General features: G+C 63.5%; 55 protein-coding genes (2 of these 55 running past the window's edge). 20 read left to right on the top strand and 35 right to left on the bottom strand.

The genetic code is table 11. The annotated features are described in order from the left end of the window. From X730_RS150265 to X730_RS150280, 4 genes are all read right to left on the bottom strand, one after another. Positions 1-19, bottom strand: partial view of a PfkB family carbohydrate kinase gene (locus X730_RS150265; protein WP_023826445.1) — the 5' end (the start) only. The gene continues 956 nt to the left of window position 1, outside the view; the window shows 19 of its 975 coding nt (coding positions 1-19); it begins with the start codon at positions 17-19; the stop codon falls past the left edge of the window. Then, the gene (locus X730_RS150270; protein ID WP_023826444.1) at positions 16-1050 is read right to left on the bottom strand and encodes an ADP-ribosylglycohydrolase family protein; all 1035 of its coding nucleotides are present in this window, start codon (positions 1048-1050) and stop codon (positions 16-18) included. Before X730_RS150270 ends, X730_RS150265 begins: the two co-directional genes overlap by 4 nt. Before the next feature lie 3 nt (positions 1051-1053). Continuing rightward, positions 1054-1779: a GntR family transcriptional regulator gene (locus X730_RS150275; protein ID WP_023687928.1), complete on the bottom strand. Its 726-nt coding sequence runs from the start codon at positions 1777-1779 to the stop codon at positions 1054-1056. A 206-nt stretch (positions 1780-1985) separates the two neighbouring features. Then, positions 1986-2756, bottom strand: a complete 771-nt coding sequence (locus X730_RS150280; protein ID WP_023826443.1) for an IclR family transcriptional regulator C-terminal domain-containing protein — start codon at positions 2754-2756, stop codon at positions 1986-1988. 116 nt (positions 2757-2872) lie between these two features. Between X730_RS150280 and X730_RS150285 the strand changes: the two genes are divergently transcribed. From X730_RS150285 to pcaF, 3 genes are read left to right on the top strand one after another with little or no spacing between them, the layout of a single operon-like run. Beyond that, positions 2873-3730 (top strand): CoA transferase subunit A, encoded by an 858-nt coding sequence (locus X730_RS150285; protein WP_023826442.1) that lies wholly within the window; start codon positions 2873-2875, stop codon positions 3728-3730. Beyond that, positions 3727-4515, top strand: coding sequence for a CoA-transferase subunit beta (locus tag X730_RS150290; RefSeq protein ID WP_023696236.1), 789 nt, complete (start codon positions 3727-3729; stop codon positions 4513-4515). Before X730_RS150285 ends, X730_RS150290 begins: the two co-directional genes overlap by 4 nt. A gap of 1 nt (position 4516) precedes the next feature. Then, entirely contained in the window at positions 4517-5722 is a 1206-nt protein-coding gene (pcaF, locus tag X730_RS150295) for a 3-oxoadipyl-CoA thiolase (RefSeq protein WP_023725443.1), read from the top strand. Positions 5723-5735: 13 nt separating this feature from the next. Here pcaF and pobA read toward each other — a convergent pair whose 3' ends face one another. From pobA to pcaD, 6 genes are read right to left on the bottom strand one after another with little or no spacing between them, the layout of a single operon-like run. Then, positions 5736-6908, bottom strand: a complete 1173-nt coding sequence (gene pobA, locus X730_RS150300; RefSeq protein WP_023826441.1) for a 4-hydroxybenzoate 3-monooxygenase — start codon at positions 6906-6908, stop codon at positions 5736-5738. Further along, positions 6908-7960, bottom strand: a complete 1053-nt coding sequence (locus X730_RS150305) for a 3-carboxy-cis,cis-muconate cycloisomerase (RefSeq protein WP_023826440.1) — start codon at positions 7958-7960, stop codon at positions 6908-6910. The genes pobA and X730_RS150305 overlap by 1 nt, the downstream gene beginning before the upstream one ends. Positions 7961-7976: 16 nt before the next feature. Then, entirely contained in the window at positions 7977-8591 is a 615-nt protein-coding gene (pcaG, locus tag X730_RS150310; protein WP_023826439.1) for a protocatechuate 3,4-dioxygenase subunit alpha, read from the bottom strand. Then, the gene (gene pcaH, locus X730_RS150315) at positions 8591-9346 is read right to left on the bottom strand and encodes a protocatechuate 3,4-dioxygenase subunit beta (protein ID WP_023826438.1); all 756 of its coding nucleotides are present in this window, start codon (positions 9344-9346) and stop codon (positions 8591-8593) included. The genes pcaG and pcaH overlap by 1 nt, the downstream gene beginning before the upstream one ends. Further along, positions 9336-9749: a 4-carboxymuconolactone decarboxylase gene (pcaC, locus tag X730_RS150320; RefSeq protein ID WP_023685273.1), complete on the bottom strand. Its 414-nt coding sequence runs from the start codon at positions 9747-9749 to the stop codon at positions 9336-9338. The genes pcaH and pcaC overlap by 11 nt, the downstream gene beginning before the upstream one ends. After that, positions 9742-10551 carry a 3-oxoadipate enol-lactonase gene (gene pcaD, locus X730_RS150325; RefSeq protein WP_023754412.1) on the bottom strand — a complete coding sequence of 270 codons (810 nt, stop codon included), beginning with the start codon at positions 10549-10551 and terminating at the stop codon, positions 9742-9744. The genes pcaC and pcaD overlap by 8 nt, the downstream gene beginning before the upstream one ends. A 92-nt stretch (positions 10552-10643) precedes the next feature. On the opposite strand from pcaD, the gene pcaQ reads away from it, so the two are divergent. From pcaQ to X730_RS150370, 9 genes are all read left to right on the top strand, one after another. Further along, on the top strand, positions 10644-11561 hold the full coding sequence (pcaQ, locus tag X730_RS150330) for a pca operon transcription factor PcaQ (protein WP_023685275.1): 918 nt from the start codon (positions 10644-10646) through the stop codon (positions 11559-11561). Positions 11562-11837: 276 nt separating this feature from the next. After that, complete coding sequence (locus X730_RS150335) at positions 11838-13136, top strand: ABC transporter substrate-binding protein (RefSeq protein WP_023702148.1); 1299 nt, start codon at positions 11838-11840, stop codon at positions 13134-13136. A gap of 23 nt (positions 13137-13159) precedes the next feature. Further along, positions 13160-13900 (top strand): ABC transporter ATP-binding protein, encoded by a 741-nt coding sequence (locus tag X730_RS150340; RefSeq protein ID WP_023826437.1) that lies wholly within the window; start codon positions 13160-13162, stop codon positions 13898-13900. After that, the gene (locus tag X730_RS150345; protein ID WP_023826436.1) at positions 13897-14625 is read left to right on the top strand and encodes an ABC transporter ATP-binding protein; all 729 of its coding nucleotides are present in this window, start codon (positions 13897-13899) and stop codon (positions 14623-14625) included. Before X730_RS150340 ends, X730_RS150345 begins: the two co-directional genes overlap by 4 nt. Then, on the top strand, positions 14622-15518 hold the full coding sequence (locus tag X730_RS150350; protein ID WP_023826435.1) for a branched-chain amino acid ABC transporter permease: 897 nt from the start codon (positions 14622-14624) through the stop codon (positions 15516-15518). Before X730_RS150345 ends, X730_RS150350 begins: the two co-directional genes overlap by 4 nt. Next, complete coding sequence (locus X730_RS150355; protein ID WP_023826434.1) at positions 15515-16579, top strand: branched-chain amino acid ABC transporter permease; 1065 nt, start codon at positions 15515-15517, stop codon at positions 16577-16579. Before X730_RS150350 ends, X730_RS150355 begins: the two co-directional genes overlap by 4 nt. 2 nt (positions 16580-16581) lie before the next feature. Further along, positions 16582-17367 (top strand): coniferyl-alcohol dehydrogenase, encoded by a 786-nt coding sequence (locus tag X730_RS150360; RefSeq protein ID WP_023729448.1) that lies wholly within the window; start codon positions 16582-16584, stop codon positions 17365-17367. Positions 17368-17461: 94 nt separating this feature from the next. After that, entirely contained in the window at positions 17462-18907 is a 1446-nt protein-coding gene (locus tag X730_RS150365) for an aldehyde dehydrogenase (protein ID WP_023826432.1), read from the top strand. A gap of 255 nt (positions 18908-19162) precedes the next feature. Continuing rightward, complete coding sequence (locus X730_RS150370) at positions 19163-20194, top strand: hydroxyacid dehydrogenase (protein ID WP_023729450.1); 1032 nt, start codon at positions 19163-19165, stop codon at positions 20192-20194. A 164-nt stretch (positions 20195-20358) separates the two neighbouring features. Here the strand turns inward: X730_RS150370 and msuE are convergent, their stop codons facing one another. The 3 genes from msuE to X730_RS1000000165345 form a co-directional block, all read right to left on the bottom strand. After that, on the bottom strand, positions 20359-20919 hold the full coding sequence (msuE, locus tag X730_RS150375) for an FMN reductase (RefSeq protein WP_023739493.1): 561 nt from the start codon (positions 20917-20919) through the stop codon (positions 20359-20361). Positions 20920-20946: 27 nt separating this feature from the next. Next, on the bottom strand, positions 20947-21375 hold the full coding sequence (locus tag X730_RS1000000165350; protein WP_023826431.1) for a glutathione S-transferase C-terminal domain-containing protein: 429 nt from the start codon (positions 21373-21375) through the stop codon (positions 20947-20949). Between the two features lie 106 nt (positions 21376-21481). After that, complete coding sequence (locus tag X730_RS1000000165345; RefSeq protein WP_023826430.1) at positions 21482-21865, bottom strand: glutathione S-transferase N-terminal domain-containing protein; 384 nt, start codon at positions 21863-21865, stop codon at positions 21482-21484. Here X730_RS1000000165345 and X730_RS1000000165340 point away from each other — a divergent pair. The 3 genes from X730_RS1000000165340 (at position 21851) to X730_RS150380 (ending at position 24491) form a co-directional block, all read left to right on the top strand. Next, positions 21851-22327 (top strand): cupin domain-containing protein, encoded by a 477-nt coding sequence (locus X730_RS1000000165340; RefSeq protein ID WP_023826429.1) that lies wholly within the window; start codon positions 21851-21853, stop codon positions 22325-22327. The two genes, X730_RS1000000165345 and X730_RS1000000165340, sit on opposite strands and share 15 nt — an antisense overlap. A 2-nt stretch (positions 22328-22329) precedes the next feature. Next, the gene (locus X730_RS1000000165335; RefSeq protein ID WP_050588113.1) at positions 22330-22737 is read left to right on the top strand and encodes an AraC family transcriptional regulator; all 408 of its coding nucleotides are present in this window, start codon (positions 22330-22332) and stop codon (positions 22735-22737) included. A 107-nt stretch (positions 22738-22844) separates the two neighbouring features. Continuing rightward, positions 22845-24491: an acetolactate synthase large subunit gene (locus X730_RS150380; RefSeq protein ID WP_023826427.1), complete on the top strand. Its 1647-nt coding sequence runs from the start codon at positions 22845-22847 to the stop codon at positions 24489-24491. A 28-nt stretch (positions 24492-24519) separates the two neighbouring features. On the opposite strand, the gene X730_RS150385 is transcribed toward X730_RS150380, so the two are convergent. The 6 genes from X730_RS150385 to X730_RS150410 all read right to left on the bottom strand — a co-directional run bounded on the left by X730_RS150385 (position 24520) and on the right by X730_RS150410 (position 33513). Beyond that, positions 24520-25890 (bottom strand): alpha-glucosidase/alpha-galactosidase, encoded by a 1371-nt coding sequence (locus X730_RS150385; RefSeq protein WP_031196984.1) that lies wholly within the window; start codon positions 25888-25890, stop codon positions 24520-24522. A gap of 21 nt (positions 25891-25911) precedes the next feature. After that, positions 25912-27579 carry an ABC transporter ATP-binding protein gene (locus X730_RS150390; RefSeq protein WP_023741777.1) on the bottom strand — a complete coding sequence of 556 codons (1668 nt, stop codon included), beginning with the start codon at positions 27577-27579 and terminating at the stop codon, positions 25912-25914. A 10-nt stretch (positions 27580-27589) separates the two neighbouring features. Continuing rightward, a complete protein-coding gene (locus tag X730_RS150395; protein ID WP_023687914.1) occupies positions 27590-28726 on the bottom strand; it encodes an ABC transporter permease in 1137 nt (378 codons plus the stop codon). Then, on the bottom strand, positions 28727-29734 hold the full coding sequence (locus X730_RS150400; protein ID WP_031196982.1) for an ABC transporter permease: 1008 nt from the start codon (positions 29732-29734) through the stop codon (positions 28727-28729). It lies immediately after the preceding gene. A gap of 102 nt (positions 29735-29836) precedes the next feature. Then, positions 29837-31948 (bottom strand): ABC transporter substrate-binding protein, encoded by a 2112-nt coding sequence (locus X730_RS150405; protein ID WP_023725460.1) that lies wholly within the window; start codon positions 31946-31948, stop codon positions 29837-29839. A 98-nt stretch (positions 31949-32046) separates the two neighbouring features. Further along, on the bottom strand, positions 32047-33513 hold the full coding sequence (locus tag X730_RS150410) for an alpha-glucosidase/alpha-galactosidase (protein ID WP_023687911.1): 1467 nt from the start codon (positions 33511-33513) through the stop codon (positions 32047-32049). A 213-nt stretch (positions 33514-33726) separates the two neighbouring features. Here X730_RS150410 and X730_RS150420 point away from each other — a divergent pair, with 213 nt between their 5' ends. Then, positions 33727-34602 (top strand): AraC family transcriptional regulator, encoded by an 876-nt coding sequence (locus tag X730_RS150420; protein WP_023687910.1) that lies wholly within the window; start codon positions 33727-33729, stop codon positions 34600-34602. A gap of 2 nt (positions 34603-34604) precedes the next feature. Here the strand turns inward: X730_RS150420 and ugpC are convergent, their stop codons facing one another. The 7 genes from ugpC to X730_RS150455 all read right to left on the bottom strand — a co-directional run bounded on the left by ugpC (position 34605) and on the right by X730_RS150455 (position 41739). After that, the gene (gene ugpC, locus X730_RS150425; protein ID WP_023826424.1) at positions 34605-35672 is read right to left on the bottom strand and encodes a sn-glycerol-3-phosphate ABC transporter ATP-binding protein UgpC; all 1068 of its coding nucleotides are present in this window, start codon (positions 35670-35672) and stop codon (positions 34605-34607) included. Positions 35673-35675: 3 nt separating this feature from the next. Next, the gene (locus tag X730_RS150430) at positions 35676-36524 is read right to left on the bottom strand and encodes a carbohydrate ABC transporter permease (RefSeq protein WP_023668128.1); all 849 of its coding nucleotides are present in this window, start codon (positions 36522-36524) and stop codon (positions 35676-35678) included. After that, a complete protein-coding gene (locus tag X730_RS150435; RefSeq protein ID WP_023748105.1) occupies positions 36524-37447 on the bottom strand; it encodes a sugar ABC transporter permease in 924 nt (307 codons plus the stop codon). The genes X730_RS150430 and X730_RS150435 overlap by 1 nt, the downstream gene beginning before the upstream one ends. Positions 37448-37678: 231 nt before the next feature. Next, the gene (locus tag X730_RS150440; protein WP_023685297.1) at positions 37679-38956 is read right to left on the bottom strand and encodes a sugar ABC transporter substrate-binding protein; all 1278 of its coding nucleotides are present in this window, start codon (positions 38954-38956) and stop codon (positions 37679-37681) included. A 26-nt stretch (positions 38957-38982) separates the two neighbouring features. Then, entirely contained in the window at positions 38983-40179 is a 1197-nt protein-coding gene (locus X730_RS150445) for a PLP-dependent transferase (RefSeq protein WP_023826423.1), read from the bottom strand. Next, a complete protein-coding gene (locus X730_RS150450) occupies positions 40176-40910 on the bottom strand; it encodes a FadR/GntR family transcriptional regulator (protein ID WP_023668124.1) in 735 nt (244 codons plus the stop codon). Before X730_RS150450 ends, X730_RS150445 begins: the two co-directional genes overlap by 4 nt. A gap of 121 nt (positions 40911-41031) precedes the next feature. Beyond that, the gene (locus X730_RS150455; RefSeq protein ID WP_023691357.1) at positions 41032-41739 is read right to left on the bottom strand and encodes a DJ-1/PfpI family protein; all 708 of its coding nucleotides are present in this window, start codon (positions 41737-41739) and stop codon (positions 41032-41034) included. 86 nt (positions 41740-41825) lie between these two features. Here X730_RS150455 and X730_RS150460 point away from each other — a divergent pair, with 86 nt between their 5' ends. Beyond that, positions 41826-42773, top strand: coding sequence for a GlxA family transcriptional regulator (locus tag X730_RS150460; RefSeq protein ID WP_023712134.1), 948 nt, complete (start codon positions 41826-41828; stop codon positions 42771-42773). 62 nt (positions 42774-42835) lie between these two features. Here X730_RS150460 and X730_RS150465 read toward each other — a convergent pair whose 3' ends face one another. From X730_RS150465 to X730_RS150480, 4 genes are all read right to left on the bottom strand, one after another. Next, positions 42836-43615, bottom strand: coding sequence for an SDR family oxidoreductase (locus tag X730_RS150465; RefSeq protein WP_023714595.1), 780 nt, complete (start codon positions 43613-43615; stop codon positions 42836-42838). 25 nt (positions 43616-43640) lie between these two features. Then, positions 43641-44591: an L-arabinose ABC transporter permease AraH gene (gene araH, locus X730_RS150470; RefSeq protein ID WP_023687901.1), complete on the bottom strand. Its 951-nt coding sequence runs from the start codon at positions 44589-44591 to the stop codon at positions 43641-43643. 11 nt (positions 44592-44602) lie between these two features. Beyond that, positions 44603-46114, bottom strand: a complete 1512-nt coding sequence (araG, locus tag X730_RS150475) for an L-arabinose ABC transporter ATP-binding protein AraG (RefSeq protein WP_023712137.1) — start codon at positions 46112-46114, stop codon at positions 44603-44605. A gap of 70 nt (positions 46115-46184) precedes the next feature. Then, positions 46185-47174 (bottom strand): arabinose ABC transporter substrate-binding protein, encoded by a 990-nt coding sequence (locus X730_RS150480; RefSeq protein ID WP_023668118.1) that lies wholly within the window; start codon positions 47172-47174, stop codon positions 46185-46187. Between the two features lie 245 nt (positions 47175-47419). Here X730_RS150480 and X730_RS150485 point away from each other — a divergent pair, with 245 nt between their 5' ends. Both X730_RS150485 and dgoD read left to right on the top strand, forming a co-directional pair. After that, on the top strand, positions 47420-48109 hold the full coding sequence (locus X730_RS150485; protein WP_245259915.1) for a FadR/GntR family transcriptional regulator: 690 nt from the start codon (positions 47420-47422) through the stop codon (positions 48107-48109). 7 nt (positions 48110-48116) lie between these two features. Beyond that, complete coding sequence (gene dgoD, locus X730_RS150490; RefSeq protein ID WP_023668116.1) at positions 48117-49265, top strand: galactonate dehydratase; 1149 nt, start codon at positions 48117-48119, stop codon at positions 49263-49265. A 239-nt stretch (positions 49266-49504) separates the two neighbouring features. On the opposite strand, the gene X730_RS150495 is transcribed toward dgoD, so the two are convergent. The 5 genes from X730_RS150495 to uxuA form a co-directional block, all read right to left on the bottom strand. Next, positions 49505-51157 carry an FAD-binding dehydrogenase gene (locus X730_RS150495; protein WP_023826422.1) on the bottom strand — a complete coding sequence of 551 codons (1653 nt, stop codon included), beginning with the start codon at positions 51155-51157 and terminating at the stop codon, positions 49505-49507. Between the two features lie 50 nt (positions 51158-51207). Continuing rightward, on the bottom strand, positions 51208-52920 hold the full coding sequence (locus X730_RS150500; RefSeq protein WP_023826421.1) for an aldehyde dehydrogenase family protein: 1713 nt from the start codon (positions 52918-52920) through the stop codon (positions 51208-51210). Between the two features lie 77 nt (positions 52921-52997). Next, positions 52998-54170, bottom strand: coding sequence for an alanine racemase (locus X730_RS150505; RefSeq protein WP_023702123.1), 1173 nt, complete (start codon positions 54168-54170; stop codon positions 52998-53000). Then, entirely contained in the window at positions 54167-55456 is a 1290-nt protein-coding gene (locus X730_RS150510) for a D-arabinono-1,4-lactone oxidase (RefSeq protein WP_023815861.1), read from the bottom strand. Before X730_RS150510 ends, X730_RS150505 begins: the two co-directional genes overlap by 4 nt. Positions 55457-56336: 880 nt before the next feature. Continuing rightward, positions 56337-57521, bottom strand: coding sequence for a mannonate dehydratase (uxuA, locus tag X730_RS150515; RefSeq protein WP_023826420.1), 1185 nt, complete (start codon positions 57519-57521; stop codon positions 56337-56339). 82 nt (positions 57522-57603) lie between these two features. Here uxuA and X730_RS150520 point away from each other — a divergent pair, with 82 nt between their 5' ends. Next, positions 57604-57671: the start of a glucose 1-dehydrogenase gene (locus tag X730_RS150520; RefSeq protein ID WP_023691366.1), read on the top strand. Its footprint extends 718 nt past the window's final position; 68 of the gene's 786 nt are visible here — the first part of the coding sequence; the start codon lies at positions 57604-57606; its stop codon lies beyond the right edge, outside the window.

Below are 57671 nucleotides of genomic sequence, written 5' to 3'. Positions count from 1 at the left end.
GGACCAGACGCCCACTCATGCCGCGGCATCCTTGCTGGCCTTTGCCGTGCGCGCCGCGACGAGGTCTTCGGCAAGCGAGCGCACCTCCCCCATATCTATGCCGACGAGCCCGGCAATGTGTCGTTGCGGCAGTTGCGAAAAGCCGACGCAGGCGCCGGCCATGCCTGTGGCAATCGCGCCGATCGTGTCGGTGTCGCCGCCGAGATTGGCGCTGATGATTGCCGCTTGCCAGGGATCGCCCTGCGCGACTTCAAGCACGGCGAAAGCTGCCGGCACGGACTCCTGGCTGGCCACACCGGTGCCGACGAGATCGGTGATGAGCCCGATCGCATCCCGCATGGTCTTGCCGCGCACGAGCTCCTGCGCCCAGGCGATACGCGCGGCGATATCGCCACCAGTCACCCAATGTCCGAGCCGGGCGCCTCGCCGCGCGGCTGCTACCGCGCTGTCGGAAGCGGCACGCCAGTCGCCACCGGCGACGCCGTGGCTGGCGGCGGCGGCGACTGCTGCGGCCGAAGCGATGGCGATCGAGGTGTTGTGCGTGGCACGGCAAGTTTCGGCCACCTTGGCGACGAAAGCGTCGAGCGGTTCCAGCGGCATCATGATGCCGACCGGCGCGATGCGCATGGCCGCGCCATTGGTGTCGCCCCGGCTTCCCGCCTCTTCCGCCGGCACGCCGTCATTGATGGCGTCGATGGCGCGCTTGGTCGATGGTCCCAGCAGGTCATAGCTGCCGCGCGCCTTGACCTCGCGCTCCCAGTCGAGCAGTGCGTTCACCCAGCGCGCATGATCGAAGCGGTCGCCGGACTGGACCAGAATGCGACCAAGCAGCAGCGCCTGTTCGGTATCGTCGGTGATGGTGCCGGCAACGAGCCCCTTCGACACCGGATGATCGGCAAACGGCGCCACGAAATCCTCGACATGGCCGTATAGCTCGGCGATCCGCGCCGGCGACAGAAGCTGCGTCGGCATGCCCAGCGCATCACCGAGCGCCCCACCGACAAGCGCGCCCATGGCGCGATCGAGCGTGTCGTTGGTTCTGTCCGGCATCGCTCAAAACCTCATATGCAGCGCGAAATGCGCCGGGTTGAGCAGGCTGGTGACATATTCGATCGGCCGGTCGTCGGCCGCACGCGTCAGCCGGCGTCCGCGCAGGAACGGCGTGCCTTGCGGGCAGCCGAGAATGGCGGCGTCTTCGGCATTCAGCATCTCGATGCCGACCCATTCCTCGCCATGGTCTGGGATGAGGCCGGCGCCGCGCAGCGTCTGGTGCAGCGAGCCTTCGCGCAGACCGCGCAGCGGCACGTCCTCCAGTTCGGGCGACAGCGGCAGGCGGCTGCGTTCGATGGAGATCGCATGGCCGTCGCTGGCATTGGTGCGCACCCGGTCGACGGCGATGAAGAACGGGCTTTCGATGCCAAGCAGCGCGGCAAGATCGGCATCCTCGATCACTTCAAGCCGCAGCGTCCGCGTCTCGGCATTGGCGCCGGCATTGGCCAGCGCCCGCGACCAGCCAATGCTGTCATCGACCGGCTTGCCGTCGAACGTGACGAAGGAGCCGATGCCGACCTTGGTCGTGATCAGCCCACGGCTGGACAACTCCTCGAGGCCCTTGCGGACCGTGTTGCGGCTGACGGAAAAGCGCTGGACGAGTTCGTTCTCGCTTTGCAGGCGGTCGCCGAAGCCAAGCACGCCGGAGCGGATCTCATGTTCGAGAACGGTGGCGATCTGCTCGGGCTTGCCCGTGCCGGGAGAAAGTTGAACCGCGCGCCGCTTCACATGGGTACCTGTTCAGTAAACCTGTATAGTCCTGTTCGATATTGGAGTTGAAGGGCGACGTCAACGATATATTTGGATTCACGCATATGCATTGTGCTCAGGTGCCCCGGGCATCGTTTGTTCGCATGGCGACGCTAACCGCGCAGGGCGTCCCGTCTCCGAGACAGAGCGGGGGCAGCGCTTCCCTCAGGCGATTAGCCTTGCGCTCACACGAAGAAAAATTCCTCGATCCGTTGCTTGGCCGTCCGCAGCGCTGGCAGGATATCCCGCTCCATCGCCTCGACGGAGAACCGCGCCGACTGCGTCGAGACGTTGATCGCCGCCACGGTCTTGCCGGCGCGGTCATAGATCGGCACCGCTATCGAGCGCAGGCCAAGTTCCAGCTCTTCATCGACGACGGCAAAGCCATCCGCCCTCGCCGCGTCGATGGCCTTGGCCAGCGCGGCGCGGCTGATGATCGTCTTCGGCGTGCGCCGTTCGATCCTCGCCTCTGCAAGCAAGGCCTTCAGCTCATCCGCGCCCAGCCCCGCAAGCAGGACGCGCCCCATCGAGGTGCAATGCGCCGGCAGCCTGGTGCCGACATCGAGCGAAACGCTGAGGATGCGGCGGCCAGGAATGCGCGCGACATAGACGACTTCCTCGCCCGACAGCACCGCCGCGTTACAGGCCTCGTCGAATTGGCCCGCGACGTCGCGCATGATGGATGCCGCGAATGTCCATAGCGAGGCGCCGCCGAGCCAAGAGCGCACGATGGCGAGCAGGCGCGGCGACAGCGAAAACTGCCGGCCGGATTGCGTGGCATAGCCGGTGGCGGTCAGCGTCAGCAGGAAGCGACGCGCGCCGGCGCGGGTCAGCCCCGCCTCCTCCGCCATTTCGGTCAGCGTCATCCCGGCCGGATGCCGGGCCAGTATCTCCATGACTGCAAGGCCGCGCTCCAGCGAGCCGACATGGTCGCGCGTCTTTGCCTTGTCCTCCATGCGGCCTCCGCAAGACAATGCGTCGCCTTGACTCGTCTCGGCGGCGCGATGTAAAAATATCTCATACAAAACAAATGTTCGCAATACGAACTTTTTGAACTTCGGAGTTCTTGGCGATGGTCAATTTCCTGCCGCTCAAACAGGCCGTGGCTGAGAACCTGCATGATGGCGATACGGTCGCCTTCGAAGGCTTCACGCATCTGATCCCGACGGCGGCGGCGCATGAGGCCATCCGCCAGGGCTTTCGCGACCTGACGCTCATCCGCATGACCCCCGACCTGATCTACGACCAGATGATCGGCATGGGCATGGCCAAGAAGATCATCTTCTCCTATGTCGGCAATCCCGGCGTCGGCCTGCTGCGCCGCGCCCGCGACGCCATCGAGAACGGCTTCCCCCGGTCGATCGAGATCGAGGAGCACAGCCATGCCGGCATGGCCAACGCCTACGAGGCGGGAGCTGCCGGCCTGCCTTGCGCGGTGTTCCGCGGCTATCGCGGCGCCGGGCTGGCGGCAGTCAATCCCAACATCCGCTCGGTCACCTGCCCGTTCACCGGCGAGGTGCTTGCCGCCGTTCCTTCCATCCGACCGGACGTGACCTTCATCCACGCTCAGAAGGCCGACAAAAAAGGCAATGTGCTGGTCGAAGGCATTATCGGCATCCAGAAGGAAGCGGTGCTCGCGGCCAAGCGCGCCGTGGTGACGGTAGAGGAAGTCGTCGACAATTTCGACGACCTGCATCCCAACCTCACCGTGCTGCCGCGCTGGACCATCGCTGCGATCTCGGTGGTATCAGGCGGTTCGCATCCCTCCTACACGCACGGCTATTATGTGCGCGACAATGCCGCCTATCTCGAATGGGACGACATCGCCGCCGACCGTGAAAAATTCCAGACCTGGATGCAGGCGAATGTCCTCGAGCGCACGGCGGACGATTTCGCCGGCCGCGTAAAGCATCTGAGGAGCGCGGCATGAGCGGCTTTACTCCCAATGAGATGATGACGATTGCCGCCAGCCGAGCCCTGAAAAACGACGATGTCTGCTTCGTCGGCATTGGCGCGCCGTCGGCCGCCTGCAACGTCGCGCGACTGACGCATGCGCCCGACATCACGCTGATCTATGAAAGCGGCACCATCGGCACCGCGCCCGATGTTTTGCCGCTGTCGATCGGTGACGGCGAACTTTGCGACACCGCCGTCACGACCGTCTCGGTGCCGGAGATGTTTCGTTACTGGCTGCAGGGCGGCCGCATTTCGATCGGTTTCCTCGGTGCCGCCCAGCTCGACAAGTTCGGCAACATCAACACCACCATCATCGGCGACTATGCGCATCCCAAGACCCGCCTGCCCGGCGGCGGCGGCGCGCCGGAGATCGCCACCTCGTCGAAGGAGATCTACATCACCATGGCGCAGTCCAAGCGCGGCATGGTCGAGAAGATCGACTTCTTCACCTCCTTCGGCCATGGCAATGGCGGCGACCATCGCCAGCGCCTCGGCATCGAGACATCAGGGCCGACGCTGCTGATCACCGACCTTGCCATCTGGAAGCCAGATCCGGTGAGCAAGGAATTCACCGTGGTGTCGTTGCATCCCGGCGCAACGCGGCAGCAGGTGCAGGACAGCTGTGGCTGGATCGTAAAGTTCGCCGAGGCGCTTGACGAAACGCCGGCGCCGACGGAACTCGAGCTGACGACATTGCGCGACCTGCAGGCCCGCACCAAGGCGGCGCATGAGGGAAGCGGAAAAGAAAAGGCCGCATGACATGACCGAGGCATTCATCTGCGATTACATCCGCACCCCGATCGGCCGTTTCGGCGGCTCGCTGTCGTCGGTGCGGGCCGACGATCTTGGCGCCATCCCGCTGAAGGCGCTGGTCGAGCGCAATGCCGGCATCGACTGGCAGGCTGTCGACGACGTCGTCTATGGCTGCGCCAATCAGGCCGGCGAGGACAACCGCAATGTAGCCCGCATGTCGCTGCTCCTGGCCGGACTGCCGAAGGAAATTTCAGGCTCGACCGTCAATCGCCTCTGCGGGTCCGGCATGGACGCGCTCACCATTGCCGCCCGCGCCATCAAGGCGGGCGAAGCCGAGTTGATGATCGCCGGCGGCGTCGAATCGATGAGCCGCGCGCCCTTCGTCATACCCAAGGCCGAGACCGCCTTTTCACGCCATGCCGAGATCCATGACACCACCATCGGCTGGCGCTTCATCAACCCGCTGATGAAGAAACAATATGGCGTCGATTCCATGCCGGAGACCGGCGAGAACGTCGCCGAGGACTTCCAGGTGTCGCGCGCCGACCAGGATGCGTTTGCCGTGCGCAGCCAGGACAAGGCCGTCGTAGCACAGGCCAATGGCCGGCTGGCGAAGGAGATCACCCCGGTGACGATCCCGCAGAAAAAGGGCGATGCGATTATCGTATCGAAGGATGAGCATCCGCGCGCCGGCACCACGGTCGAGTCGCTGGCCAAATTGCCGACGCCGTTCCGCCAGGGCGGCACCGTCACCGCCGGCAACGCGTCCGGCGTCAATGACGGCGCGGCGGCGCTGATCATCGCCTCCGAAGCGGCTGTGAAAAAATACGGCCTGACGCCGATCGCCCGCGTTCTCGGCGGCGCTGCTGCCGGCGTGGCGCCGCGCATCATGGGCATCGGCCCTGCCCCGGCGACACAAAAGCTCTGCGCCCGCCTCGGCCTGACACCGCACCAATTCGATGTCATCGAACTCAACGAAGCCTTCGCCTCCCAAGGCATCGCCGTGCTCCGTCAACTCGGCATCTCCGAGAATGCGGAGCACGTCAATCCGAATGGCGGCGCCATCGCGCTTGGTCATCCCTTGGGCATGTCGGGCGCGCGTATCACTGGCACCGCGGCACTGGAACTGCGCGAGCGCAGCGCCCGCTATGCGCTGGCCACCATGTGCATCGGCGTCGGCCAGGGCATCGCGGTGGCGCTCGAACGGGTTTGAGTTTGCACCGCCCTTAATAGGGCAAACCGACATAGTTTTCAGCCAGCGCGGTCGACGCCGCTTGCGAATGCACGAGATAGTCGAGCTCGGCTTCCTGGATGCGCTGGCCGAACTCGCCCGTATCGGGAAAGCGGTGCAGCATCGTCGTCATCCACCAGGAGAAGCGCACCGCCTTCCACACTCTGGCCAACGCCTTGGCTGAATAAGCGTCGAGCCCGCTTGGTGATTTGTCCAGATAGAATTCGCGAAGCCCGGCAAAGAGATAGCGCACGTCGCTGGCGGCAAGGTTGAGCCCCTTGGCGCCCGTCGGCGGCACGATATGGGCGGCGTCGCCGACCAGGAACAGCCGGCCGAAGCGCATCGGCTCGGCAACGAAGGAGCGCAGCGGCGCGATCGACTTTTCGAAGGACGGCCCGGTAACAACGGCGGCGGCAGTCTGCTCGGGCAGGCGACGGCGCAACTCATCCCAGAAGCGGTCGTTGCTCCAGGCCTCGACGCTCTCATCAACCGGAACCTGCACATAGTAGCGGCTGCGATGTGTCGAGCGCATCGAGCACAGCGCAAAGCCACGCTCGTGGTTGGCGTAGACCAGTTCGTGATCGGCCGGCGGCACTTCTGCCAGCACGCCGAGCCAGCCGAACGGATAGGTCCGCTCGAAGGTTTTCAGGGCGCGTTCGGGCGCCGATTTGCGGCTGACGCCGTGATAGCCGTCGCAGCCGGCGATAAAGTCGCAGTCGATGCGATGGCTGACGCCATCCTTGTCGTAGGTGACGTAAGGCGCTTCGCCATCGAAACCGTGCAGCGCGACATTGGACGCCTCGTAGACGGTGACCAGCCCCGCCGCCTCGCGCTTGTCCATCAGGTCGTGTGTCACCTCGGTCTGGCCATAGACGGTGACGTGTTTTCCGCCGGTCAGCGCTGTGAGATCGAGCCGATGCAGGCTGCCGCCGAAGGCAAGCGAGACGCCGGCATGGGGTAGACCCTCAGCATGCAGCCTTGCCGCTGCGCCTGCTTGCTCCAGCAGCTCGACAGTGCCCTGTTCGAGCACCCCTGCCCGCACGCGGCCAAGCACGTGCTCCCGGCTCGAACGATCGAGGATCACGGTTTCGACGCCGATGCCGCTAAGCAGCTGGCCGAGCAGCAGCCCGGACGGTCCGGAGCCGACAATGACAATCTGGGTGCGCATCAGTGCCCCAGGCTTTCGATCTGTCCGGCGAGTTCCGCGGCAAGCCGCAAGGCGGCCGCGGTCGCAACCGCTATTTGCGGCAAGAGCAGCCATTCCAGCGTCCAGGCAGCACCGGAGCGCTCCTGCTCATGCACCAGCGCCTGGTGCATGCCGGAAAGCTGCGTGGCGTTGAAGCGGGCCAGCGCCACCAGCGCTTCGGCCTTGACCGGATTCTGCTTGTGCGGCATGGCCGATGAGCCGCCACCGCCGGATAGTTTGATCTCGGTGCCGCTCTGCGCCATCAGGGCGACGTCCTGGCCGAACTTGCCGAGGCTGCCGGTGATGAGCGACAGCAAACCGGCGAACTCGGCCAGCGCATCGCGCTGGTTGTGCCATTGCGGCGCATCGCCAAGGCCAAGCTTTGCGGCAAGGGCGGCGCGCACTGCGGGGCCTTTGTCGCCGAGCTTTTCCAGCGTGCCGGCGGCGCCGCCGAATTGCACTACCAGCAGACCCTTGGATTGCTCCGAGAGTCTCTGCTGATGCCGTTGCAGCGGCGTGCGCCACACCGCCACGCGGTCCGACGCCTGAATTGGGATCGCCGGCTGCATGCGCGTCATCGCTGTCAATGCACGGCTGCCAAAACGTTCTTCCAGCCCCACCAGCCGCAGAATGTTTTCAGTCAGCAGCAGGTCGAGATGTTCAATGAGCCGGCGCAGCCGAAGCACCAGGCCAGTGTCGATGACGTCCTGGCTGGTTGCGCCGAAATGCACGCCGGCGTCGTGCGGCGCCCCGACCGCTGCCTTCAACTGGCGCACCAGTTCGGGCACGATCACGCCATCCTTCGCCACACCGGCCCGCAGCCGCGCGGTGTCCGGCTTGTATGACAACAGGACAGGTATAATCGCCGCGGCGGCATCCGTGCCGATAATCCCGCTTTCGGCTTCCGCTTGCGCCAGCGCGCGCTCGAAATCGAGCATGGCGGCGATTTCCGCATCCACCGAAAAATGCCGAGCCGCCTCCTCGTCGCCGAGCAGGCCGGAAAGCAGCGGATGGTCGAAGGGCGATACGGTCATGTGCTGGTTTCCTCCGTCAGCTGTCGAAGAAGACCGTTTCCTTCTCCCCCTGGAGATGGACGTCGAAAATATAGTCGTCGCCTTGCCGCTCGGCGATCAGCGTCGGCACGCGCACCTTGTGCTCGATGCGGGCCAGGATCGGATCCTCGGCATTGGCCTTGGCCTCGTCGGAGAAATAGAGCCGCGTGTGGAGGCCGATATTGATGCCGCGGGCGACGATCCACAGGCTGATATGCGGCGCCATCAGCCGGCCGTCGCCATACGGCACGCGTCCCGGCTTGATCGTCTGAAAACTGCACAGGCCGGTTTCCATGTCGGTCGGCTGACGGCCCCAGCCCTGAAAATCCGGATCGGCATCGCCGCGCAATTCGGCCGGCGAATTGTAGAAACCATTGGCATCCGCCTGCCAGATTTCGATCAGCGCATCCCTGAGCGGCGTGCCGGTGCCGTCGAGCACGCGGACGCGTAAACCAATGCGCTCGCCCTTGGTGTTGTCGTTGAGCATCGTGGCGCCCAGGTCTGTCGGGTAGACGCCGCCGATACCGCCGAAATTCGGCGTCAGCCCGATATGCACGTAGGGCCCGGCGGTCTGCGACGGGCTCTCCTTCAGCCGGGTCAGCGATTGCGCCATCAATTGCCCTCCGGACGGTTTTCGAACAGCGAGGCGCGGCGTCCGCGCAACACGATGTCGAACTTGTAGGCGCGCGCGTCGAACGGGATCGTCGCCTGCATGTCGAGCGCGGCGACCAGCGTCTCAATCGCCGCCTTGTCGCGGATACCGCGCACGATCGGGCACCGCCAGATCAGCGGGTCGCCCTCGAAATACATCTGGGTGATCAGCCGCTGTGCGAAGCCGTGGCCGAACACCGAGAAATGGATGTGCGACGGCCGCCAGTCATTGGGCCCGTTCGGCCAGGGATAGGGACCTGGCTTCACCGTGCGAAAGGCATAGCCGCCGTCGGCATCGGTGATGGTGCGGCCGCAGCCGCCGAAATTCGGATCGAGCGGCGCCAGATAGCCGTCCTTCTTGTGGCGGTAGCGGCCGCCCGCATTGGCCTGCCAGAATTCGAGCAGCGCGCCGGAGACGCCCTGGCCGCGCTCGTCGAGCACGCGGCCATAGACGATGATACGCTCGCCGATGGCGCTCTCGCCGGACTTTGCAAAATTGTGGATCAGGTCATTGTCGAGTTCGCCCAGCACGGCGTGGCCGAACACCGGACCGGTGATTTCGGACGCCGTGTTGTCGAAGGCCAGCAGCGCCTTTTGCGGCGAGCGCAACACCGACGTCTTGTAGTCGGGCGTCAGCGCCGGCGGATGCCAGCCACGGTCGCGCTGGAAGAAGGCTCCGCTCTCGGGCCTGCGGTTCGAGCCGGCATCAGCTGGCATGGCCAGCCCTGCTTCCGTCCATTTCCGAAAACACCTCCTTGGCGATCCTGAAGGCGCGGTTGGCGGCCGGCACGCCGGCATAGATCGCGACATGCAGGAACGCTTCGCAGATATCGTCGCGCGACGCACCGGTGTTGGCGGTGGCGCGCACATGCATGGCGACCTCTTCATCATGGCCAAGGGCGGCCAGCAGTGCCAGCGTCACGATCGAGCGTTCGCGCCTGCTGAAGCCCGGACGCGCCCACACAGTGCCCCAGGCTGCCTCGGTGATCAGCTCCTGGAACGGCCGGTCGAAATCGGTGACGGCATCCTCGCTGCGATCAACATGCGGGTCGCCGAGCACCGAGCGCCTGACGGTCAGCCCGGTCTGATATCTGGTTTCGTTTTTGGGCAGTTCATCCATGGGTCTGCTTTCTCAGGGGAAGCGCCGCGACGAAATCGCGGATCAGGGTGGTCAGCGCCTTGGGCTGTTCGACGCAAGGGATGTGCGCGGCGTCACGAATGATTTCGAAATGTGCGCCTGGGATCAGATCGGCCAGCCAGCGGACGAGATCCGGCGGCGTCGAGCCGTCCTGGTCGCCAACGACGCAAAGCGTGGGCACCGCGATCGCCTGCGCGGCCTCGGTGAAATCGGCATCGCGCACCGCGGCGCAGGTGCCGACATAGCCGGCGACGGCTTGCCGGGTCATCATGTTCCAGTAGCCGTCGAGCTCGGCGACACGGTCCGCGTGGAAGGCAGGCGTAAACCACATTTTGAGCACGGCATCGGCGATGGCCTGGATACCTTTGCTTTCGACCGTTTCGATGCGGGTGTTCCAGCTGTCGGCCGTGCCGATCTTGTGGGCGGTGTCGCACAGGATGAGGCCGTCGACGATTTCGGGGCGCCGGGCATAAAACCCTTGCGCAATCAGGCCGCCCACCGACAGGCCGCACAGCACCGCATTGTTCAGTTCGAAATGATCGATCAGGCCCGACAGATCATCGACATGCTCGTCGATCGAGCTGACGCCACCAATGTCGGACAGGCCATGGCCGCGCTTGTCGTAGACCAACACAGGCATTTCGCCACCCAGTTCGGACAACACCTCGTCCCAGACGCGGAAGTCGGTGCCCAGCGAATTGATGAACACGATCGGCCGCGCATTTCCCTTCGCCTTGATATGGCGATGGTGCAGCGTGATGCCGCCAATGTTGACGAATGGCACGATTTCGATCCTCCGTGTTCACATTGCACAAGGCATTTGGTTTGGTAAAATGATATTTTACGCCGTTTCATTAACTGCTAGGTTATGAGAACATGTCCGAAAGCCGCATAAGGTTCCGTCACCTGCAGGCATTCCTTGAGGTAGCGCGGCAAGGCAGCGTGGCGAGGGCGGCCGACTTTCTCCATGTCAGCCCACCGGCCGTGACCAAGACGTTGCGCGAATTGGAGGAGGCGCTTGGCATCGCTGTCGTCGAACGCGACGGCCGCGGCATCAGGGTGACACGGCTTGGCGAAATCTTTCTCGGCCATGCCGGCACGGCGATCACGGCACTGAAGCGCGGCGTCGATTCCGTCCGCCAGGACGGCGCCATCAACCGGCATCCGATCCGCATCGGCGCGCTCCCGACAGTGTCGGCCAAGGTGATGCCACGCGCCATAAGCCTGTTCCTGAGTGAAAATACCGGTGCTGCGATCAAGATCGTCACCGGCGAGAACGCGGTCCTGCTGGAACAGTTGCGCGTCGGTGCGCTCGATCTCGTCGTCGGCCGGCTTGCGGCGCCGGAAAACATGACCGGCTTCTTCTTCGAGCATCTCTATTCCGAACCGGTGCTGTTCGTGGTGAGGGCCGGCCATCCGCTGCTGCAGCCGGGCCAGGACATCTTCGCCCGGCTCGATGAATTTCCGGTGCTGATGCCGACGCGGGAATCGGTCATCCGCCCGTTCGTCGACCGCCTGTTCATCACCAACGGCATGACGGCGCCTGCGACCGAGATCGAGACCGTCTCGGATTCCTTCGGCCGTGCCTTCCTGCGCCAAAGCAACGCGGTCTGGATCATATCGACAGGCGTCGTCGCCAACGAACTCTCCAGCGGCGCCTTCGTCGCCTTGCCCGTCAACACCGAGGAAACCAAAGGGCCGGTCGGCCTGACGATGCGGACCGACACTGCGCCTTCGCCGGCCTTCACCATCCTGCTGCAGACCATTCGCGAGGCGGCCAGCCAGAACGCCTGAGCACCTTTCGCCAATCTGGCGCAGAGCGGGCCTTCAGCCGTATTTCCATAACCTGTTGGTTAACGAAACACCGCAAAATATCATTTTACCAAACCAAACACCTAGGGCACTGTGACGATGGGAGGATCGAAATCGTGCCGTTATCGGCATTGGCGGCGTTCCGCTGCCGCCTCAAGGCCTGCCGGGGCGATCTCCGATCTTAAGAACGGGCGGCATCGATTTTGAGCAGGCCGGCGGTGACCTCCAGGTGCCGTCAGGAAAGGGAGGAATACCAGCATGACCTCAAGCAAATCCGGCGTCTCGCGGCGCCAGTTCATCGCCACATCGCTCGCCGGCGGCGCGGCACTTGCGCTCAGCCGCGGCCAGGCATTCGCGCAGGCCGCCGACACGCTGAAGGTCGGCTTTGTCAGCCCGCGCACCGGGCCGCTCGCCGGCTTCGGCCAGACCGACGGCTATGTGCTCGATCTCGCCCGCAAGGCGCTCGCCAACGGCCTCGACATCGGCGGCAAGAAATACAGTGTCGAGATCATCGACCAGGACACGCAATCCGACCCGTCGCGCGCCGGCCAGCTCGCCAAGGACCTCATCAACAACCAGGCCGTCGACCTGATGCTGGCGGTGTCGACGCCGGAGGTGATCAACCCGGTCGCCGACGCCTGCGAAGCCGCCGGCGTGCCTTGCCTCTCCACCGTCATGCCGTGGGAGGCCTGGTATTTCGGCCGCGGCGCCAAGCCCGGCGAACCCTCGCCGTTCAAATGGACCTATCATTTCGGCTTCGGCGTCGACGAGTTCTTCCGGACCTACATCTCGCAATGGAACCTGATCGAGACCAACAAGAAGGTCGGCGTCATGTACCCCAACGACGCAGACGGCAATGCCATCCGCACCCATCTGGCGCCGTTGCTGGCAAAGCAGGGTTTCACCATCGTCGATCCCGGCGCCTACGAGACCGGCACCACCGACTATTCCTCGCAGATCGCGCTGTTCAAGCAGGAAGGCGTCGAGATCTTCAACTCCTTCCCGATCCCGCCGGACTTCGCCGCCTTCTGGCGTCAGGCTGCACAGCAAGGCCTGATCAAGCAGATCAAGATCTGCCAGGTCGCCAAGACCGGATTGTTCCCGTCCGACATCGAGGCGCTGGGCGATCTCGGCAACAAGATTTCGAGCGCCGCTTACTGGCACAAGGCCTTTCCCTACAAGTCGCCGCTGACCGGCGTTTCGGGGACCGAACTGGCCGACGGTTATGAGGCCGCCAGCGGCAAGCAGTGGACGCAGCAGCTCGGCGCCTCGATGTCGCTGCTCGACGCCGGCTTCGAGGCGCTGAAGGCAAGCACCGACGCCAAGGACAAGGCGGCCGTCGCCAAGGCGCTGAGCACGCTCAACACCGAGACCATGATCGGCAAGGTCGACTTCACCAGCGGCCCGGTCGCCAATGTCTCTCCCGGCCCGATCATCGGCACCCAATGGGTGGCGGCCAAGGAAGGCGGCAAATTCCCGCTCGACTACGTCGTGACCGAGAACGCCACCGACCCGAAGGTTCCGGTCGAGGCCAAGCTCCAGCCGTATAACAGCTGACGGTCGGTTACGGGGATCGCATCGTGAACGGTTCAGCAAACGCCGCGATCCTCCGCGCTGCCGGCATCCAGAAACGCTTCGGCGCGCTGGTGGTGCTCGACGATGTCGACTTCGCCATGAATGCCGATGAGGCCGTCGGCATCGTCGGTCCGAACGGCGCCGGCAAGACGACGCTGCTCAGCATCTTATCAGGCGCCTTCCCGCCGAGCGCCGGCACGGTCGCCTTCAAGGGTGGCGATGTGACCGCGATGCCGGCTACAGCGCGCTGTCGTCTCGGCCTGGTGCGCACGCACCAGGTGCCCAAGCCGTTCAGCGGCATGACCACGTTCGAGAACGTTTTTGTTGCCGCGTCGCATGGCGCCGGTCTCGCCCGCGACGAGGCCTATGAAGAGGCGCTGGAGTCGCTGAAACTGTGCGGCATGATGGGCGTGGCCAACCGGCGCGCCGAAACGCTCGGCCTGCTCGACCGCAAGCGGCTGGAACTTGCCCGCGCGCTCGCGGCAAGGCCTACGCTGCTTCTGCTCGACGAGATCGGCGGCGGACTGACCGATGGCGAGGCGAGCGAACTTGTCCATACCATCAAGGAATTGCGCCGCCGCAAGATCGGCATCGTCTGGATCGAGCACATCGTCCACATCCTGCTGCAGGTGGCCGAGCGGCTGATCTGCATGGACGCCGGCAAGATCATCGCCGACGGCGAGCCGCAAGCGGTGATGGCCGACCCCGAAGTCGTGCGCGCCTATCTCGGCGGAGGCCCGAAATGAGCCTGCTCGCAATCGAGAATCTGGTCGTCCGCCATGGCCTGTTGCAGGCGGTGCGCGGTGTGAGCTTTACGATCGAGCGCGGCGAAACGCTGGCGCTGGTCGGCGCCAACGGCGCCGGCAAGACGACGCTGCTGCGGGCGATCGCCGGCGCCCATGAGCCGACGGCCGGCCGCGTGCTGCTGAATGGCGCCGATATCACCGGCGTTCCCTCGCACAAGCGCGTCGGCATGGGCGTCGCGCTGGTGCCGGAAGGGCGAAAACTGTTCGTGCAAATGACGGTCGAGGAGAACCTCCTGCTTGGCAAGACCGCCGGCCGTCCCGGCGACTGGAGCGTGGAACGAGTGCTCGACACGTTCCCCAATCTGAAGCCGCGCCGCCATGCCAAGACCGGGCATCTCTCCGGTGGCGAGCAGCAGGCCACCGCCATCGGCCGCGCTTTGATGAGCAATCCCGAACTGCTGCTGCTCGACGAGGTCTCGCTCGGCCTGTCGCCGCTGGTGGTCGATCGCGTATACACTTCGCTGCAAGGCCTGATCAGCTCCGGCACGACGATCATCCTGGTCGAACAGGACCTCAATCGCGCGCTCTCGGTCTCGGACAAGGTCATCTGCATGCTCGAAGGACGCGTCGCGCTGGAAGGCCCGAGCAAGGGCATGTCCCGCGATGAAGTGACGAAAGCCTATTTCGGTCTGCACAGAAAAAGCGCCGGGAGTGTGCCGGCATGAGCAACCAGATCGTCCAGGGCATCCTGCTCGGCGGCTACTACGCGCTGATCGCCTGCGGCCTCTCCTTCATGTTTTCGGTGATGCGCATAATCAACCTCGCGCATGGCAGCCTGGCCGTGTTTTCCGCCTACGCGCTGTGGTGGCTCGCCTCGCAATTCCATATCTCGCCCTTCGTCGGCCTGCTCATCGTGCTGCCGCTGATGGCGGCCATCGGCTGGGCGCTGCAACGCTTCCTGCTCGAGCGCAGCGCCCGTGGAGGCGCGCTGCTGCCGATCCTGACCACGTTCGGCCTCGCCATCGTCATCGACAATGCGCTGTTCGAGCAGTTCGGCGCCGACACACGTTCGCTGGCGCCCTATATCGGCAGCCTCTCCTACGATTCCTGGGAATGGCCGGGCAGCATCTATGTCGGCAAGCTTGCCGTGATCATGTTCGCCGCCGCCGTCATATTGCTTGGCGGACTGCAGCTGTTCCTTACCAACACCAGCCTTGGCCGCTCGATCCGCGCCACGTCGGAAGATCCCGACACGGCCGGTCTCGTCGGCGTCGATGCGCGCCGCGCCAACGCCCTCGCGGCCGCCATCGCCATGGTCACGGTCGGTCTTGCCGGTGCCTTCCTCGGCATGCGCGCCACCTTCGATCCCTATACCGGCGCACCTCAATTGCTGTTCGCTTTCGAGGCGGCGGTGATCGGCGGCGCCGGTTCGCTATGGGGCACGCTGGTCGGCGGCATCGTTCTGGCGCTCGCCCAGACGCTCGGCGCGCAGATCCATCCGCAAGGTTTTCTGATCGGCGGCCATGTCGCCTTCCTGATCGTGCTGTTCATCCGGCTCTCCACCTCCGGCCTCGGCCTGCGCGGCCTGCTGCGCCTGCCCGCGAGGAAAGCATCATGAGCGCGGTTTTAAACGCCCCCGTTATCGAGCGCAGCACCTCCGCCTCGCGCATCTCGGCGATTGCGGTCGTCGTCATCATCGCGCTACTTGGCGTCGCCCCGCATTTCCTGTCGGCCGGCGCCGTCGACCGCGTGACCGCCTTGTTCATCTATGTGATCCTGGCAGCGATGTGGAACGCGCTGGCCGGCTTCGGCGGGCTGGTTTCGGTGGGACAGCAAGTGTTCTTCGGCCTCGGCGCCTATTTCACCATCCGCCTGGCCGATGCCGGCCTCAACCCGTTCGCTTCGCTGTTCGTCTCCGCGATCATTGTCGGCGCGATCTCCTGGCCGATGTCGCTGTTCATGCTGCGGCTCAGGAACGGCGAGTTCGCCATCGGCATGTGGGTGATCGCGGCGCTCACCCATCTCCTGGTCAATCTCGACCGGCTGGTGCAAGGCGAGACCGGGACGTCGCTGATCTCGCTCAACGTCTATGACGCCGGTTCCAGGCGGGCGACGATCTACTGGCTGGCGCTGGCCGCGATGACGGCGCTGCTCGCCACCCTGTTTAGCCTGCTGCGTGGCAGCACGGGCGCTGCCATCCGCGCCATCAGGGACAATGAGGAGGCCGCGGCATCGGTCGGCGTGCGCGTCACCGGCACCAAGCGGCTGCTCTTCGTGCTCGCCGCCTTCGGCATCGGCATGGCCGGCGCGCTGTGGTTGGCCACGTCGATCACCTTCCAGCCGAAAACCTACTTCAACGTCCAGTGGACCGCCTACATGATCTTCATGGTCCTGGTCGGCGGCATCGGCACCTTCGAGGGCGCCATTCTGGGTGCGCTGCTGTTCTTCCTCATCGAGACCTGGTTCGGCGGCACCGGCGTCTGGTATCTGATCGGCCTCGGCGCCACGGCGGTGCTGTTCTCGCTCTTCCTGCCGCGCGGCCTGTGGGGAACGCTGGAGGAGCGCTTTGGCCTGCGCCTGCTACCGGTCGGCTATCGCGTCAGACTCCCGGCAAACGCCGGCGATAGCGACGCCACGCCTTCGCCGCAACAGACCGCAACACATAGTGAAAAGGCGTGACCATGCTGTTCGGCAAGACCATCCTCATCACCGGTGTCGCGTCCGGTATCGGCGCCCGCACCGCGGAACTTGCCGGCCAGCTGGGCGCTGACGTGATCGGCGTCGACGTGCGTGAACCTGCCGCACCGGTCGGCTTCTTCGTCAAGGCCGACATCTCGTTCAAGGCCGGCGTCGTCGATCTCATCGGGCGCCTGCCGCAGCGCATCGATGCGCTCTGCAATGTCGCCGGCCTCCCCGGCAACACCGGTGCGGTGTCGACACTGGCCGTCAACTTCTACGGCCTGCGCGCGCTCTCGGAAGGCCTCGCACCAAGACTTCGTGAAGGCGGCGCCGTGGTCAACGTCGCCTCGATCGCCGGCTATGGCTGGCGCGCCAATCTCAACCGCGCGGCATCGATGATCGGCATCGAAGGCTTTCCCGATGTGGCGGAGGTGGTCGCCGACCATCAGGTGAAGAACGAGGAAGGCTATTCCGTTTCCAAGGAACTGCTGCTGTTGTGGACGCAGCGCGCCGCACATCAGGACCTGTTCAGGAGCCGCGGCATCCGCGTCAATGCAGTGAGCCCCGGCCCGGTCGAGACGCCGATCCTCAAACAGTTCCGCAATGTGCTGGGTGACGCCCGCGTGGACAGCGACATCGCCAGGGTCGGGCGCGCCGGAACCTCGGGCGACATCGCGCCTGTCGTGCTGTTCCTGTGCTCGGACGGCGCACGCTGGGTCAACGGCGCCAATGTGCCGGTTGACGGTGGGCTTGAAGCATCGATCAATGCCGAGGTGCTCGGCTTCTAGACCATGATCCCGAAAAGTGGGAGCCGGTGTTCGGATCAGATCGTGGTCGATAATTGATAGAAAAGACGCTCCACGGCGAGCGAGGGAGAGAACAATGGACATCGGACTTCTGATCGACGGCGACAAAAGGGATGCCTCCGGCTCAGCCTCTTACGAGCGCATGGACCCGTTCACCGGCAAGCTGGCGACCCGCGCTGCCGCAGCCAGCATCGCCGACGCCAATGCCGCGGTCGAAGCCGCTGCTGCCGCTTTCAAGACGTGGTCGAAGACCGGTCCGGGCGAGCGCCGCGCTTTGCTGTCCAAGGCGGCCGATGTCATGGACTCCAAGGTCGGCGAATTCACCAAGTTGATGATGGAAGAAACCGGCGCGACCGGCCCCTGGGCTGGCTTCAACGTCATGCTCGCCGCCAAAATGCTGCGCGAGGCAGCCGCCATGACGACGCAGATTTCGGGCGAGGTCATTCCCTCCGACAAGCCCGGCACGCTGGCCATGGCGATCCGCCAGCCGGCCGGCGTCTGCCTCGGCATCGCGCCGTGGAATGCACCGGTCATCCTCGGAACCCGTGCCATCGCCATGCCGATCGCCTGCGGCAACACGGTTGTGCTGAAAGCTTCGGAAATGTGCCCAGGCACGCACCGGCTGATCGGCCAGGTGCTGGTCGAGGCCGGCCTGCCCAAGGGCGTCATCAATGTCGTCACCAATGACCCCAAGGACGCAGCGGCAATCGTCGAAACACTGGTCGCGCACCCAGCAGTCAGACGCGTCAACTTCACCGGCTCGACGAAGGTCGGCAGGATCATTGCCGAACTCGCCGGCCGTCACTTGAAGCCAGCGCTGCTCGAACTTGGCGGCAAGGCGCCGCTGGTCGTGCTGGACGATGCCGACATCGACGCCGCGGTCAATGCGGCGACCTTCGGCGCCTACATGCATCAGGGCCAGATCTGCATGTCGACCGAGCGTCTGGTCGTTGATGAAAAGGTCGCCGACGAATTCGTCGCCAAGCTCGCCGTCCGCGCGGCGCAGCTGCCGGCCGGCGACCCGCGCGGCCATGTCGTGCTCGGTTCGCTGATCAGCAGCCAGGCCGCCGACAAGATGGAAGAACTGGTTGCCGACGCCGTCGCCAAGGGCGCCAGGCTTGTGGCCGGCGGCAAGCGCACCGGAACCGTGGTCGAGGCGACATTGCTCGACCACGTGACGCCGGCGATGCGCGTCTATTCGGAAGAATCCTTCGGCCCGGTCAAGCCCGTGATCCGCGTTGAGGGCGAGGACGAAGCGGTACGTGTCGCCAACGACACCGAATACGGCCTGTCCTCAGCCGTGTTCAGCCGCGACATCCGCCGTGCCATGACGGTCGCCGCGCGCATCGAAGCCGGTATCTGCCACATCAACGGCCCGCCCGTCGGCGACGAGGCGCAAATGCCGTTCGGCGGCGTCAAGGGTTCAGGCTACGGCCGCTTCGGCGGCAAGGCCTCGATCGCCGAATTCACCGACCTGCGCTGGCTGACGATCGAGGATCCGGGGCAGCACTATCCGTTTTGACTGCACCTTCTCTCACAGGGGGAGAAGGAAAGGAGCCCTCAGGGCCGTTGCCTGGCGAGCCAACGGATTCCCGCATCAAAACCCGGCAAGGCTCGAGCCACGGGATCGGCGGCCCCTCCCGGAGTTGTAAATCGTTTAATCGTGGGTATTTTACCCCTCAAGCACATGCCGCCGGAAGGCGGCAAGCGGTTTTGGGGACTACCACAAGTGCAAAGCAAGAATACGCGATACGCATCGCGCCGGGGAGGAGTCGTTATGCCAAACAAAGCCCTGCCGCTGGTCATCAGCGCGCCGGAACCACGCACGCTCGACCTGATCTTCACCCCACCGCAGCTGGCGCGCCTCAAGGCGCATTACCGCGTCGTCGAGACGACGGCCGAGGGCGTGGCGAACTTGCCCGCCGACGTGCTGGCCGAAGCCCGCTATATTATCGGCCAGCCGCCGATCTCGCCCGAGACCTTGGACCAGATGCAGGCGCTGCGTTGCGTCTTCAATGTCGAGACCAACCTCATCAACAACATGCCCTATGAGACGCTGTTTGCGCGCGGCATCCATGTCGTCACCACCGGCCTCGTCTTCGCCGAGCCGGTGGCCGAGCTTGGCCTCGCCATGGCGCTCAACCTCGCCCGCAACATCGTCGATGCTGACCTCGCCTTCCGCAAAGGCGAGGAGCTGTGGGGCGGTGACGGCAATTTGACGGCGCGGCTTCTGTCCGGCGCCGATGTCGGCATCATCGGCTTCGGCGATCTCGGCCGTGCGCTGAACCGGCTGCTGTCGGGTTTTCGCACCCGCACCAAGGTCTTCGACCCTTGGCTGCCGCCGTCGATCCTGATCGACAATGGGGTCAAGCCGGCCTCGCTGGACGAGGTGCTGACATCAAGCGATTTCGTCTTCGTCGTCGCTTCGGTGACCTCGGAGAACCAGGGTTTCCTCGGCGCTGAGGCCTTTGCAAGTATGCGCAAGGGCGCCGCCTTCATCCTGCTCAGCCGCGCCGGCGTCGTCGACTTCCCTGCCCTGATGGCGGCGGTGAAAAGCGGCCACATCGTCGCCGCCAGCGATGTCTTCCCAGAAGAACCGCTAGCGCAGGACCATCCGGTCCGCACGATCCCCGGCTTCCTGCGCTCCGCCCACCGCGCCGGTGCGCTCGACATCGCCTTCAAGCGCATGGGCGACATGGTGCTGGAGGACATGGACCTGATCGACCGCGGCCTGCCGCCTCTGCGCTCCAAGCGCGCCGAGCGCGAGACGGTGTCAAGGATGCGTTCGAAGCCGGCGGACAGGAACTAGTTGTCGCGAGAAATCCGCCTGAGATGGATTTCGCAGTTGGCCAAAACCCCTTTGTCATCGCCGCTCAGGATGACCGGGAACCTTCCGGCATTGGCGTTTTTCAGCCGGATCGCTCCCATTTTATTCACTCCGAGCAAAGCCGGAGGCGGCCCGCTCGCCTCGCTCTATCCGGCAGCAACGCCGGCTGCCGAGCGATTGGCCAGCACCAGCCCGACCTCGCCGACAACCTGATCGACGCGCTTCAGGATGGGTTCGGCCCGCAGCACGCCGTCGGAAAAGTCCTTGTCCGTGGCATAGACCCCTGTCGGCAGCGTCAGCGCCTCGAAGAAGCCGAACAACGGCCGCAACTGGTGCTCGACGATCAACGCGTGGCGATCGTTGCCGCCGGTGGCAAGCAGCACCACCGGCTTGCCGCGCAAGGAAGCGGGATCGAAGAGGTCGAAGAAGTGCTTGAACAGGCCGGTGTAGCTGCCCTTGTAGGTCGGTGACCCCACCACCAGCACATCGGCATTGACGACGCTGTCGAAGACTGCCCGGGACTGGCCGTCGAGATCGCGCGCCCATTTGGCAGCGCCGAGCGACGGGCCGAGGTCTTCGATGTCATAGGTGCTCGCCGACAGGCCATGCTGGCGCGCAATATCCCTGACAACCTGGTCGACAAAACCACGCGTCTTGGACGGCCTGGTGAAATTGCCGGAAAACCCGACGACGGTTGGATTGGGCATGTTTCTCTCACCTCTCGCGGCGGGGTTTCATACCGCATATTTACAGGCTTGCGCCTGCCGCAAGAAGCAAATGACTGACCTTGCAGCACCATAGTGAGGAATTTTTTTCCGTTTGCCCGCTCGTCTCAGGGCCGCGAGAAGCGGGCCATAGGATTCCAGGTAGAAGCCGGGCGACCTGGCGCAGGTCCGCACCGCCTCCCTGGCGGCAACCGTTTCCTGCCACCGCAGCAGGCGCTCGCATTCGGTCGGCATGACGAAGCCCAGATATTTCTCAAGCACGCACAGCTGTTCGAACCAGGGATAGAAGGCGATGTCGGCGGCGCTGAATTCCGAGCCCAGCAAAAACCGTTCGTCCGCCCCTCGCAGGGCGAAGGCATGCTGTTCCACAAAGCGCAGATCGTCGGCAAGCTGGGCCTTGATCCGCTTATGAACCATAGCGTCGGAACTGTGCATCATGGTTGCCGTCCGGGCGTAAAGCTGCGTGTCGGCGAAGCTGATCCAGATGCGCGCCTCAGCGCGGGCCTGAGCATCCCTGGGGAAAATCGGCCGTTCGGGGAATGCATCATCGAGATATTCCGCAGATGATCGACGACTCCCTGACATATTGCCCCTGATGGCGCAGCAGCGGCACCTTTCCCGTCGGCGTGAGTTTCAGGAACCACGCCGGCTTGTTGCGCAGATCGATTTCGATTTCCGTCGCCTGCAGGCCTTTCTCGGCAAGGGCGAGCCTGACACGGTGCGCATAGGGACAAAGCTGCGCGACAAAAAGCTCGATTGGCGGCATGAATAACTCCTGAGTTTCGTTATCGCCGACAAGCGGCCTGTCGGGCATAGCTAGGTCCAGTAAGGCCGGCGCGCTATTCGACAGCGTCTGGATTGATTTATCGATCGTCTGTTTCTGGAGCGAAGCGTGGATCTCCTGGCTACCCTCATGCGCGAATTGCACTTCGCAGCCGCCGGGTACCGGCGCCTCGAACTGGCCGCGCCCTGGGCGATCTCGTTCAGCCAGGCTGGACTTCGCGGCATTCACGTCGTCATCAAGGGGCGATGCGAGGCGGTGTTCGGTGAGGAAGATGTCGAGCCTCTCGATGCCGGCGACCTGATCATTGCACCGCGCGCCGATCCGCATGTGCTGCGGTCGCCCGGCGCGCTCAAAAGCGCGAACGTCCCCGCCGCCGAACTGGCGACCCAAACCGCAGCCGGGCGTATTCGCAGCGGCGGCGAAGGCGAAAAGACCGTCATCCTGTGCGGCGCCTTCGCCTTTCGCGACGCCGACCATCCGGCACTTGCCGGCCTGCCGCGCATCGTTCACATCCGGGGATCGAATGGCCGTCTGCCCAAATGGCTGCGTGGCTATGTCGAGGCCTTGCTGGTGGAAGCGACCGACGAAGGTCCCGCAGCGACGTAGTAATGGCTCGCCTGTCTGGGGCCATCGTCACGCGCGCCTTGCGCTCCGGTCTGGAAAGCATGGACAATCCAGGTTGGCTGAGGGGATTGCAGGACCCCGCGATCGCCAGAGCGCTCGCGACCCTGCATGAAGCCTATGGCCACGGCTGGACGATCGAGACCCTGGCACGCGCGGTCGGGCTCTCCAGGGCAACCTTTGCCGCCCGCTTTCGCGATCTCGTCGGCGAAGCGCCCATGGCCTATCTCTTCGGCTGCCGCATGCGGCAGGCTAGCCGGCTGCTGCACGAGGGCAAGAGCCTGGGCCAAGTCGCCGAGGCGGTCGGCTACAGCTCGGAAGCCGCCTTCTCCACCGCCTTCAGGCGCCACGCCGGCGTCTCGCCCGGCCAATTCAGGAAACGGAAGGATCTGTAAGGCAGAGCGATATTGGCGGCGGCCGCGCCTCGCGCTAGGGCTTTGCCAGCACTATGTCTGATCATATCCCGACGCGGTTCGCCGCCGCTTTGCCCAGGAGATGCTTCGTGCCCAAAGGTTCTGACCTGCTTGTTGCCGCCCTCGAGAATGAGGGCGTCGATCGCATCTTCGGCATTCCCGGCGAAGAAAACCTGGACGTCGTCGAATCCATCCGCAAATCCTCGATCCAGCTCATCCTCACCCGTCATGAGCAGGCGGCGGCGTTCATGGCCGCCACCCATGGCAGGCTCACCGGCAAGCCAGGTGTGTGCATCACCACGCTGGGACCCGGCGCCCTGAACCTGACGACGGGTGCCGCCTATGCGCTGCTCGGCGCCATGCCGATGATCATGATCACCGGGCAGAAGGGCATCCGGTCGTCGCGCCAGGCCCGCTTCCAGATCGTCGACATCGTCGCCGCGATGAAGCCGCTGACCAAGCTGTCACGCCAGATCATCTCGGCGAAGACCATTCCCGCCGTGGTGCGCGAAGCGTTTCGGATTGCCGAAGAGGAGCGTCCGGGGCCGGTGCATCTGGAACTGCCCGAAGACATCGCGGCCGAGGAGTGCGACGATGTCGCGCTGATCCCGCCGCATCCGGTCGAGCTTCCGCTGGCCAGCCCGCTGGCGCTCGACCGTGCCGCCGAGATGATCATCAAGGCGCAACGGCCGCTGGCGATGCTGGGCGCCGCCGCATCGCGGCCGCGCTCGACGTCCGACCTCGCCCAGTTCGTGATCAGGACCGGCATTCCCTATTTCACCACGCAGATGGGCAAGGGCACGGTGCCTGGCGGAACCGAGCTCTACATGGGCACCGCCGCGCTGTCCGAGCGCGACTATGTGCATGAGGCCATCGAACAGGCCGACCTCATCATCACTATCGGCCACGACACGATCGAGAAGCCGCCCTTCATTATGGGCGACAAGGGACCGAAGGTGATCCATGTCGGTTACCAGCCAGCCAATGTCGAGCAGGTCTATTTCCCGCAGACCGAAGTGGTCGGCGACATCGGCGCTTCGCTCAGGCTGCTTGCCGACCGGATCGAGGGCAAGATCCCCAACGCGCAGGCGCTACTGCCGCTGCGCGAAGGGATTTTGAGCCGCATTGCCATCCGCGCCACCGAAGACCGTTTCACGCCGCAGCGCTTGGTGCACGATGTGCGCGCGGTGATGCCGGCCGATGGCATCCTGGCGCTCGACAACGGCATGTACAAGATCTGGTTTGCGCGCAATTACCGCACGCGCGTCGCCAACACTTTGCTGCTCGACAACGCCCTGGCCACGATGGGCGCCGGCCTGCCGTCGGCGATGACGGCGGCGATGCTCTATCCCGGCCGCCGCGTCATGGCGATCTGCGGGGACGGCGGCTTCATGATGAACAGCCAGGAGTTGGAAACCGCCGTCAGGCTGAAGCTCAACCTCGTCGTGCTGATCATCGAGGACAATGCTTTCGGCATGATCCGCTGGAAGCAGGCGGTCGACCAGTTCCCCGATTTCGGCATGACCTTCGGCAATCCCGATTTCGTCCGCTATGCCGAGGCCTATGGCGCCAAGGGAACCAGGGTCGGCGCCGTCTCAGAAATACAATCGACGCTTGAACAGGCCTTTGCCGGCGGTGGCGTCCATCTCGTCGTCGTTCCGATCGACTATTCGGAGAACGAGCGCGTGCTGGTCGAGGAACTGCGCCACCGGTTGCCGGCGCCACCGGAGGCCTGACGGTGGAGTAGATACCGCCGCAGCGCGCTCAGGCGGCCCGGACCTTGGCGCTCCCACGCGCCCAGGTCGGCAGCCAGTCGCCATGTGTCGCCAGCAACTCATCGACCAGCGCCCAGATCTGGTCGAGATCGAGTTCGGCGGCCGTATGCGGATCCATCATCGCCGCGTGGTAGATGTGCTCGCGGTTTTCGGTCATCAGCGCCTGCACCGTCAATTCCTGCACATTGATGTTGGTGCGTATCAACGCGGTGAGTTGCGGCGGCAGCTCGCCAATATAGGTCGGCTGGATGCCGGAGCCGTCGACCAGGCACGGCACCTCGGCGGCGCAATTGTCCGGCAGCGAGGTGATGCAGCCATTGTTGCGGACATTGCCGTAGATCACCGAAGGCTCGCCGGTCCACACCGAGTTCATGATCGAGGACGCGTATTCCTTCGATTGCTCGACCTCGATGCGGTCGGCCGAGCGATAGGCCTCGGCCTGGCCCTTCCAGCGCTCGATCTGTTCGATGCAGCGCTTGGGATATTCGTCGAGCGGAATGCCGAATTTCTCGATCAGGTCGGGGCGGCCTTCCTTGATGAAATAGGGCGTGTATTCGGCGAAATGCTCGGAGCTTTCGGTGACGAAATAGCCGAGACGCGTCAGCATCTCGTAGCGCACCTTGTTGGGGCAGCGCGGGTTCCAGCCCAGCTTCGGCGCCCTGCCCTCGCGATAGGCGCGGACAAGGTCCGGATAGAGGTTGCGGTAAGAGCCATCCGGCTGCCGGTGCTCGAACTTCAGGTAGAAGGCCATGTGGTTGATGCCGGCCGAGCGGTAGCGTATCTCCTCGTAGGGAATGTCGAGATCGTGCGCCAGTTCCATCGCTGTGCCTTGCACCGAATGGCAGAGGCCGACCTGTTTGATGTCAGGAAATTTCTCTGAAATCGCCCAGGTGTTGATCGCCATCGGGTTGACGTATTGCAGCATGATCGCGTCGGGGCAGACGGCCAGCATGTCCTCGCAGATCTTCCACAGATGCGGCACGGTCCGGAGGCCGCGCATGATGCCGCCGACGCCGAGCGTGTCGGCAATGGTCTGGCGCAGGCCGTATTTCTTCGGCACCTCGAAATCGGTGACGGTGCAGGGCTCATAGCCGCCGATCTGGAAGGCGACCACGACGAAGTCGGCGCCGGCGAGCGCCCTGCGCTGGTCGGAATAGGTCTCGGCCTTCGCCTTCACGCCCAGCGTCGCGATCAGCTTGTTGACGACGACGGCGCTCTCTTCCAGCCGCTGCGGATTGATGTCCATCAGCGCGATCGTCGCGCCTGACAGCGATGGCCGCTGCAGCACGTCGCCGACAATGTTCTTCATGAACACGGTCGAACCCGCGCCAATGAAGGTGATCCTGGGATGTCTTGCCACTATTAAACCTCCGGCACTTTGCTACGCCACGTCGAAGGCGGCCCTGACGAGCCGTTCGGTGTAGGCGGTCTTGGGATGGGTGAGGACCTCGTCGACGGGCCCCTGTTCGACGATCTTGCCGTTCTGCATGACGATGACGCGATGGCAGAGCGCGCGCACCACCTTGAGGTCGTGCGAAATGAAGAGATAACTAAGGCCGCGTTCGTCCTGCAGCTTGCGCAACAAGTCGATGATCTGCGCCTGCACCGAAAGGTCGAGCGCCGATGTCGGTTCGTCGAGCAGGATGAATTCGGGCTCCAGCGCGATGGCTCGGGCAATGGCGATGCGCTGCCGCTGGCCGCCGGAAAATTCGTGCGGGAACCGCGACAGGATATCGCCGGGCATGCCGGCGCTGACCAGGGCGTCGCGAACCCGACCGACCCGCTCGCGCCGTGTCGCGCCGATCCTGTTGACGACCAGCCCTTCCTCGATGATCTGGCCGATCGTCATACGCGGGTTGAGCGACGAGAACGGATCCTGAAAAACGACCTGCATGCGCGAGCGCAGCGGCCGCATCCCGGCGCGCGACAGGCCGTGGATCGGCTGGCCGTCGAAGCTGACCTCGCCGCGCTTGGCCTCGGTGAGCCTGAGCAAGGCGAGACCGAAGGTGGTCTTGCCGGAGCCGGATTCGCCGACCAGCCCCAGTGTCTCGTGGCGGCAAAGCTTCAGGCCGAGATCGTCGACGGCGACCAGCTCGCGCCAGTCCGGCTTCAGGAAGCTGCCATGGCGTAGCATGAAGCAGACGCGCATATCGCGGGCCTCGAGGATGGTGCCGCTGTTTTCCGGCAGCGGCTGCGGCTTGCCGTGCGGCTCTGAAGCGAGCAGCCGCTTGGTATAGGCATGCTGCGGGTCGGCGAACAGCCGCTCGGTAACGTTGTGCTCGCACATCTCGCCATGCTGCATGACATAGACATAGTCCGAGAATTTCCGCACCACGGTGAGGTCGTGGGTGATCAGGATGACCGCCATCCTGAGTTCTTTTTGCAGATTGCGGATCAAATTGAGGATCTGTGCTTGCACCGTGACATCGAGCGCCGTCGTCGGCTCGTCGGCGATCAGCACATCGGGGTCGTTGGCGAGCGCCATGGCGATCATCACGCGCTGGCGCTGCCCGCCCGACATCTGGTGCGGATACTGTTTGATGCGCGCTTCCGGCTCGGGGATCTGGACATGCCGCAAAAGCTCGAGCGCCCGCGCCCAGGCTTGCTTGCGGCTGACCTTTCGATGCACTCTGATCGCCTCGACGATCTGACTGCCAACCGTATAGATCGGGTTGAGCGAGCTCATCGGCTCCTGGAAGATCATCGAGATGCGATTGCCGCGCAACTTGCGCCGGGCGCTCTCGGGGAATTTCAGTATGTCCTGCCCGCAATAGTGGATGGTGGATTTCGGCGACACGGTGGCCCGCTTCGACAAGAGCCCCATGACAGCACGCGCCGTCACCGACTTGCCGGAACCGGACTCACCTACGATGGCGATCGTCTCGCCGCGATAAAGCTGGAACGAGACATCCTTCACAGCGTCGACGACGCCGTGCTCGACCTTGAAGGCGACCTCGATGTTGCGGGCATCGATGATGGGTTGGTCGTGGCGGCCGGCATGGTCGAGCCGGACGGCTGGTGCGAAGGTGGCTGCGAGCGCTACGGTCATCCCGGCCACCTCAATAGGGATCGACGGCATCGCGCAGGCCGTCGCCCAGCGCGTTGAAGGCAAAGACGGTGATCAGCACGAAGCCGACCGGCGACAGGATCCACGGATAGGTGCCGATGACCGAATAGGTAGCCGTGTCCTGCAGCATCAGCCCCCATGAGATCAGCGGCGGTTTCACGGCGAAGCCGAGGAAGCCGAGAAAGGCTTCGAGCAGCACCACCGTCGGGATGGCGATCGTCACGGCGACGATGACGTGGCTCATCACATTGGGAAAAATGTGCTGCATGATGATACGCATGTCGGTGGCGCCAACCGCCATGGCAGCGCGCACATAGTCGATCCGCGCCAGCGCCAGCGTCTTGCCGCGCACCTCGCGCGACATCTGCGCCCAGCCCAGCGCCGACATGACGATGATGACGAAGGCGAGGAAAACGTTGGTCGGCGCGGTCACCGGGATCAGCGTCGTCAGAGCAAGATAGAGCGGCAATTGCGGGAAGGCGAGCACCAACTCGACGAAGCGCTGCATCCAGACGTCGAAGCGGCCGCCGAAATAGCCCGAGACCATGCCGACCGTGGTGCCGATGACGGTGATGATGAACACCACCGTCAGCGCGATCATCAGCGAGACGCGCGAGCCCTGGATGGCGCGCGACAACACATCCCGGCCGAATTTGTCGGTGCCGAGAAAATGCACCGGCTGGCCGTCGGCCGAAGCAAAGAAATGCCGGTTGGCGGGGATCAGTCCAAGCAGCCGGTAGTCGGCGCCCTTGACGAAGAAGCCGAGCAGGCGCGGATGCTCGTAATCCGGCCCGACGACCGGCTGGAAGGTGACCGGGTCGAGGTCAGCAGAATCCGCCAGCGCATAGACCCGCGGCTGGAGCACGAAATTCCCGTCTCTGTCGTGAAAACTCATCACTTGCGGCGGGGCGAAAGCGACATCGGTCACCTTGGGGTCCATCGGCGCGAAGAAATCGGCGAATAGCGCCATCAGCACCAGAAGCACGACCAGGATCAGCCCGGCCATGCCGGTCCAGGAGCGCCTCAGCCGGCGCCAGACCAGCGCCATATAGCTCTCATTGCCGCGTGGGGTCGCAATCGCGGTTGCTTCAGCCGGGGGCGGCGGCGGGGATGGGTCACGCGCCAGCATCTAGCTCTCCCTGAACTGGCGTACGCGCGGATCGAGCAGCGCGAGCAGCATGTCGGCGATGATGTTGCCGACGATCAGCGTTGCCGACAGCACCATCATGAAGGTCGCCGTGACATAAACGTCGCCGACCGCCATCGAGCCGACAATGGCCGGCCCGACCGTCGGCAGCGCAAAGATGATCGCCGTCTCGATCTCGCCGGTCAGCATGTAGGGCAGCACCACGCCCTGATACATGATGAGCGGGTGCAGTGCGTTGGGCACGGCATGGCGCATGACGACGGCGCTGCCGGTCAGGCCCTTGGCCTTGGCCGTCTCGACATATTGCGCGTTCAGCGTATCGAGCAGATTGCCGCGCATGACGCGCATATTGTAGGCGAGCCCGCCGAAGGTGGCGATCGCCACCACCGGCCAGACATGCTTGACGAGGTCGGCGAATTTCGCCCACGACCACGGCGCGCCGCCATATTGCGGCGAGAAGAAGCTGCCGATCTCCGACACGTTGAACTGGAAGACCAGGAGATAGACGATGATCAGCGCCATCAGGAAGCGCGGCACCGTCATGCCGAGGAAGGAGATGGCCGACAGCGCCGAGTCAATCCATGTGTATTGCCTGGTCGCCGCCCAGATGCCGAAGGTGATGCCGAGCACCGAGGCCAGCAGATGGCAGACCAGCGCCAGCAGCAGCGTGCGCGGCAGCCGCTCGCCGACCACGGCGGCGACCGGCTTGTTGTAATAGAGGCTGTAGCCGAAATCGCCGCGGGTGACGATGCCGGCGATCCAGTTCAGGTACTGGACCGGCAGCGGTTTATCGAGGCCGTGCTCGACCCTATAGGCCTGCGCCTGCGCGTCGGCTTCGGCAAAAGACGCCCCGCCCTGGTTGATCAGCTGCGAGCGGATATAGTCGGCATAGTCGCCCGGCGGCGCCTGGATGATGGCAAAGGTGACCAGGCTCAGGATGACCATGACCGGCACCGCCGATGCTATGCGCATGGCCAGGAATCGCAGCACCGTCTCGCCTCCTTGTTGCAGGTTTCAGGGTTGTCCGCCGCTGACCTTACTCCGTCCCGGCCGCGCGCGCAGCGGGGCCGGGCGTCAGCCAGGGGAGGAAACTCAGTTCGTCGGACCCTTGTCGCCGGGCTTGCCGGGAAGCTGGTCGGGAAAGAGTTCGTATTTCTGCTGCTTGTCGGCGGCGACGAAGACGCGTTCGCGCACGATCGAATCCTCGGCCCAGTTGAACATAAAGATCGGCGTTCCCTGCGGGATGTTGGAGAAGCGCTTGTTGATGATCAGGGCGCCGGGGTATTCGGTCAGTCCTATATTGTAGACATGCTCCGTCGAGATTTTCTGGAACGTCTTCATCAGGCTGGCGCGCTCGTCATTGTCCGACGAGGAGACGAACTTGTTGACGATGTCGACAAGCTCCTTTTCGAACGGCATCAGGTCGACCACGCCGCTTTCGGGCGCGCGGTGATCCCAGCTGGTCTTGGGTCCGACGGGCGCGAGTTGCACGGTATTCTGCACGACGGAAGTCAGCTCCTGCTCGTTGCGCCTGATCAGCCAGTCGAAGCGGCCGGAATATTGCGAGGCATCACGCTGGGTGCCGTTGAGGCCGTTGAGCACGACCCTGATGCCAAGCTTTTCCATCTGGCCGACGACGCCTTCGGCGAGGCTCTTGTCTGTGCCGTAGTCATTGTTGACCAGCATCACGATCTCGACATTCTTGCCGCCGGCGGTCCCGGCCGGGAAGTTCACGAAGCCGTCGCCATCCGTATCCTTGAGACCAGCCTTGGCCAGTTCCGCCTTGGCGCCCTCGATGTCGAAGGGATAGTAGACGGTCGAGTTGCGGTCATAGAAGCTGGTGCCCGAGGAAAAGCCACCGGGGTAGATGGCGGTGAACGGCCCCTTGACCAGCGAGTCGCCGAGCGCCTTGCGGTCGAGCGCCATGGTGATGCCCTTGCGGAAGTCCTCATTGCGATTGAGCTCGCGGATCGCCTGGCCGCGTTCGTCGGGATTGCCCCAGCCATTGGCGGAAAAGTTCATGCGCAGATTGTAGCCGATCAGGCGCGGGCCAAAGGCGAGCCGGGCCGGCGCGTCCTTGTCCGCCGCTCGCTTCAGCGAAGCGACGAAATTCTCCGGCTGCTCGAGGTTGGAGAAGTCGGCGGCCCCTGCCACCGCCTGCACGTCGCGGTCGGCCCAGGTCGACAGCTTGTAGTGCAGTTCGTTGAGATAGGGCAGCTGGTTGCCCTTCTCGTCGACCTTCCAGTAGTAGGGATTGCGGCGCAAGACGATGATGTCGTCGGGCCTATACTCCACCGGCACCCAGGCACCCATCACCGGAATGTTCATATATTCCGGCGGGAACGCGTTCTTGAACTGCTCGTAGGTATTCTTCGAGTACTTCGGATGCTGCGGCTTCAGGATATGCGCCGGGCCGGGGCAGAAGGTGCCGTAGGCCATGGCGTAGAGATACTGTTTGGGGAAAGCGTCCTTGAAGGTCCACTCGACGGTGTAGTCGTCGACCTTCTTCAGCGTCGTGCCGACACCGAAGGTTTCCGCTGTGGCGCCGTTCAACGGCGAGACATTGGGGTCGACGACCTCATCGTCCCAGTAGAACATGACATCGTCGGCATTGAAGGCAACGCCGTCAGACCATTTGGCGCCTTCGACCAGGTGCATGGTCAGCGTGTGGCCATCCTTCGACCAGTCCCAGCTCCTGGCGAGGTTGGGCAGCGGCTCGGTGTCCTTGGCCTCGACCTGGAACAAAGGCGCGGTGCGCGTCAGGCATTCCGAAAGGCCGATGTCGATGCCGCCCCATCCTTGGGTCTGGCCGGCGCCATAATTCCAGCCTTCCGGCCGGCCGCCAATGACGTGGCGCATGGTGTCGCCATAAACGCCGATGCCGTCCGGCATGTTGCCGGTCTTGAACACCAGCGGCTCCTTCGGCAGGCGATCCTTGACCGGCGGCAGCTTGCCAGTCTTGACGTATTTCTCGGTGACCCACTCGGGCTCGTGATATTCGGGCAGCGCCTTGAACTCCAGGATGGAATCGCGGGCGACGTATTTGATTTTGCCCTCGGCGGGAAACGCCGCCGGCGCCGGCGGCGTGGTCGGCTCGGACGCGTATGCACTGCCAAGCGCCAATGCCGAGACGCTCAGCGCCAGCCCGGCGAGAATGCCAATTCTTCGCCCGGCGAGAATGCCAATTCCACGAAAGTTCCTCATTGTGTTCCTCCCAGATGTTTCGACGTCTGCTGCTGCTCGCATCTATTCATGACGGCTGATTGGCGAACCGGCCTCCCGCTGTCCGCCTGCCAGCATTCTCAGCCGGCCTGTTTCAGGGCCGTTTTTTCGGCGCGCAGTTCCTCGATCGAGCGCACTTTGCGCCGCGCCGCACCCGCCCAGTCGCGGGTTTTCACCATCGATTTCGAAAGCCGCTCCTTGGCGGCCGGCACGGCATCGGCGTATTGCGGTAGCCAACGCGCCTGGGCGACGACCATCTCGTCGACCATCTGCCAGACCTCTTCCGGCGTCGACACCGCACCCACCAGCGGATCGTGCAGCACCGCGAGCTTGAGCAGGTCAATGTCGCCCGTAACAGCCGCATGCACCGACATCCGCTGAACGTTGATCGAAGCCATGCAGGTGGCCGCGCAGGCTTCCGGCAGCGTGATGCCTGACGCCATGTTGATGCCGAAGCGATCGACGAAACCGGGCGATTCGATGATCGCGTCCTGCGGCAGATTGGTGATGATGCCGGTGTTCTTGACGTTGAAGTGGCCGCGATAGACGCGGTTCGTCTCCAGCGCTTCGAGAATATGGCTGGCATGCTCGTTCGAGCGCTTCGATACGTCGAGCGGCTTCGACGCCGCTTCGAGGAATTGCGGATATTCCGTCTCGAACCAGTTGCGGGTTTCCGTGGAGTAGCGAAGATAGCCGCCGGTCTCGCCATGGATCCAATCGGACATGTCGATCCAGCGGGTGATTTCGTCCGGCCGCTTGCGATACCAGGGCAGATATTCGGAGAGATGACCGTTGCTTTCGGTGGAGTAGACGCCGAAGCGCTTCAGCACGTCGATGCGCAGCTTTTCCTGCTGCGAATAGACCGGATGCGCCTCGAAGGCAGCCACCAGTTCGTCCTTGCCGATCTTGCGGCCGTTGAGCCGCAAATCGATGAACCAGGTTTGGTGGTTGATACCGGAGCAGACATAATCGAGTTCGCTGTGCGACTTGGCGCCGAGCACTTCGGCGATCTGTTCGGCGCCGTGCTGGACACCGTGGCAGAGGCCGACCGTATCGACCTTGCCATATTCGATCGCCGCCCAGGTGTTCATCGCCATCGGGTTGGCATAGTTGAGGAATTTGGCGCCTGGCTCGGCGACCTCCAATATATCCTTGCAGAAGTCGAGGATGACCGGGATGTTGCGCTGGCCGTAGAGGATGCCCCCGGCGCAAATCGTGTCACCGACGCACTGGTCGATGCCGTATTTCAAGGGAATGCGGATATCGTCGGCATAGGCTTCGAGCCCGCCCACCCGCACGCAGCTGATGACGTAGCGCGCGCCTTCCAGCGCCTTGCGGCGGTCGGTCGTCGCCGTCACCCTGGTCGGCAGCTTGTTGGCCTCGACGATGCGGTCGAGGATCGCCTTGATCATTTGCAGATTGTGTTCGCTGAGATCGGTCAGCGCGAATTCGATGTCGCTGAATTCCGGGACGCACAAAATATCGGTGAACAGCTTCTTGGTGAAGCCCACGCTGCCGGCGCCGATAATAGCGATTTTGAAACTCATCACCTCACCTCGATGCATTCGAATGCCGGGTAAGGAGCAACAGGAAAGGGAATGGCGGCTCGCCTCGGCGCGCATGCCATTCGAGCCGGAATTCCGGCTCGTTCTCCTCCCCGCCCGCTCCTCGACCGCGGGTCTTTCGCGTTCTCAGGATTTGGATTATGCCGTTATTCCAGGGCGCGGCCAGAGAACGATTATGCTTTCGAGGGTAATTTTGTGCTGCATGATCTGATCGCCAACGGACAGTTGATGCGCACCATCTCGCTGCCGCGCGGCCGCCAGCGCCTGCATGCCATGCCAACCAGCACCGGCTATGAAGTACGCGAGGGCGTGACCTATGACTGGGATGGGCGCAAGCGCGGCCAGACACCGTTCACCGTGCTGCAGCACACGATCAGCGGCACCGGCCAGCTGCGCTACGAGAACCGCAACTACCGCCTGCAGGCCAACGACACGCTGCTGGTGCTGGTGCCACACAACCATCGCTACTGGCTGGAGAAGGGCGACCGCTGGGAATATTTCTGGATCTCGATGAATGGCGAGGAGGCGCTGCGCGTCCACAAATCCATACTCAGCGTCTCCGGCCCGGTGTTTCGGCTGCAGCCGGAGACGATCGATCATCTCGCCGATTGCAGCCTGCGCCTGATCAAGGGCGGCGCTTCGCCTGGCGCTGCTTCGGCAATCGCCTATGAGGCGGCGATGGCGCTTTACGACGATGTCTTCGGCTCGCACGCCTTCACTGAGAAACAGAGCGTCATGCAGCCGGTCATCGATCATATCAACGCCAATCTCGACAAGCCCTTGCCCGTGGCCGAGCTCGTCCAGATCAGCGGCCTCAGCCGCGCCCATTTCTCGCGCTGCTTCGCCGAGAGCGAAGGCGTTCCGCCGGCCGAGTTCGTGCTGCAGCAGCGGCTGCAGCGGGCGGCGAAGCTGCTAACCAAAGCCGATTTCCTGCCGGTCAAGGAGGTCGCCATCCTGTGCGGCTTCGAGGACGCCAACTATTTCTCGAAAGTCTTCCGCCGGCTCTACGGCATCAACCCGACGCAGTTCCGTACCACCGGCATGTATGCCAGCCTGGGCAGCCTTCGATAGGATTACCCGATGCGGTTGCCGCTTGCGGGATCGAACAGATGCAGCGCCGCCGGATCGGCAGACAGCCGCACCGTATCGCGCGGTTGGATAGTGCTGCGTCCCATGACGAAGACACAAACCAGCTGGTTGGCGAGCCGGACATAGAACTGCGTCGACAGGCCGAGCGGCTCGACCACCTCGACTTCTGCCTTGAGCGGACCATCGTCGGCAAGCTGGATGTGCTCTGGCCGTAGCCCGACAGTAAGCACATCGCCATCCTTCAACGGCAAGCCATCAGGCAACCGCAGCTTCTGGCCGTCGGCCAGCACCGCGTCCACCTTGCCGCCCTTGGCCACTGTCGCCGGAAAGAAATTCATGCCGGGCGAGCCGATGAAGCCGGCCACAAAAGTATTGATCGGCCGATCGTAGAGTTCGAGCGGATGGCCGACCTGCTGCACATAGCCGTCATGCATGACGACGATGCGGTCGGCCATAGTCATGGCTTCGATCTGGTCGTGGGTGACATAGACCGATGTGGTCTTGAGCTGCTGGTGCAGCGCCTTGATCTCGGCGCGCATATGCACGCGCAATTTGGCGTCGAGATTGCTGAGCGGCTCGTCGAACAGAAACACTTTGGGATCGCGCACGATGGCACGGCCCATGGCGACGCGCTGGCGCTGGCCGCCGGACAGTTGCCTGGGCAGACGGCCGAGGAAACTGTCGAGGCCGAGGCGCTTGGCCGCCGCCCCTACCCTGCCGTCGATCGTCGTCTTCTCCGCCTTCTTCAAAAGCAGGCTGAAACCCATATTCGACGACACATCCATGTGCGGATAGAGCGCGTAGGACTGGAACACCATGGCAATATCGCGGTCCTTCGGCGCGACATCGTTGACCAGCCGATCGCCGATATGGATCTCGCCGCCCGACACCTCCTCCAGCCCGGCAATCATGCGCAAAAGGGTCGACTTGCCGCAGCCGGACGGGCCGACCAGCACGACGAACTCGCCATCGGCGATCTCGAGGTCGACGCCGTGCAGGATGCGCAGCGAACCGTAATCCTTCTCGACGTTTTGCAGCGTGACGGAAGCCATCGATTATCCTTTGACCGCGCCGGCGGTGAGGCCGGTGACGAGATAGCGTTGCAGGAAGGCGAAGAAGATGCAGACCGGGATCAGCGCCAGGATCGACGCCGCCATCATCTGCCCCCAGTCCACGGCGAACTTGCCGATATAGGTGAGCAGGCCGACGGCAAAGGTCTTCTGGTCGTCGCTGGAGATCAGCATCAGCGCGAACAGCAATTCGCTCCAGGCGGCGGTGAAGACGAAGCCGAGCGTGGCGCCCATGCCGGGCAAGGTCAGCGGCACGATCACCTTGCGCATCGCCTGCGCCCGCGTGCAGCCGTCGATCATCGCCGCTTCCTCCAGATCCTTCGGAATGCCGTCGAAGAAGGACTGCATTAGAAAGGTGGCGAAGGCGGTGTTGAAGGCGGTGTAGATGATGATCAGACCAACCAGACTGTTGGTCAGGCCAAGCTCGCCCATGACGCGGTAGATCGGCGGAATGACCATCACCAGCGGGAAGGTTTGCGTCAGCAAAAGCATGATCGCCAGCGTTGCCTTGCCGCGAAAGGTGAAGCGCGACATGGCGTAACCGGCGAGCGTGGCGATGACTGTCACCAGGGCCGCCGTCGACACCGAGACGATAACGCTGTTGAGGAAATAGCGGGGGAAGTCAGAGGCTTCCAGGACAGTGATGAAGTTGCGGAAGGTGGTCTGCGACGGCCACAGCGTGATGCCCTCGGAATAGAGCAGCCGCTCCGGCGTTACCGAAATCTTCAGCGTCCAGAAGATCGGAAACAGCGCAAAGATCATATAGGCGGCAATCGCCGCGTAGAGGCCGATGCCGCTGAAGATGCGCGAGGAGGTGGAGCGTCCGGCAATCATCAGACGTGCCTCACCAGCAAGCGGCGGATGGCGATCAGCGCGATCGCATAGGCGATCAGCAAGATCAAGAGCAGCACCGCCACCGCGGAGGCATAGCCCTTGTCCAGCGACTTGAAGGCACTGACATAGATGTAGACCGGCACCGTGCTGGTCGAGCCTGCCGGCCCGCCCTCGGTCATGACAAAGATCAGATCGGCGAAGGTGGCGATCCAGATCGTACGCAGCATGACGGTGATGACGATGGTCGGCGCCAGGAACGGCAGCGTCACCTTGGTGAAGCGCTGCCAGGGCGAAGCGCCGTCGATTGCGGCCGCCTCATGCAGTTCCGACGGGATCGACTTCAGCGCCGCCAGCAGGGTGATGGCGAAGAACGGAATGCCGAACCAGATGTTGGCGATGATCGGCCCCCACATGGCCGTGGCCGGATCGGACAGCACATTGGTCGGCTCGGCCTTCAGCCCGAGCGTGAAGAGCCAATGCGGCAGTGGTCCGATGATCGGATTGAACAGCCACGCCCAGGTCAGGCCCGACAGGAAAGATGGCACCGCCCAGGGCAGGAACACCACCGCCTGCACGAACTTGCGCCCGACAAACGGTTTGTCGAGCAGCAACGCCAGACCCAGGCCGAGGAAGAACTGGAAGAACAGGCTGGCGACGGTCCACCACAGCGTGTTGACCAGCGCCTGCCCGAGCACCTGGTCGGTCAGCATCGCCTGATATTGGCCTAGACCGACATATTCGGATTTGAAGGCGGAGAATTTGCGGAAGGAATAGCTGATGCCGATGATCAACGGCACCAACAGCACCACGACCAGCAGAACGATCGCCGGCGAAAGATAAAGCCAGGGCTCGATTGCTGCATGCGTCAGCCGCTTCTTTCGCGGCCGGCCGGCGGATCGTATTTCGGACACGGCATAAGTCATTAGCGCTCAACAATCATGGGTGGGTGCCGACAGCGGCAACAGCACCCTTCTCCCCGTTCACGGGGAGAAGATGCCGGCAGGCAGATGAGGGGCGGCGCCAGCCTTGGGGTGCTCGCGCTGCCCCTCATCCGGGCCTGTCTATGCATGTCGTTGTCCCAAAACCGCTACGCACTTTTGGGCGACATGCATTCGGGCCACCTTCTCCCCGTAAACGGGGAGAAGGTGGAAGAACTACTTCTTGTTCTTGGCCAGCCAGTCCTGCTGTTCCTTGGTCAGGAACGCGGCCCATTGATCGGCAACGTCCTTGGCCGACTTCTGGCCGAGCAGCACTTCCTGGAAATTCTTGATCGCCACCTGGTCGACGAAATTGCCGAGGTTCTCCAGATGTGTCGGCGGCGTCACCATTTCATATTTGGAAGTGTCGCTGAGTTCGGTGAACCAGCCTTTGAACTGCTCGGTCTTGAAGTGGGCATCCTGGTCGGCGCCATTGTGGATCGGCACGACGCCGACTTCCTTGGCCCATTCGAGATTGTCCTTGGGCGACAACAGCGTCGCCATCAGCTTCCAGGCATCGTCCTTGTGCTGCGAATTGGCGAACATCGCCCAGCCGGCATAGCCCAGCGTCGGATAGGATTTGCCGCTTGGCCCCACAGGCAGCGGCGCCACGGCAAAATCGTCGGCACTCATCTTGTCGGCAATGCCGATCAGCGCATCCGGATCCTGGTTGAGCATGGCGCAGGTGCCGGAATAGAAGCCGGTGACGGTCTCGTTAAAGCCCCAGCTCACCGCATCCTTGGGCGCCAGCCCGTCCTTGTACATGTCGGCCAGCATCTGCAGGCCCTTGACCGAGCCCTCCTCGTTGATGGTCGAGGTGCCGTCCTCGTTGAAGTAGCCGCCCTTGCCAGCGGCGATGTTCATGAACATGTGCATGCCGTTGAAGGCGCCCGGGCCACCGCGCAGGCAGTAGCCGTACTTGCCCGGAATGGCGGAGATCTTCTTGGAGTCGGCGATGAAGTCGTCGAGCGTCGCCGGCGGGCCGTCGAGACCGGCCTCCTTGAACAGCTTCTTGTTCCAGAACAGCGCATTCACATAGTAGCCGTACGGGATCATGAACTGGGTGTTGTTGACGGTCGAGCCGAATTGCTTGGCGCGGTCGCCCAGCGTCTTGGCGTCGTCCCATTTGGCCATGTAAGGGCCGAGATCCTCGAGCTGGCCGTTGGTGGCGTACAGGCCCATCCAGCGCTCCGGCATCTCGACGATGTCGGGCGTATCGCCGGCCTGCACCATGGTGAGGAATTTCTCGAAGGCCTGCCCCCAGGGCAGCGAGACCACCTCGACCTTGACGCCGGCATTGGCGGCCTCGAACTCGGCGATCTGCTTCTTCAGGAATTCGGTGCGCTGCGGGCTGGTGATGACCTCGACCAGCTTGAGGGTGGTGTCGGCCAATGCGCCGCTGGCGGACATCGCCAGGCCGGCAGCGGTGGCAAGCATGATGCTCAGTCGTTTCATGTTCAGAACTCCCATTTTGAACCCAGTCATTTTTTTGCTTTGTCGAAGGCCTGGCCGATGTCGGCCCAGAGGTCTTCGACGCTTTCCAATCCGACATTGAAGCGGACGGTTCGGGGGCTGACGCCGAAGCGCGCCATCGAATTGAGACCCGGTGTCTGCTCGAGCGAGGCCTTTGCCGGCACGACGAGGCTTTCATGACCGCCCCAGCTGACGCCGATGCGGAAAAATTTCAGCGCATCGACGAAAGCGGGAATGTCGACATCCTCCGTCACCTCGAAGGAGAACAGCCCGGCATAGCCGGCAAGCGTCTTCTTGCCGGGATGGTTGGAATAGGCGGGATGATTGACCCGCTCGACCTTGTCATGCGCCTTCAAGCGCTCGGCGATGATGAGCCCGCTCTTCATGTGATGCGGCAGTCTCAGCGGCAGCGTGCGCAGGCCGCGCAACAGCAGCCAGCCCTCGAAGGGCGACAGCTTTGCGCCAAGCTGCGAGTAGGTCTGGTCGTTGATGTGCTTGATATGGGCGGCCGAGCCCGCCACCACACCGGCGACGGTATCGCTGTGGCCGCCGAGATATTTCGAGGCCGAGTGCAGCACCAGATCGACGCCGTGCAGGATCGGCTTCTGGAACACCGGCGTCGCCCAGGAATTGTCGATTGTGGTGACGATGCCCTGCTCTTTCGCCAGCCGCGTCAGATGTTCGAGATCCTGCAGCTCGAACATCATCGAGGTCGGGCTTTCCAGGTAGAGCAGTTTCGCACCGGGAAGTGCCGCGGCCACCGCATCCGGATCGGAGCCGTCGACATAGTCGACCTTGATATGCAGGCGCGGAAACAGCCGCTCGAACAGTCGGTAGGCGTCGCCATAGCAATTGCGCACCGCAAGGATGCGTTCGCCTGCGCCGACGAAAGCCAGCAACGTCGCGCTGATCGCAGCCATGCCGCTCGAAAAACCACGCGCGGCTTCAGCACCTTCAAGCGCTGCGACGCGCGACTCGAATTCCATCACCGTCGGATTGTCGCCGCGCGAATAGATCGGCTGTTTCCTGCGCCCGGCAAAGGTGTCGGCCATGTCGGCATAGCTGGCGAAGGTGAACAGCGAGGTCTGGTAGATCGGCGGCACCACCGCATTGCCGGGGAACGGGTCGTCATGCGCCAGAAGCGTCGCCGCCTCGGCGAGATAGTCGCTGCCGGAAATGCCGGGGTCGAAGCTGTGCTCGTTCATGTGCGGACCGAAAGTTTGAGGTTGGCGGCGCCGCGCTTCAAATCGTCCTCGACCGTGGCGATCAGCTTCAGCGCTTCGGCCCGGGCGCCTTCCGGATCGTGCGCGGCGATGCAGTCGAACATGGTGCGGTGGTAGGGAAAGCTTGCGTGGCCGAAATCGCGCACGCCGAGCGGATGTTCCCAGAAGCGGTGGAACAGTTCGTGCATGGCGGCGATAATCTGCTCGAACAGCGGATTGCCGCAGGCGCGGTAGATCGCCTGATGGAATTCCCAGTCCTCTTCCGACGACATGCCGGCGCGGCTGAGAAACTCTTCCTCCATGATGTCGAGCTTGCGCTCGATCTCGGCGAGGTCGTCCTTGTCGGCACGAATGGCGCAAAGGGCGGCGGCTTCCGCTTCCAGCGCGCGGCGGATTTCCAGCGTGCGCATCAGGCCGGTGAAATCATTTCCGCCGGCAAGCGTCAGCGGCATGTGCAGCATGTCGAGCGAGACGGCGGCCTTGAGATAGGTGCCCGAGCCCTGCCGGCGCTCGACCAGGCCAAGCCCTTCCCAGCGCGTCAGCGCCTCGCGCACCGTGTTGCGGCTGACCTTCAGACGCTCAGCGAGGATGCGTTCGGTCGGCAGCCTCTCACCGGGTTCCAGCTTCTCGCGCATGACGAAGCCGGCCAACGCCTTCAGCACCGCGTCGTCGCGGGCCGTCGTCTGGATCGGCGGAAGGCTGAATTCGGTCACCGGGGCTATTACCGAAGTGGTTCAATGGTCCAACCAATTTCTGCACAGACGAAGGGACCTGTCAACAGTGGAAACGCAGCGAGGCCGAAGGGCCAGGGGATGCACCTTCGGCCTTGCTGCTTCAGCCGTGGATGCGCGCCGGCGCAGCGGCGGCGCGAGCCTCGCGCCAGCGAGCGAAGATTGCCTCGCGAACCCGCCTCGAACCAGAGAGGCGCTTTTTTGCCTGCGCCAGCACCGCAGGCGACGCCTCGGCGGGCGTGCCGGACCGAAAGGGAGGAGCCGGGGCGTATTCGAGCGAGAGCTGCACGATCTCGGCCTCCTCCTGTCCAAGCAGCCTCGCAACCAGCGCCAGGCCGAAGTCGATCCCCGAAGTGACGCCGCCGGCGGTGATGAGCTTGCCGTCTTCGACGATACGCTCGTCGACCGGGATCGCTCCGAACTCCTCAAGGAAATCATGCGCATACCAGTGCGTGGTCGCGCGCTTGCCCCTCAGCAGTCCGGCCGCCCCAAGCACCAGGGCACCGCTGCAAACGGAGGTGATGTAGCGCACCTGCCCCGCGCGCTCCCACACGAAATCGAGGACTGTCTGGTCCTCCAGCAGCGCGTTGACCCCGCCCCCGCCAGGAATGCACAGCACGTCGAGGGGCCGGCAATCGTCAAAGGTCGCGGTTGGCGTCAGCGAGAGGCGCGTCGATGACGTCACCGGGTTGCGATCCTTCCAGATCAGTTCCACCTCGGCATCCTTGGCCGATGCCAGGACTTCGTATGGGCCGGTGAGGTCGAGTTGTTGGACGTCGGGGAATACGAGGATGCCGAAACGAAGGGGCATGGAAATCTCCGTGGGTTGACTTCCGGCAATCTACGGCATCATGGTTTGGCACGATTGCCATTCATCCCTCGCTTCGGGCCAAACCAATGCGCCGTATCGAAGTACTTGCCTATCCCGACATCCAGCTCCTCGACGTCAGCGGACCGCTGCAGGTCTTTGCCAGCGCCAATGATTTCAAAAGGCAGGCCGGCGAACCGGCTCCTTACGAGGTCGTGGTCGTCGCCGCCTCACCGCGCATCCGGACATCGGCCGGTCTCGTGCTGGAGGCAGCAGTGCTGCCGGCGAACGGAGGTAAGATCGACACGCTGGTCGTGCCCGGCGGATGGGGCGTCAACGCGGCCTGCGACGATCCCGTGCTGATCCAGTGGATCGCCAGCCGCTCGCGCGATGCCACGCGAACCGCTTCCGTCTGCAGCGGCGCCATGCTGCTGGCGACGGCTGGCCTGCTCGACGGGCGTCGCGCGGTGACCCATTGGGGACGCTGCGCGGAGTTCGCCCGCCGCTTTCCCGCGGTCCGCCTCGAACCTGACCCGATCTTCATTCGTGACGGCAATGTCTGGACATCAGCTGGTGTAACGGCGGGGATCGATCTCGCCCTCTCCCTCGTCGAGGCCGACCTTGGCCGGCACACGGCGCTTGCCGTGGCGCGCGAATTGGTGGTCTTCCTGAAACGTCCCGGTGGCCAGGCGCAATTCAGCCAGACCCTCAAGCTGCAGCAAGGCGACGGACGCTTCGACCGGCTGCATGGCTGGATCCTCGAAAATCTGGCCGGTGACCTGTCGCTCACGCAGTTGGCCGACCACGCCAATATGAGCCCGCGCAGCTTCTCGCGGCGCTATCGCGAGGCCACCGGCCGGACACCTGCCCGCGCGATCGAGGAGATCCGGATCGAGGCGGCGCGGCGGATGCTGGAGCGGGGCCAGCCCGTCAACCAGACGGCCCGCCGCTGCGGTTTCGGCTCGGAAGAAACCATGCGGCGCGGCTTTCTGCGCGTGCTGGGCACCAACCCGCGCGCCTATCGCGAGCGTTTCTGATCGCTACGGCTTGCGCCATTAAGCCGGCGGTCGACGCCGTAGAAATAGAGCCTCTCCAGCGTTCAGGCGGGATGCTGTAGCTGGCTGAGCCCGCCATCGACGACGAGGGTCGCCGCGTTCATGAACGGGCACTCCTCAGAAATCATGAACACAGCGGCCAGCGCGATCTCGCGCGCCGAGGCGATGCGGCCGCCGGGATGCAGCGCCAGCGTCCTGGCGCGCGCCGCAACCGAATCGGCAAAACTGTTCCAATAGTCGGTCGCCTTCTGCGTCTCGACATAACCGGGCGCCAGCGCGTTCACGCGCACGCCCTGCCCGGCATATTCCAGCGCCAGCGATTTGGTCAGCCCAAGCAGCGCGTGCTTGGCCACGGGATAAGGGAAGGTATGAGGGATGATGGTGAAGCTGTGCGTCGAGGCGATGTTGAGGATCGCGCCACCGCCATTTGCGATCATTCCTGGCAGCACCGCCTTGGCGCAGTTCCAGGCGCCCTTGACGTTGACGTCGAAATTGCGGTTCCACTCCTCCTCGGTCGCCTCGAGCGGCGTCGAGAACACATTCATCCCCGCATTGTTGATCAGCGCGTTGATCGGCCCGATCGCGTCGGTCGCCCGGCTGACGGCAGCGGCAATCGCGGCCCCGTCGCTGATGTCGGCTGCGGTATGTCCGACATGGCCCCGCGGTGCGGCAAGGCCGGCGACCGTTTTGTCCAGCAGCGCGCCGTCGCGATCGACCAGGAACAGCTTTGCCCCTTCGGCCAGGCAGGCCTCGGCGATGGCAACCCCGATGCCTTGCGCGGCGCCGGTGAGGAAGATGCGTTTGCCGGACAGGCGCTCAGCCATGGCTGTCACTCCACTGGAAGACGGATCAGCGCCGGCCCAGTGCCGACGAACGCAGATTGTCGAGCAAAACGGCAAGCAGCAGGATCACGCCGCGCACAATGTACTGGTAGAAGGCTGGGATGTTGAGCAGGTTCATGGCGTTTTCGGCAATGCCCATGATCAGCACGCCGACGATGACGCCCGACATGGTGGCGCGGCCTCCGGCAAGCGAGACGCCGCCGAGCACGCAGGCCGAGATGACCGAGAGTTCAAGCCCGACCGCCGCATTGGGCTGGCCCGACGTGATGCGCGAGGCCAAAAGGATGCCGGCGATGCCACAGACCACGCCTTGCAGAGCAAAGATCCAGATGCGCGTCCAGTCGACATTGACGCCCGCCAGGCGCGAGGCCTCCGGGTTGCCGCCGATGGCCAGCGTGTTCTTGCCGAAGACGGTACGATTGAGGACAAAACCGAAGATGCAGAACAGCACGGCCAGGACCCAGACCGGCGTCGGAATGCCGAACAGCTTGGATAGCGCCAGTTGGTAGAAATCCGGGCTGTTGATGCCGACGGCGCGGCCATCGGATGCGATCAGCGCAAGGCCGCGCACGATCTGCATGGTGGCAAGCGTCGTGATCAGCGCGTTGATGCGGAATTTGGCGATGACGACGCCATTGATGAAGCCGACGAAGGCGCCGCAGGCGATTGCCGCGAGAAGCCCGAGCAGGATCGAACCGGTATAGTTCGACGCCATTACCGCGACCATGCCAGCAAAGGCGACGATGGAGCCGACCGAGAGGTCGAAGTCACGCGCGGCAAGGCAGAACATCATCGTGCAGGCGACAATGCCGACGGTGACCACCGACTGCAGCAGGCCGAGCATGTTGCGGTCGGTGAGGAAGTTCGGCACCAGCAGCGACACCAGCACGAAGGCGACGATGAAGATGACGACGAGGCCCTGTTCGCCGAGCAGGATCTTCTTCAACTGATCGGTCATGGCAAAGATCCTCAGGATGCGATCGCGTCGGGGGTTTTCTGATCGGGAAGAGCGGCGGCCAGGATCGCTTTTTCGGCGAACTGGTCGCGCGCGAGTTCGGCGCTGATGCGCCCGCCGCACATCACCAGGATGCGGTCGCAAATGCCCATCACTTCCGGCAGTTCGGACGAGACGACGACGATCGCCATGCCGTCTTCGGCAAGCTGGTAGAGCAGTTCGTAGATTTCCGCTTTGGCGCCGACATCGATACCGCGTGTCGGCTCGTCGACGATAAGCACGCGCACGCCCTGCTCCGACAGCCAGCGGCCGAGAATGACCTTCTGCTGGTTGCCACCGGAGAGGTTGATGATGTCCTGCTTGCGCGATGGCGTGCGGACCTTGAGCTTCTTAATGAAGGTCTCGGCGGTGGCGATCTCGCTAGCGCGGTTCAGGATTCCGAAGCGTGTGTGATGACGCCGCGACGAGATGTTGATGTTCTCCTCGATCGAGCGGCCCTGGATGATGCCGTCATGCTTGCGGTCTTCCGAGCACAAAACGATCCCGGCGCGGATCGCGTCATGCGGATCGGTGGCATGCACGACCTTGCCATCAACGGTAATGGTGCCACCTGAGCGGGGGTCGGCGCCGAACACCAGCCGCATCAGTTCCGAGCGCCCCGCGCCGATCAGGCCGAAGAAGCCGACGATCTCGCCCGCCCTCGCCTCGAAGCTGGCGGGCGTCGTCAGTTTTACTCCGCAAACAGCGTCGACCTTCAGCCGGACATCGCCGGCCGGGCGTGGGCGAAACCCCCAGATATCGGAGATTTCGCGGCCGACCATTTCGGCGACGACCTGGTCGCGTGTGACGTTTTTCAGCGACGCATGGTGCGCCGCGAGCTTGCCGTCGCGCAGCACGGTCAGGCTGTCGCAGAGGCGGAACACTTCGTCCAGCCGGTGCGAGACATAGATGATGACCTTGCCCTCGCCGCGCAGGCGGTCGATCAGGGCAAACAGGATTTCGCTTTCGCGCGACGACAATGACGAGGTCGGCTCGTCCAGAGCGATGACGCGCGCGTCGAGCATGATCGCCTTGGCGATCTCGACCATCTGGCGCTCGCCGATCGACAGCGTCTTGACCTTGCGGCTGATATCGATGTCGATGCCGGCTGATTTCAGCTTGGCGCCAACATCGTCCAGCATCCTGGCACGGGCGATGATGCCGGCGTTGGCGGGGAAGCGGCCGAGGCTGAGGTTTTCGGCAACAGTGAGCTCGGGAACCAGCTGCAGTTCCTGGTGGATGACGATGACGCCATTGTCGAAGGCATCTCGCGTCGTTGCATAGGCTTGCATCTTGCCGTCGATGAGGATCTCGCCGTCATCGGCATGCTGGTCGCCGGACAGGATCTTGATCAGCGTGGATTTGCCGGCGCCGTTCTCGCCCATCAGGCCGTGCACGGCGCCCTTGTCGACGCCGAACGAGACGTCCGACAGCGCCTTGACGCCCGGATAGGTCTTGGTGATTTCCGAGAAGTCGAGAAAGGACATGGGGCGCCTATCCTTTTGCCATGCCAAACAGGCGGCTACTGTGAGCCGCCGCCTGTTTGTACAGGGAGGATTATTCGATGCCGAGACCCTTGCGGACCGTCTGGTAGTCGTCGCGCTTGGCCAGCGCACCGGCGGTCAGGATGAGCTTCTCGGGTTCCTTGTTGTTGGCGACCCAGTCATACATGTTGAGCGCAGTCTCGTAGCCGTGACGCTTCGGCGAGATGATCACCGTGCCGACGAAGCCGGTGGCGGTCGGCTTCTTGAACTCGTTGATCGCCGAATCCGCGCCGCCAATGCCGACGCCGATCACGTTTTCGGCCGGGATGCCGACGCTTTCGGAAGCGCGCACGGCGCCGAGAACGGCTTCGTCGTTGAGGCCGAAGGAGACCCACTTCTTGATGTCGGCATGGGCGTTGAGTACCACCGTCGCCGCATTGAGCGCAGCCTCGGTATCGGTCTTGGCCTGCGGCGCGTCAAAGATGTTTTCGGCCTTGAAGCCGTTGGCCTTCAGCACCGAAATGGCGCCTTCGACCCGGTCGACGGCGGTCGGCAACTGATCATAGGAGACGCGGATGGCGCCGACCTCGTCGGCCTTCCAGCCGCGCGCCTTCATTTCGTCGACGATCGCCTGGCCGACGGCCTCGCCGATCTTGGTCGCCGAAATGCCCATATGCGGCACGTCTTCCAGCGCCTTCCCGTCTGCGCCGACCAGACGGTCATCAACCGTCATCAGCTTGAGATTGTTGGCGGCGGCCTTGGCGACGATGCCGGGGCCGAGCTTAACATCAGGCGTGCAGACGATGAAGCCTTGCGCGCCCTGCGCGCCGAGATTGTCGATCGCCGACATCAGCTTCTCACCGTCCTCGGCGCCGATCTTGACCAGGGTAAAACCCTTCTCCTTGGCGGCCTGGTCGGCGAACTTCCATTCGTCCTGGAACCACGGCTCCTCGGGCTGTTTGACGATAAAACCTATCTTGGTGTCCTGAGCATATGCAGCGATGGTCGTGACGGACAGCACGGCAAGCGCGCCCGCGACGAGCGCGGTCTTCAGAAGTCGCATGATTACCTCCCAGCGATGGCCGGGCGCTCAGCCCGGATGCAGAGTCTCTAATTCTTTTTATCATACTCGTCAATTGATCTGGTATGATAATTGAGCTACATGCTCTGACCAGGGATCGCTGGCGTAAATCCTCCGCATCCGGTAAGGCCGGAGACGCGAGATCAGTGGTTTCGCCGCCTTGGAGGAGGGCTGAGGTGACCGAAACTTCGAAGAAGGCATCAGGCGACACCCGCCGCCCGCGCGTCATGCCCGATGTGACCAAGGCGCTTGCCTCAGACATCTTTTCCGGACGCTATCCCGCCGGCTCGTCCCTGCCGACCGAAAACGAACTCGGCGTCGAATATGGCGTCAGCCGCACCGTCATCCGCGAGGCGCTGAAGGTGCTGGCCGCCAAGGGGCTGGTGCTGTCGCGGCCGCGCATCGGCACGGTTGTATGTGAACAGGACAACTGGAACATCATCGACCCGCAGGTGCTGGCCTGGCACGCGCCGCATGCGCTGGACGACAAATTGTTCGACGCCATCCTCGAAACGCGCCGCGCCATCGAACCTCTGGTAGCTGAACTGGCGGCGACTCGTGCGACGCTGCAGGAGATCGCCGATCTCGAAGCCGCCTGGCGCGGCATGGCCAATGCCGGCGAGGATCTCGCCGCCTTCTCGCGCTCCGACATCACCTTCCACCAGATCGTCTATGCTGCGAGTCACAACCCGATCTTCCGCCAGATCGGCAATCTGATCGACACCGGGCTGAAATTCTCGCTCGAAGCAACGGCGACCATTTCGCTCGCCCGGCGCATGGAAGCGGTGGCGGCGCACCGTGAGGTGGTGGAGGCGCTGCGCATGCGCGATGCCGCGGCGGCGCGTGCGGCGGCAGGCCGGATCCTCGACCTTGCGGCGCGCGACCTGGTCAGCGCCAAGAAACTCAAGAACAACTGAGACCAGCATGAAAATCATCTCGCTCACCACCTACATCGTCCCGCCGCGCTGGCTGTTCCTGAAGATCGAGACGGATGCCGGCGTCACCGGCTGGGGCGAGCCTGTCGTCGAAGGCCGTGCGCTGACAGTCGAGGCAGCGGTCAAGGAACTTGGCGATTATCTGATCGGCAAGGACCCGCGCCTGATCGAGGACCATTGGACGGTGATGCATCGCGGCGGCTTCTACCGCGGCGGGCCGATCCTGATGAGCGCCATTGCCGGAATCGACCAGGCGCTGTGGGACATCAAGGGCAAGGCGCTCGGCGTGCCTGTGCATGAACTGCTCGGCGGCAAGTTGCGCGACAGCATCAAGGTCTATTCCTGGATCGGCGGCGACCGGCCGGCGGAAGTGGCTGCTGGCGCCAGGGAGGTCGTTTCGCGCGGTTTCCAGGCGCTGAAGATGAATGGCACCGAGGAACTGCAGATCGTCGACAGCCATGACAGAATAGATGCGGCTGTCGAACGAGTCGCCATGGTGCGCGAGGCCGTTGGGTCCAACATTGGCATCGCCGTCGATTTCCACGGCCGCGTCCACCGGCCGATGGCGCGCATGCTGGTCAAGGAGTTGGAACCCTACCGGCTGATGTTCATCGAGGAGCCGGTGCTCAGCGAAAACCGCGAGGCGCTGAAGGAGATCGCAGCGCTGGGCTCGACGCCGATCGCGCTCGGCGAGCGTCTTTACAGCCGCTGGGATTTCAAGTCGGTGTTCGAGCAAGGCGCCGTCGATATCATCCAGCCGGACCTGTCGCATGCCGGCGGCATCACCGAATGCCGCAAGATCGCGGCGATGGCCGAGGCCTATGACATTGCGGTGGCGCCACACTGCCCGCTCGGGCCGATCGCGCTTGCCGCCTGCCTGCAGCTCGATGCCGTCAGCTACAACTGCTTCATCCAGGAACAGAGCCTCGGCATCCACTACAACGCCGCAAACGATTTGCTCGATTATGCCGCCAACAAGGACGTCTTTCGCTACGAGGATGGCTATGTCGCAATCCCCGATGGTCCCGGCCTCGGCGTCGAGATCGACGAGGACTACGTCAAGGAAAGGGCCAAGGAAGGCCACCGCTGGCGCAACCCGGTCTGGCGTCACAAGGACGGCTCCTTCGCCGAGTGGTAGCCCGGCCGACCTTGCGGCCAGGCCTTCAGGACCTCGAGCTCAATTTCGCGGTGGCGCCAGCGTAACGCAGGCCTCTGATGTGCCGCAGCGCCGAGCACCAGCGCATGGGAACCGTCGGCGCCGGCAAGCCGCAAACGGCTGACCGCCTGGGTTGCGGCAAGCGATCGAAAGCAGTCGCTATCCATGGAACATGGCGGATGTCCTGTTCTCATCGACCTTTTCTTGGCCCGCCAGCCGCGTCACCTGCCCGCGGCGTGCCGGCCTGCGTTCCTGCCGGAGAAGATGCAGCTGCCGAGAAATGTCCCTTCCAGCGCATTGTAGCCGTGATAGCCGCCGCCACCGCCGCCGGCCACCTCGCCTGCCGCATAGAGCCCGGCAATGGGTTCGCCATTGCCGTCGAGAACCTGCGAATTGAGATTGGTGTGCAGGCCGCCAAGCGTTTTGCGCGTCAGGATGTTGAGGCGCACCGCGATCAGCGGCCCGTGCCTGGGATCGAGTATCTTGTGCGGCTTGGTCACCCGGAAGATCTTGTCGCCAATGTAGTTGCGGGCGCCGCGGACGGCTGTGACCTGCGCATCCTTGGTATAGGCATGGTCGACCTCGCGATCGCGCGCCACGATCTGCGCCTTGAGCCGGTCGTAGTCGAGCAGATTGTCGCCTGACAGCGCGTTCATGCCGGCGACCAAGTCGGCCAGGTTGTCGCGGACGACGAAGTCCTCGCCCTTTTCCAGGAACGCTGCCACCGATGGTGGCGCCTTGCCGCCGCGCCGGTTCTTCAGCACGGCCCGCCAATCCTTGGCCGTAAAGTCTAGGTTTTGCTCCGAACCCGACAGCACGAACTCCTTCGAAGCGATCGTCTTGCTCAGCACGAACCAGGAATAATCGTGTCCCGTCGACAGGATACGCTTCAAGGTGCCGAGCGAATCGAAGCTCGGGAAGAACGGCGCCTCCATGCGTTGTCCCAGAGCATCGAACCATAGCGGCGACGGCGCCGACAGGATGCGGATGCCGTGGTTCGGCCAGATCGGATTCCAGTTCTTGATCCCCTCGACATAGTGCCACATGCGGTCGGCGTTGATGACGGCCCCGCCGGCGTCCTGGGTGATCGCCACCATGCGGCCGTCGACATGGTGCGGCACGCCGGCAACCATACGCTTCGGCGCTGGCCCCAGCCGCCCGACCGGCCAAACCTTGCGAACCAACTCATGATTGCCGCCGATGCCGCCCGAGGTGACGATCACGACACCGGCCGAAAGGTCGAAATCGCCGACGGCCGTGCGGCTCGACTGCTTGCCGCGCTCGACATCGGATGCCTCCAGGATTTCGCCCGCGACGCCGGTGACCGCGCCGTTGGTCTTGATCAGCCGGCTGACCTGATGACGGAATTTCAAAGTGATCAGCCCTTTGGCGACGTGCTCGCGCACGCGCCTTTCGAACGGCGCGACCACGCCCGGCCCAGTGCCCCATGTCAGGTGGAAGCGCGGCACTGAATTGCCGTGGCCATTGGCCAGCGCGCCGCCGCGCTCGGCCCAGCCGACCACCGGCCACCAGCGCATGCCCATGGCGTAGAGCCACGGCCGCATCTCGCCGGCGGCGAAATCGACATAGGCTTCCGCCACTTTCCTTGGCCAATGGTCCTCGGGCCGGTCGAACTGGGCAGAACCCAGCCAATCCTGCCAGGCGAGGTCGCGGCTGTCCTTGATGCGCAGGCGGCGCTGCTCGGGCGTGTTGACCAAAAACAGGCCGCCGAGCGACCAGAATGCCTGGCCGCCGAGAAAACCGCCACCCTCTTGCTCGACGATGATCACGCGCTTTCCGGCATCGCCGAGTTCCGCGGCTGCGGCCAGGCCGGCCAGCCCGCCGCCGACGATGATTGCATCCGTGTCAGCCATTGTCGTAACTCCTGTCCCGGCTTGTTGTTTTTGACATCGGATGCTCGTTGCTAGCCGCGCAGCGCGTTCCAGATGATGCGCGGCAGCTTCAGGAAGCTCGGCCGGTAGTTGAACTCGGTGATCAGGCGGCCGACCATGTGTGCCCTTTTGTGGGTCAGGAACCAGGCCGGCTTCGGCATGATGCGGAACGGCGCTTCGAGCACGCTGCGCTCCGGTCTGTCGAACAAATAGGTGTTGTGGACGACGCCGATGCCGCTCTGCACATCGTCGAGCGTGTGGCCAGGGAAAGCACCCCAGGTCGGGCGCAGCAGCGCGAACAGAACGCCGCTCCAGGAATTGATGCCGATGCCGCCATAGCGCAGTTCGGCAATGATTTCCTCGAAGCGCTGCCGGCCGATCTCGGCGATCGTCCTGGGATGGATGAGGATGTTGGCGGCAAGCGTGCCGTGCAGCTTTTCATTGGCGTAGGCGACAGCGGCGCGCAGATAGGATTCCGCATTGCCCGCCGGCAGCCGCATGACGCTGAGCGCCGGCGCGAACACCTCGGCATTTTCGAGATAGGCGTCCGTGCCCGGCCGGAACGGCACCACAACGCAGGCGGGCCCGCCAGGCCGCTCGAATTTTTGTGCCGTGTCGGCGTGCGCCTCGAAGGCGGCGAGGCGCTCGGTCGCGCCGGGATAATAGGCCGGGCGCGACGGGGCTTTCTGCATCACCTTTTCGAGTGCTGCCAAAAGCGCATCGGATTTGCCCCAGCCTTCGGGCAACACGAGCATTTGGCAGGCGATGCAGTTGAAACCGGAATTGTTGAGCTTTTGGGTAGCGATCAGTTCGGCGTGGTAGGTGATATCGGCATCCGACCACGGACCGGGCACCACGATGGTGGGTGCCACGCCGCCAAGCTCCGAGGTGATACGCCGGCTGTTGCGCGGCGTGCCCGCCGCCTTGTTCTTGCGGCCCTCCTCGCCAGGCCCCCAGACGATCGCGTCATGCGAGGCGGCGGCACCGGTGATGTGGATGTCGTCGACGAGATCGTGGTTGCACAGATACGCGCCGACATCGGCGCCACCGCGCACGATGCGCAGCGCTCCGAATTCGATCAGCGGCCGCAGCGCCGGCCGCAGGAAATCGATCAGATAGTCGTTGACCGGGTTCATCTTGAGCAGAACCACCTGGTGCTCGACCAAAAGCTTGTGCAGGCAGTCGAGCGGCGCGATCGAGGCGACATTGCCGGCGCCGAGCACGAGGCCGATCTTGCCCTTGCGGCTGGTGCGCGGCGCGTCATAGGCCGATGCGGTGTTTGCGGCGAGGTTCGCCTTGGTCACGCCGGGCTGCATCCAGATCTCGGCCTTCAGCCCGGTGAACAACACCTTGTCCCAGAGCGAATTCGGAACCACCGTTACCGCCACCTGTCCGCTAGGCAAGGTGCGGACCGGCAGTCTGTCGAGAAACTTCTTGCCCTCCATCAGGCTGAGCGTGTGGATGAACTGGTTGCAGCCATCCATCAGCGCCGCCGGGCCAGCCAGCCATTCTTCGCCTTCCAGCGGCGAGCCGGTCGGGATGCCCTTCTTGCGCGTCGCGGTTTTGACCCACGCCTCGGCGACCTCGCGGATGTGATCCTTGACCTGCCGCAGCAAGGCGATCCGCTCGCCATTCGAGGTCTGCGCCCAGTCGTCCTTCCTGGCGTCGAGATCGGTGAGGGCGAGGTCGAGTTCGGCTGCCCATTCAGGCTGCACGGGCTGAGTTTTGACTGCCTTGGCGACCATCCTATCCTCCTCCACTTCGGTCTCTTTGTTTGACGCAACTCCGGACGGAACCGCTTCACACTTTTCCTGGAATTGCTCTACGAAAACGGCAGTGCGGCCCATTGCTCGACGAATTTCCCGCCGGAATAGACCTGGATCGAACCGAACTGCTGTAGCACGAATTCGCTCTGGGTCGGACGCAGGAAGGCGTAGTCGTCAGGCCCGACATTGACGTTGTCGGGCAGCGCCATGAATTGCTGATTGGTCGAAAAGCCGAACGTCTTGTCGGTCTTCATCCCCACGGGATGGACGGGCTTCGCCATCCATTTTCCGCCATAGAGAAAACAGCCGCGCCGCGGCAACAGCCCGAGCTTCTGCAGCAGCCAGGAGCGCTGGTCGAGGCCCGGCACCTGGACATCGACCACCTTCAGGATCGGCGTCGCGATGAATGCGGCAGGCCGCAATTGGCTGAGGCTCGGCACATCGAAATCGGTCGGCAGCATAAAAGCCGATCCGATGGACAATTCATTGGCGCCGACCCAGCTGTCATAGAGCAATGCGGTGCTGCTGCCGCCAAGATTGAGGATCTTGCGCTGGTCGGCGGCAAGGCAAGCGACATACTGGCGAAACAGGCTGATCGCCTTGACGCGCGCCTTGGCCGGTCCTCCCAGCAGTTTGGGGATATGGCCGATATGCGCCTCGTAGGCCATGACGCCTTCGCATTTCAGCCGCGGGTAATTCGCCAACGCGGAAACTGCCCGGGCCAGTGAGTCGGGATCGCTGATACCGCCGCGATGAAGGCCGACATCGACCTCGAAGCAGACGCGCAGCTCGCGGTCGAGCTCGGCGGCAAGCGAGCCATAGGCGGCCAGCCGCTCCTCGGTATCGATCAGCCAGACGATGCGCGACGTAGCTTCGCCGAGCCCGGCGAGAACGCCCTTCGTCAGCGCGTGCCTGGCGCCGGCAACCGGCATCGGCTTGCCCAACAGGAGATCGACTTGGGGAAACACTTTCAGCATCTCGGCGCTGATCGGCAGATGAAAGGTCATCAGCCTGTCGGTCGCAAACGCAGCGCGGATATGGTCGATCAGCGGCAGGCATGGCAGCGACTTGTCGACGAGGCGCAGATCGAGGCCCGTGGCGAACTTCGCCTTGATCGCAGCGATGTTGTGATCGAGCCGGTCGAGATCGAGCACCAGGCAAGGCTGAAAGATCCCGGCTGCCCTGAGCGCGCCCGACATTTCCGCGAAATAGGTGTCGGTCAAGCTCATGCCGCGACGCCGAGCAGCCTGGCAATATAGGGCGACACGAAGCGGTTGTCCGGGTCCATCTCGCGGCGGACCGCCATCGCATCGTTCCAGCGCGGATAGAGCGCGCTCAATTCCCTTGATGTCAGGCTGTGCATCTTGCCCCAATGCGGGCGGCCGCCGCGCTTCCTGAAGATCGGCTCGGCGGCGTTGAAGAACGCCATCGGATCGCGCTCGACGCCGTGATGGATGGCGATGGAACAGGTTGGGCGCTTGTAGAAGGGGCTGAGCCAGACATTGTCGGGCGCGACGACGCGCACCTCCATCGGAAAATAGACCTCTGGAAACCGCGTCTCGAGCAGCGCAATGATTTCGCTGAGTGCGGGCGCCCCTTCCTCGAACGGCAGGTGGTATTCCATCTCGTTGAACTTGACGTTGCGCTCGGAGGTGAAGACCTTCAGCCACTCCTCGACATAATCCTCGGCCGGCACCTTGGCGAAGGCCGAGCCGATGAGACGGCGGCGCAGCCAAGGGAGCCAGCTGAGATAGTCGCGCAGTTTTCTCAGCGTCGTCACCGCATCGTCGTCTTCCGTCGGCGGACGCACCGTCGCCGGCGCCTCGGTGATGTCGCTGGCAATCAGCAGCGCCTGGCCGGAAAACGGCACATAGTAGAACTCGGCCGAACGATGCGCCGTCATGGTGCTTTCGAATTGCGCAAGCACATCGGCAATCGGCGCCGTCCAGCGGCGGTGCCGCATCCGGTAACTCGCCACGTTGCGGATCGTCACTTCGGTGACGGCGCCGAAAGCGCCGAGCGAAGCGCCCATGGCTTCGATCATGTCGGGGCTCTTGGCACGGTCGAACTCTTTCACGGCGCCACGCCCGTCGACGATCTGCATCGCCTCGAGCTGGGTATGGTAAGCGCCGAGCGTGATGCCCGAGCCGTGGGTGGCGGTGCCCAGCGCCCCGCCGAACGCCTGCTTGTCGATGTCGCCCATGTTCGGCAGCGCTTGGCCGACGCCGTGCAACAGCTTTGCCAGCGCGCCGATCTTGGTGCCGGCGCCGACCCGTGCTGTCAGCCTTTCGGGATCGTGCGACCTCAGGCCCTCGAAGCGATCAAGCGACAGGATCGTCCCGTCATTCTTAACCAGAGGCGTGAAGGAATGGCCCGTGCCAGCGAATCGAACTGGTCCCGGCGCGTTGCGAATGGCACCACTCAGCTCATCGAGACTCTGCGGTTCGGCAAAAGCCTGCGGCGTGGCCGTGACATAGCCCGACCAATTGCTCCACTGGCTGATAGCCTCTCCCAAAATTGCCTCCCTGGGACGCCGGCTTTGCCGGTCTTTCTCCTAGCGCTGAATAATATGATACATACTCAGCTTTTCGGATATGATACATTGTCAGCTTTCTGTCAACCTGGCAATCGGAGGTGTCTTGTGTGGTCCCGTGTTCAAGTGCATGGCTTTCGCCATGATTGTTCGCATTCCGATAGTGAGATTATCTCTAGGCAATTAAAAGGACAAAACAAGGACACAAATATAATTAAAACAATCTGCTTAAATCTCACCACAAGAGCTTTGCGCTCATCCCGTTTTATTCTGATTTTTGTTTCATGTTCGTCATACTTTATATATCCATAAAACATGCAGCATGCTAACAAAACCAAAAAAATACCTCTCCTACCATGGCTTTCTCGGAAGTCACTGCTGCCAAACGCAACCACCCATCCGCCAATTCCGTAAATAACCAATGTTGAAGTGAATAAAACCAAAAGCATCGAGAAAACGTATAGTTTCTTTAACGCATTCCGACGACCGTCGTGCCCATCCATCACTACAGTTCCTTTGCTTGCACGAACGTAAATCAATACTGCATTATTCATGATTCATACTTGATTTCCGAGTACCCCTCTAGCTCACCTCGGGGCAACGGAACTTCACTACACAATAGCACGCCGCCAGGTCGTGGGGCGAACGGCTAGGTTCCTCGTCCGTCAGCGAGCCGCGCGCCGTACTAAGGGCCGTGCAAATCCATGAGGGCAACCGGCTGTATCACGAGCCTCACCGCGACCGGGCGATCGTGATCGAGCGTGGTATCTGATTGTCATCGGACGACATTCCGCGCCGGCCGCATTATCTACAGCGACGCACGCTGAGCCGGCGTCGGCATTGAACGCAGTTCGTTGCCCCTTCAAGCCAGCCCAAACGTTTCCACGGCCCGCATGATGCCGCGCAATTCGGCCAAACCCTTCAGGCGGCCGATCAGCGAGTAGCCGGGATTGATCCTTGTCTTGCCGATATCGTCGGCGAGCAGGTGGCCATGGTCCGGCCGCATCGGGATTTGCCAGTCGGCTCGGCCCTCCTTGCGGCGGCGCGCCTCCTCCTGCATCAGCGCCAGGATGACATGCGCCATGTCGGTGCCGCCTTCGAGATGCTCGGCCTCGTAGAACGAGCCGTCATCCTCGATGGTGATGTTGCGCAGATGGGCGAAGTGGATGCGGTCGCCGAATTCCTTGACCATGGCGACGATGTCGTTGTCGGCGCGCGTGCCGTAGGACCCGGTGCAGAACGTCAGCCCATTGGCCTGGCTGTCGACGGCATTGAGAATGAAACGCGCATCCTCGGCGGTCGAAACGACGCGCGGCAGGCCGTAGAGCGAAAACGGCGGATCGTCGGGGTGGATACACATGCGCACCCCCTCCTCTTCCGCCACCGGAATGATCTCGCGCAGGAACCACGCGAGGTTGCCGCGCAACTCCTTCGGCCCGATTCCGTCATAGTCCGCAAGCGCCTCGCGAAAACTGTCGCGGTCATACTTGCGCTCTGTAGCCGGCAGGCCGGCGATCAGATTGCGCTCGATCTGGTCCATCTTCTCTGGCGACAATTCCTTCAGCCGCGCTTCCGCTTGCGCAATACGCGCCGGCGTATAGCTGTCAGCACCGTTCTTGCGCTTCAGCACGAACAGATCGTAGGCGGCGAAATGAACGGCATCAAAACGCAGGGCGTAGCCTGTCGTCGGCAGACGGTAGGCTAGATCGGTGCGGGTCCAGTCCACCACCGGCATGAAATTGTAGCAGATCGTGGCGATGCCGGCCCTGGCCAGCGCGCGGATCGAATCGCGGTAATAGCCGGCATAGCGCTCGCGTTCCTGCGCGCCGATCTTGAAGGAATTATGGACCGGAATGCTCTCGACGACCGACCAGGTCAGTCCTGCTTCCTGGATAATGCGCTTGCGCTCCAGCACTTCGGCCTCAGGCCACGCCCGGCCGTCATAGATATGGTGGAGCGCCGAGACCACGCCGGTGGCGCCCGCCTGCTTGACATGATCGAGCGTCACCGGATCATCGGGCCCATACCAGCGCCAGCATTGTTCCATTTCGGCTTTCCTTCTGCGACAGGTTGGCAACTTATTGTTGGACCCCGATGGGAGTCGATAGAAAATGGAGGAGTTTTTAGAAATGACGGATTTCGACGGCAAGGTCGCCCTGGTGACCGGGACGACCGGAATCGGCCTGGCAACCGCCAC

The sequence above is a fragment of the Mesorhizobium sp. L103C131B0 genome, from assembly GCF_000502275.1.
Classification (GTDB): Bacteria; Pseudomonadota; Alphaproteobacteria; order Rhizobiales; family Rhizobiaceae; genus Mesorhizobium.
Note: the sequence above shows the minus strand (reverse complement) of the source record. Positions and strands in the feature narration are given on the sequence as shown.

Coding starts and splice junctions, on each gene's coding strand:
- X730_RS150270 (WP_023826444.1), bottom strand. CDS start 1,050: ATGCCGGACAGAACCAACGACACGCTCGATCGCGCCATGGGCGCGCTT.
- X730_RS150280 (WP_023826443.1), bottom strand. CDS start 2,756: ATGGAGGACAAGGCAAAGACGCGCGACCATGTCGGCTCGCTGGAGCGC.
- X730_RS150285 (WP_023826442.1), top strand. CDS start 2,873: ATGGTCAATTTCCTGCCGCTCAAACAGGCCGTGGCTGAGAACCTGCAT.
- X730_RS150290 (WP_023696236.1), top strand. CDS start 3,727: ATGAGCGGCTTTACTCCCAATGAGATGATGACGATTGCCGCCAGCCGA.
- pcaF (WP_023725443.1), top strand. CDS start 4,517: ATGACCGAGGCATTCATCTGCGATTACATCCGCACCCCGATCGGCCGT.
- pobA (WP_023826441.1), bottom strand. CDS start 6,908: ATGCGCACCCAGATTGTCATTGTCGGCTCCGGACCGTCCGGGCTGCTG.
- X730_RS150305 (WP_023826440.1), bottom strand. CDS start 7,960: ATGACCGTATCGCCCTTCGACCATCCGCTGCTTTCCGGCCTGCTCGGC.
- pcaG (WP_023826439.1), bottom strand. CDS start 8,591: ATGGCGCAATCGCTGACCCGGCTGAAGGAGAGCCCGTCGCAGACCGCC.
- pcaH (WP_023826438.1), bottom strand. CDS start 9,346: ATGCCAGCTGATGCCGGCTCGAACCGCAGGCCCGAGAGCGGAGCCTTC.
- pcaC (WP_023685273.1), bottom strand. CDS start 9,749: ATGGATGAACTGCCCAAAAACGAAACCAGATATCAGACCGGGCTGACC.
- pcaQ (WP_023685275.1), top strand. CDS start 10,644: ATGTCCGAAAGCCGCATAAGGTTCCGTCACCTGCAGGCATTCCTTGAG.
- X730_RS150335 (WP_023702148.1), top strand. CDS start 11,838: ATGACCTCAAGCAAATCCGGCGTCTCGCGGCGCCAGTTCATCGCCACA.
- X730_RS150345 (WP_023826436.1), top strand. CDS start 13,897: ATGAGCCTGCTCGCAATCGAGAATCTGGTCGTCCGCCATGGCCTGTTG.
- X730_RS150350 (WP_023826435.1), top strand. CDS start 14,622: ATGAGCAACCAGATCGTCCAGGGCATCCTGCTCGGCGGCTACTACGCG.
- X730_RS150355 (WP_023826434.1), top strand. CDS start 15,515: ATGAGCGCGGTTTTAAACGCCCCCGTTATCGAGCGCAGCACCTCCGCC.
- X730_RS150360 (WP_023729448.1), top strand. CDS start 16,582: ATGCTGTTCGGCAAGACCATCCTCATCACCGGTGTCGCGTCCGGTATC.
- X730_RS150365 (WP_023826432.1), top strand. CDS start 17,462: ATGGACATCGGACTTCTGATCGACGGCGACAAAAGGGATGCCTCCGGC.
- X730_RS150370 (WP_023729450.1), top strand. CDS start 19,163: ATGCCAAACAAAGCCCTGCCGCTGGTCATCAGCGCGCCGGAACCACGC.
- msuE (WP_023739493.1), bottom strand. CDS start 20,919: ATGCCCAATCCAACCGTCGTCGGGTTTTCCGGCAATTTCACCAGGCCG.
- X730_RS1000000165350 (WP_023826431.1), bottom strand. CDS start 21,375: ATGATGCACAGTTCCGACGCTATGGTTCATAAGCGGATCAAGGCCCAG.
- X730_RS1000000165340 (WP_023826429.1), top strand. CDS start 21,851: ATGCGCGAATTGCACTTCGCAGCCGCCGGGTACCGGCGCCTCGAACTG.
- X730_RS1000000165335 (WP_050588113.1), top strand. CDS start 22,330: ATGGCTCGCCTGTCTGGGGCCATCGTCACGCGCGCCTTGCGCTCCGGT.
- X730_RS150390 (WP_023741777.1), bottom strand. CDS start 27,579: ATGACCGTAGCGCTCGCAGCCACCTTCGCACCAGCCGTCCGGCTCGAC.
- X730_RS150395 (WP_023687914.1), bottom strand. CDS start 28,726: ATGCTGGCGCGTGACCCATCCCCGCCGCCGCCCCCGGCTGAAGCAACC.
- X730_RS150405 (WP_023725460.1), bottom strand. CDS start 31,948: ATGAGGAACTTTCGTGGAATTGGCATTCTCGCCGGGCGAAGAATTGGC.
- X730_RS150410 (WP_023687911.1), bottom strand. CDS start 33,513: ATGAGTTTCAAAATCGCTATTATCGGCGCCGGCAGCGTGGGCTTCACC.
- ugpC (WP_023826424.1), bottom strand. CDS start 35,672: ATGGCTTCCGTCACGCTGCAAAACGTCGAGAAGGATTACGGTTCGCTG.
- X730_RS150430 (WP_023668128.1), bottom strand. CDS start 36,524: ATGATTGCCGGACGCTCCACCTCCTCGCGCATCTTCAGCGGCATCGGC.
- X730_RS150435 (WP_023748105.1), bottom strand. CDS start 37,447: ATGACTTATGCCGTGTCCGAAATACGATCCGCCGGCCGGCCGCGAAAG.
- X730_RS150440 (WP_023685297.1), bottom strand. CDS start 38,956: ATGAAACGACTGAGCATCATGCTTGCCACCGCTGCCGGCCTGGCGATG.
- X730_RS150445 (WP_023826423.1), bottom strand. CDS start 40,179: ATGAACGAGCACAGCTTCGACCCCGGCATTTCCGGCAGCGACTATCTC.
- X730_RS150455 (WP_023691357.1), bottom strand. CDS start 41,739: ATGCCCCTTCGTTTCGGCATCCTCGTATTCCCCGACGTCCAACAACTC.
- X730_RS150460 (WP_023712134.1), top strand. CDS start 41,826: ATGCGCCGTATCGAAGTACTTGCCTATCCCGACATCCAGCTCCTCGAC.
- X730_RS150465 (WP_023714595.1), bottom strand. CDS start 43,615: ATGGCTGAGCGCCTGTCCGGCAAACGCATCTTCCTCACCGGCGCCGCG.
- araH (WP_023687901.1), bottom strand. CDS start 44,591: ATGACCGATCAGTTGAAGAAGATCCTGCTCGGCGAACAGGGCCTCGTC.
- araG (WP_023712137.1), bottom strand. CDS start 46,114: ATGTCCTTTCTCGACTTCTCGGAAATCACCAAGACCTATCCGGGCGTC.
- X730_RS150480 (WP_023668118.1), bottom strand. CDS start 47,174: ATGCGACTTCTGAAGACCGCGCTCGTCGCGGGCGCGCTTGCCGTGCTG.
- X730_RS150485 (WP_245259915.1), top strand. CDS start 47,420: ATGCCCGATGTGACCAAGGCGCTTGCCTCAGACATCTTTTCCGGACGC.
- dgoD (WP_023668116.1), top strand. CDS start 48,117: ATGAAAATCATCTCGCTCACCACCTACATCGTCCCGCCGCGCTGGCTG.
- X730_RS150495 (WP_023826422.1), bottom strand. CDS start 51,157: ATGGCTGACACGGATGCAATCATCGTCGGCGGCGGGCTGGCCGGCCTG.
- X730_RS150500 (WP_023826421.1), bottom strand. CDS start 52,920: ATGGTCGCCAAGGCAGTCAAAACTCAGCCCGTGCAGCCTGAATGGGCA.
- X730_RS150505 (WP_023702123.1), bottom strand. CDS start 54,170: ATGAGCTTGACCGACACCTATTTCGCGGAAATGTCGGGCGCGCTCAGG.
- uxuA (WP_023826420.1), bottom strand. CDS start 57,521: ATGGAACAATGCTGGCGCTGGTATGGGCCCGATGATCCGGTGACGCTC.